This window comes from Curtobacterium sp. LFS084 (assembly GCF_047977705.1).
Taxonomy (GTDB): Bacteria; Actinomycetota; Actinomycetes; order Actinomycetales; family Microbacteriaceae; genus Curtobacterium.
This window is the reverse complement of sequence record NZ_JBFPFM010000028.1, coordinates 1-46821: the sequence shown is the minus strand read 5'-3', so window position 1 is coordinate 46821 and position 46821 is coordinate 1. Positions and strand designations below refer to the sequence as shown.

Below are 46821 nucleotides of genomic sequence, written 5' to 3'. Positions count from 1 at the left end.
TGGCCGCCCCGCGCCTCCCGTCCGCCCGTGGTCGCGTGTTCACGCGCTGGGCGACAGCTCACGCGGCCGGAGCCCCGTGACCGCTCGCCGCGCGCCGAAGGGCGGGCCGCCCCGCGGGCCGGCGGGCCCGGCGGCCGGAGCGGGCGGGAGCGCGAGACTCGGCTGGGCGGACTGTTTCGTGCCCGGGCGGCGCGAGTTCTGTCCGCGGGGCCGAGTCTCGGGGCCGCCGGCGCCCGCGCGCTCACGCGCTGGGCGACAGTTCACGCGTCGGGGGCACCGTGAACTGTCGCCCAGCGCGAACGGTCGTGCCGGCGGGCCGGCGGGTCGGCGGCCGGCCGGCGGGTCGGGCAGCCGGAGCGGGCGGGAGTGCGAGACTCGGCTGGGCGGACTGTTTCGTGGCTCGGCAGCGCGAGTTCTGTCCGCGGGGCCGAGTCTCGGGGCCGCCCCGCTCTCGCGCCCCCCCCCCCCGCGACCGCGCACCCGCGCACCCGCGCGCCCGCGGCACCCGCGCGGCGTGCTCACGCGCTGGGCGACAGCTCACGCGGCCGGAGCCCCGCGAACCGTCGCCCACCGCGAAAGATCGCGAGCGACACGCGCGCGGCGAGCCGCGGCGAGCGTGCGCCGTGCGCCGCCCTACGCCTCGCCGACGGTGCCGTCGAGCGCCGCGGCGCTCCCGCCGATCGTGCCGATCACGGCGTCGAGCGGCGCCCCCGACCCGTCACGCTTCGACAGCCAGTCCGGCAGGGTCCGGGCAGCGCCGTCCGTCCCGACGGCGTGCGGGGGAGCGATGCCCGCCCACGCCACGGTCAGCCCGTCCTCGCCCTTGAGGAACGCGTGCGCCCGCACACCCTGGGTCGCACGGCCCTTCGCCGGGAACTCCGACAGGGCCGAGACCTTCGCGCGCCCGGTGTCCGTGCCGGGCAGCGCCGAGGAGGACGCCGAGACGGTGGCGACCACGGCGTCGTCGGAGCGGGCCACGGACCCGAACCAGATCACCGAGGCGCCGGCGGCGAGTGCGACGCCGGCGACCCCACCGGCGGGCAGCCCCTGCGCGCGGACGCCCGAGGCCGGGAACCGCAGCAGCTGCGCGTTGGACGTGATGAACACGAGGTCGTCGGACTCCGGCGCCTGGGCGGCACCGACGACCGCGTCGCCCGGCTTCAAACCGATCGCGGGGAAGTCCGGCTTGTCCGGCCATGCCCCGGGGACGACCCGCTTCACGACGCCCTGCACGGTGCCGATCGCGAGGGAGTCCGACGACGCTCCGGACAGGTCGACGAGCGCCACGACGGTTTCGCCGCGGGCGATGCCGAGGAAGTCCGTCACCCGGACCCCGGCGTCGAGCCGGACCGCGGCGGGCGGCACAGCGGGGACATCGACGGGCGAGAGCCGGATCACGCGGCCGGTCGAGGTGAGGGCACCGACCTGACCGCGGACCGAGCTGACCACCGACGACAGGACCGCGTCGTGCTTGGACCGCTTCGGCACCCGGACGATGCCGAGCTCGGAGGTCGGGATGTCGACGCGGATGAGCCGCCCGGTGGTCGAGAGCAGCACGCGGCACGGGGCGTCGGCGATCTGCAGCGACTCGGGGTCGACCGCGGCCTTGCGCCCACCCTTGACCGGGGCGTCGGCCTCGGTGAGGAGGGTCCGGCGCGGTGTGGCGAACCGGTCCGACACCTCGGTGAGCTCGAGCGCCACCTGGGCGCGCAGTCGCTCGTCGGAGGCCAGGAGTTCCTCGAGCGCGGCGATGTCGGCGAGCAGCTGGTCGCGCTCGCCCTCGAGCTCGAGGCGCGAGAACTTCGTCAGCCGGCGGAGCCGGAGCTCGAGGATGTACTCGGCCTGCACCTCGGACAGGTCGAAGACGGTCTGCAGTCGGGACCGCGCTGCCTCGGAGTCGTCCGAGGAGCGGATGACCTCGATGACCTCGTCGATGTCGAGGATCGCGACGAGCAGGCCCTCGACGAGGTGCAGGCGTTCGCGACGACGCGCCAGCCGGTACTCGGACCGGCGGGTGACGACCGACAGCCGGTGCTGCACGTACACGTCGAGCAGCTCGCGCAGTCCGAGGGTGCGGGGCGACCCACCGACGAGGGCGACGTTGTTGATGCCGAAGCCGTCCTCGAGCGGGGTGTGCTTGTACAGCTGCTCGAGCACGGCGGTCGGGTTGAAGCCGCTCTTGATGCCGATGACGAGTCGCAGCCCGTGGTTGCGGTCGGTCAGGTCGTTCACGTCGGAGATGCCGACGAGCTTCTTCGACTGGACCCCGTCCTTGATCTTCTCGATCACGCGCTCCGGGCCGACCAGGTAGGGGAGCTCGGTGACGACGAGCCCGACCTTGCGCGGCGTCAGGTTCTCGACGCTCACCTTCGCGCGCGTCCGGAACGAGCCGCGCCCGCTGGCGTAGGCGTCCCGCACGCCGGACAGCCCGACGATGGTGCCGCCGGAGGGCAGGTCGGGACCGGGGACGAACTCCATCAGCTCGTCGAGGGTGGCCTGCGGGTGCATGAGGAGGTGCTTCGCCGCCTCGACGACCTCGCCGAGGTTGTGCGGCGCCATGTTCGTCGCCATGCCGACCGCGATGCCCGACGCGCCGTTGACGAGCAGGTTCGGGAACGCCGCGGGCAGCACGCCGGGCTGCATGATCTGGTTGTCGTAGTTCGGGACGAAGTCGACGACGTCCTCGCCGAGGCCCTCGGTCATGGCCATCGACGGTTCGGCCAGCCGGGCCTCGGTGTAGCGGGCGGCGGCGGGGCCGTCGTCGAGCGAGCCGAAGTTGCCGTGGCCGTCGACGAGCGGTACGCGCATCGTGAACGGCTGCGCCATGCGCACGAGGGCGTCGTAGATCGCGCCGTCGCCGTGCGGGTGCAGCTTGCCCATCACCTCGCCGGTGACGCGGGCGCTCTTCACGTGGCCGCGGTCGGGACGCAGTCCCATCTCGGCCATCTGGTAGAGGATGCGCCGCTGCACGGGCTTCAGGCCGTCGCGTGCGTCGGGGAGCGCCCGTGAGTAGATGACGGAGTACGCGTACTCGAGGAAGGAGCCCTGCATCTCCTCGGAGACGTCGACGTCCTCGATGCGTTCACCGTCGGGCAGGCCGACTGCTTCCGTGCGTGCCATGGCACCCTTCTGCGAGACTGGGGGAGATGGGAACAAGCGTACCGACGGCCCCCGACGCCACCGCGAACCTCGCCGACGTCTTCCCGAGTTGCCTCGTCGCGCTCGGCGCTGCGGACGACGCGTGGTTGCGTGCCACCGGACGGGAGGCGCGGATCACCCTCCGCCCCGCCCGTTCCGCGATCGTCGTGCTGGTCGACGGCCTCGGTGCCGGTGCGCTGGCCGCGCGCGCCGGGCACGCCCGCTGGCTCGCCGCCGGCAAGAAACGGCTGCGCAGCGGCTTCCCGACGACGACGGCGGCCGCGCTGAGCACGCTGACCACCGGTCGGTCGCCCGGCACGCACGGTGTGGTCGGGTACAGCGGCTGGAACCCCGACACCGAGCGCGTGATGAACCTGCTGAGCGGGTGGGACGACGAGGTGCCGGCCGGCTGGTTCCTCGCGAGCACCCTGTTCTCCGAGGCCCCGGCGCTCGGCGTCGACCCCGTGGTCGTCGGCCCGGCACGGTACCGCTCGTCGGGGATGACGGCGAACGTCCTCGGCGGCGCCCGCTACGCCCCGGCGGACTCGATCGCCCAGCGCGTCGACGCGGCCCTCGCCGAGACCGCCGCGGGGAGGTCCCTGGTGTACCTCTACGTCCCCGAGCTCGACTCGATCGGGCACAAGCACGGCTGGGAGTCGGACCGGTGGACGGCGGCGCTCGAGCTCCTCGACGGCGAGCTCGCCCGACTCGAGCAGCGCGCCGCGGCCGACGTGGGGATCGTCGTGACCGCCGACCACGGGGTGCTCGACGTCCCCGAGCACCAGAACGTCGCGATCGATCCGCTGCTGCTGACCGACGTCGTCGGGGTGGCCGGCGACCCGCGCTGCCGGCAGTTCACGGTGGCGCCGGGCACCGACGTGCGGTCGCTCGTCGGGCAGTTCCGTGCGCGCTACGGCAAGAAGGCGTACGTCGCCAGCCGCGACGAGGCGATCGCCGCCGGCTGGTTCGGTGCGGTGTCGGACGAGGTCGTCCCGCGCATCGGGGACGTCGTGCTCGTCGCCCGGGGGTCGTGGGCGTTCAACGACGACCGTGCCCTGCGTGCCGGCGAGTCACCGAAGCGCATGATCGGCCAGCACGGGGCGATGACCGACGAGGAGACCATGGTGCCGCTGCGGCTCGCCGGGGCGTTCGCGCAGTAGCGGATCTCGAGCCGCGCCCGACACCCGAGCCGGACGGCTCCGTGCCGATCAGGCGGGGTCGTCGTCCGGCCGCGTGCCGAAGACGATCTCGTCCCAGCTGGGCATCGACCGGCGGTTCCGCTTCTTGCGGTCGACCCGGCCACCCTCGGCCTCGGGTGCCGACGCGGGTCGGGCGTCCGGCTGCGGCGCGGTGTCGGACGAGTCCTCGAACCCCTGCAGCGGGATGTCGACGACGCTGATCGAGGTCCGGCGCCCGTCGTCCTGCGGCTGCTCGCCGAAGGCCGCCGCCTCGCGCTCGCCCCGACGGCGTCGGAGCGCCTCGAGGAGGTCGGCGGTCTCGTTGCCCGGGGCGCGTTCCTCGACGGCGGCACCGATCCGGGGGAGCGGCGCGCGCAGGGGACGGTCCTGGACGTCGGGGTTCGTGACGTCCTCGTCGGGCTCGTCGACGCGGAAGGCCCCGGAGTCGAACCGCGTGCCGTCGGTGTCCTGGTGGTCGTTCTCGACCGCACGGAGGCGCGGCGCGATGCCCTCGTCCTCGGTGTGCGACAGCCGGTGGGCGTCGCCGTTGTCCGGCGTCAGCGTCGACGTCTTCGGGTCGAACCGCCACTGGGCGTCGTGCTCGACCTCGGCGGCGGTGTAGTGCACGCGCACCTGCCAGCCGCTCTCGACGTGCTTCCACGAGCCCCAGGCGATCCCGGTCGCCTCGCCGGCCTCGAGCTTGGCGGTGATCGCCTCGCCGAAGGTGTCGGGGGACTCGTCGTCCACCGGTGTCACCGGGACGCGGTGCGCGGCGTCGAGGATGAAGGCGCGCTCGGCGAGCACGGGGCCCTCGAAGCGCCGCACGTACTCGACGTCCACGTCGAGCGCCGCGGCGACCTCGGTCGCGTCCGCACCGCCGCGGATCCGGGCCTGCACGTCCTTGGGGGAGACGCGCTTGAGCGGGCCGGACTCGGGGTTCGCCTGCCGGACCTGACCGGTCAGCGACGAGGTGACGGGCAGACGGAACTCGGTCCCGCCGTCGGTGGCCAGCAGGAGTGCGCCGGACTCCACCCCGATGACTCTCACGTCTTGCATGGTTCCGCCTTCCGAGCGTCGCGTACGGTCGTGCCTCGTACCCCGTGAGTATGCAGCCGTCCGGACCCGATCCGGCGGAGGCGCACGGGCGTGCCGTGGACTGCCGTGCGAGCGTTTCCGGACAGCGGGAATGGACGGACGGGCACACGGGTTGCAGCGCCAGAACGACCCGCCGGAACACTCGGTTTGCGCTCTGGCGAGACGTGGTGCAAACTGTCGCCGCCGATCACCGGCGACGACCTCTCGATACGAGAAATGGATGGGCATGGCCACCGATTACGACGCCCCCCGGAAGACCGACGACAACTCCGACTCGGAGTCGATCGAGGCCCTCAAGGAGCGCGTTCCCGACAAGATGTCGGGGGTCGTCGACGATGATTCCGACAACCCCGGCAGCTTCGAGCTCGCCGGACAGGACCTCAGCGACGTCGACCTCGACGTCGTCGTGCTCCCGCCCCAGGTCGACGAGTTCACCTGCGTCGAGTGCTTCCTCGTGAAGCACCGCTCGCAGCTCGACCACGAGTCGAAGCTCGGCCCGGTCTGCGCGGAGTGCGCGGCGCTCTAGGGAACGCTCGAACACGTACGGCCCGTCACCTGCTGCGGTGACGGGCCGTCGTCGTTCGCCGAGGCGGACAGGAGGCGCGGGGCGGGCTCGACCCGCGCCTCCCGTCCGTCGCGTGGTGCCGGTCATTCCCAGAACGCGCGCGATGGGAAGCGGGATCGGGCGTACCTGGTCAGAAGTTCCGGGCAGGTACGCCCGGAATCGGCAGGTACGCCCGGAACCGGCAGGTACGCCCGGAACGGGGGCAGGGTCAGGAACGCAGGGCGGCGACGACCGCCGACGGGTTGCGGACGCTGACGAGCCAGTAGGGCGTCGGGTCCGCCGGGTCCTCCACCTCGACCTTGACCACCCCGCGGACGTAGCCGCGGAAGAGCGTCCAGGCGCGCGCGTCGAGCGCCGGCCCGCGCTGTGTGGTGGCCTCGGCGCCCTCGTAGCCCTCGACCGCACCGACGAGCGCGCGCGGCAGGTGTGCGCGCCCGGCGCGGAACTCGGTCTCGGTGACCTCGATCGTCGGGGCGAGGACCCAGAGCAGCACGAGCACGCCGAGGTACATGCCGATCGCCACGAGGATGCCCGCGAGCACGCTGATCGGCAGGAACACGAGGAGGCTGGCGGGGATGACGAGCGCCGTCGCCAGGTAGAGGACGGGCGGAGCCCACAGTCGTTCGCGGTACAGGGTCACGACACCATTCGACCACGACTGACACCAGGTCACGGAACGGTCACGGTCTGCACTACCCTCGACACGTGACCGAACCAGTCGACGTGCTCTGGACCGGGGAGAACGCTCCCGGATACGCCCATCCCGGTGACGCCGGCGCGGACCTCGTCTCGACCGAGGCGTTCGTCCTGCAGCCCGGCGAACGCCGGCTCGTGGGCACGGGCCTCCGCATCGCGCTCCCGGACGGCTACGCCGCCTTCGTCGTGCCGCGCAGCGGTCTCGCCGCGAAGCACGGCATCACGATCGTGAACGCGCCGGGCACCGTCGACGCCGGGTACCGCGGCGAGGTCAAGGTCGCGCTGCTCAACACCGACCAGGCCGCCGCGCACGAGGTGCACGTCGGCGACCGCATCGCCCAGATGATCGTCATGCCGGTGCCGCGCGTGTCGTTCACCCGCGTCGACGAGCTGCCCGACAGCGTCCGCGGCCAGGGTGGGTTCGGTTCGTCGGGCTACGGTGACCGGAGCGGTGCCGTCAGCGGCACCGCCGACGATGTTCAGGAAGGAACGCGCGCATGAAGTTCGGCCGACGCAAGCGTGACGAGGTCGAGGTGGCGGACGCCGTCGCCGACGAGGTCGAGGTGGCCGACACGACGCCGGAGGTCGACATCGCGACCGACGCCGACGCCGACCTCGACGAGGTCGACGCGGTCGCCCCGACCGACAAGTCCGCCCCCGACGACCGCGCCGAGAGCGGCCCGCACGACGAGACCGAGGCGAACCTGGTCCGCCCGTACGTCGACCTGGGCGGCGTGAAGGTCCTGCCGCGTGAGGGGCTCCACCTCCGGCTCGAGGTCGAGGAGGGCTCGCAGCGCGTCGTCGCGGTCGGGCTCGACTACGACGAGTCCACACTGCAGGTGCAGCCGTTCGCCGCACCCCGGTCCACGGGCCTGTGGCACGAGATCCGCGGGCAGATCGCGGACCAGATCGAGCGCCAGGGCGGCGTCGTGACCGAGGTCGACGGTCCGTTCGGCCCCGAGCTCCGTGCCCAGGTCCCGGTCGTCTCCGACGGCACGGGCGTCACCGACGGGGCCCGCCCCGCGCGGTTCATCGGCGTCGACGGCCCGCGCTGGTTCCTGCGTGGCGTGATCGCCGGCAAGGCCGCCGAGCAGCCCGACGACGCGGCCGAGATCGAGGACCTGTTCCGCAGCGTCGTCGTGGTTCGCGGGACCACGCCGATGCCGCCGCGCGACCTCATCCCGCTGCACATGCCGAAGTCGACGCAGTCGGCGATCTGACCGCAGTCGGCGATCTGACCCAGGAGGCACGGTGCCGGACCACGACGACACCACCCGTCCCGACGCGGACGCGCCCGACGCACTGCCCTCGTTCAGTGAGCAGATGCGCGCCGCCGTCGCGAACACGGGACTCGGCAAGGTCGCTCCCGGCGAGGCGCCGTCCGGGCACGCCCTCGTCGCGGCGATCGGTGGCGTCCGGGGGCTCGTCGAGTCGGTGCTGCCGGGCCTGGCGTTCCTCGTCGTGTACGCGATCACGAAGCAGGTCGTCCCGAGCGTCCTGATCCCGGTCGCGATCGGCGTCGTGTTCGTGGTGCTCCGACTGCTGCAGCGCCAGTCCCTCGTGATGAGCCTCGCGGGGATCCTCGGCGTCGCGATCTCGGCGGGCCTCGCGCTCATCACCGGCCGGGCCGAGAGCAACTTCATCCCCGGCATCGTCATCAACGCGGTGTGGCTCGTCGGGCTGCTCGTCTCGCTGGCGATCCGGCAGCCGCTCATCGGCGTGGTCGTCGGGTTCCTGCTGCCCCCGAACGAGGACGGCAGCCACCAGGACTGGCGCCGCGACCCCGCGAAGCGCCGGGTGCTCACGGTGGCCACCTGGCTCTGGGTCGGGCTCTTCGCGATCCGGCTCCTCATCGAGGTGCCGCTCTACCTGACCGCGCAGGTCGAACTGCTCGCCGGCATCAAGCTCATCACGGGCGTCCCGCTGTACGCCGCGCTGCTCTGGGTCACCTGGTTGCTCGTCCGGACGGTGTTCAAGCGTCAGGGCGATCCCGCCGCAGTGTAGAGTTGTCTCGACATCGAGACATTTCCCGCGGCCCTTCCCGGGCTGGCGGGTTTAGGTTTGCCTTGCTGGTGGGACGCCTCGCGCCCCGCTTGGATGGGGGCACACCGATCAACCAGGGAGGCGGCACAGTGGCTGCAGTCAACAGCTTCGGCTCGAAGGACACGCTGTCGGTTGGGGGTGTCGACTACGCGATCCACCGGATCGACACGGTGCCCGGGCACGAGAAGCTCCCGTACAGCCTGAAGGTGCTGCTCGAGAACCTCCTCCGCACCGAGGACGGCAAGAACGTCACCGAGGACCAGATCCGCGCGCTCGGGTCGTGGCAGCCCGACGCCGAGCCGGACACCGAGATCCAGTTCTCGCCAGCCCGCGTGGTGATGCAGGACTTCACGGGCGTCCCGTGCATCGTCGACCTCGCCACCATGCGCGAGGCGATGGCCGAGATCGGCGGGGACCCGAACAAGATCAACCCGCTGTCGCCGGCCGAGATGGTCATCGACCACTCCGTCATCGCCGACCTCTTCGGTCGCGAGGACGCGCTGCAGCGCAACACCGACCTCGAGTACGAGCGCAACGGGGAGCGCTACCAGTTCCTCCGCTGGGGCCAGACGGCGTTCGAGGACTTCAAGGTCGTCCCGCCGGGCACCGGCATCGTGCACCAGGTCAACATCGAGTACCTGGCGAAGGTCACCTACACGCGTGACTTCGACGGCGAGACCTACGCCTACCCGGACACCCTCGTCGGCACCGACTCGCACACCACCATGGTGAACGGCCTGGGCGTGCTCGGCTGGGGCGTCGGTGGCATCGAGGCTGAGGCGGCCATGCTCGGCCAGCCCGTGTCGATGCTCATCCCGAAGGTCGTCGGCTTCAAGCTGTCCGGGTCGATCCCGGCCGGGGTCACCGCGACCGACGTGGTGCTCACCATCACGCAGGAGCTCCGCAAGCACGGCGTCGTCGGCAAGTTCGTCGAGTTCTACGGCGAGGGCGTCGGCGAGGTCCCGCTCGCGAACCGCGCCACCATCGGCAACATGTCGCCGGAGTTCGGCTCCACGGCGGCGATGTTCCCGGTCGACGGCGTCACGCTCGACTACCTGCGCCTGACCGGCCGCTCCGAGGACCAGATCGCCCTCGTCGAGGCGTACGCGAAGACCCAGGGCCTCTGGCACGACCCGTCGGTCGAGCCGAACTACTCCGAGTACATGGAGCTCGACCTGTCGACGGTCGTCCCGTCGATCTCCGGCCCGAAGCGTCCGCAGGACCGCATCGAGCTGTCGAAGGCGAAGACGCAGTTCGAGGTCGACCTCGGCAACTACACGTCGCCGAGCGAGCAGACCGACCTCGACGACGCGGTCGAGGAGACCTTCCCGGCCTCCGACCCGATCGCAGCGGGGTCGACCAACGAGGACACGAACCTGCACGAGCACGTGCACGTCTCGAGCGCCCCGTCGACGGCGTCGCAGCCGACGAAGGTCGCCATGGACGGTGCCGACCCGTTCACGATCGACCACGGCGCGGTCGCGATCGCCGCGATCACCTCGTGCACGAACACCTCGAACCCGTCGGTCATGATGGCCGCCGGCATCCTCGCCCGGAACGCCGCGAAGAAGGGCCTCACCGCGAAGCCCTGGGTCAAGACCACCCTCGCGCCGGGGTCGAAGGTCGTCACCGACTACTACGAGAAGGCCGGTCTCACGACCTACCTCGAGCAGCTCGGCTTCTACACGGTCGGCTACGGCTGCACCACCTGCATCGGCAACTCGGGCCCCCTGCCGGAGGAGATCTCGCAGGCCGTGCAGGACAACGACCTCGCCGTCACCGCGGTGCTCTCCGGCAACCGCAACTTCGAGGGGCGTATCAACCCCGACGTGAAGATGAACTACCTGGCGTCCCCGCCGCTGGTCATCGCCTACGCCCTCGCCGGGTCGATGCACTTCGACTTCGACAAGGACGCCCTCGGGCAGGACCAGGACGGCAAGGACGTCTTCCTGCAGGACATCTGGCCCGACGCGGTCGAGGTGCAGCAGGTCATCGACGCGTCGATCGACACCGAGATGTTCACCCACGAGTACGGCTCCGTGTTCGAGGGCGACGACCGCTGGAAGAACCTGCCGACCCCGACCGGCGACACGTTCGAGTGGGACACCGAGTCGACCTACGTGCGGAAGCCCCCGTACTTCGAGGGCATGACCATGCAGCCCGACGCGGTGTCGGACATCTCCGGCGCCCGGGTGCTCGCGAAGCTCGGTGACTCGGTCACGACCGACCACATCTCGCCGGCCGGCTCGATCAAGGCCGACAGCCCGGCGGGCAAGTACCTCGCCGAGCACGGCGTCGACCGCAAGGACTTCAACTCCTACGGCTCGCGTCGCGGCAACCACGAGGTCATGATCCGCGGCACGTTCGCGAACATCCGCCTCCGCAACCAGCTCCTCGACGGCGTGGAGGGCGGCTACACCCGCGACTTCACGACGCCGGACGGTGCGCAGTCGTTCATCTACGACGCCTCGCAGCACTACCAGGAGCAGGGCATCCCGCTCGTCATCTTCGGCGGCAAGGAGTACGGCTCCGGTTCGTCCCGCGACTGGGCGGCGAAGGGCACGAACCTGCTCGGCGTCCGCGCGGTCATCACCGAGAGCTTCGAGCGCATCCACCGCTCGAACCTCATCGGCATGGGCGTCGTCCCGCTGCAGTTCCCGGCCGGCGAGTCCGTCGAGTCCCTCGGGCTCGACGGCACCGAGGTCGTCTCGATCTCCGGCCTGACCGAGCTGAACGAGGGCCGCACGCCCAAGACGGTGCACGTCACGGCTGCGCCGAGCGAGCACTCGCCCGCCGGCAAGGAGACGATCGAGTTCGACGCGGTCGTCCGCATCGACACCCCCGGTGAGGCGGACTACTACCGCAACGGCGGCATCCTGCAGTACGTGCTCCGCTCGCTCGTCTGACGCGACACGGATACGGCCTGGAGGCGCAGTGCCAGCTGGCACCGCGCCTCCAGTCCGTTCCGTCCCCACGCGCATAGAGTGGGCCGACAGCCCCACGAAAGGAGCGCCCGTGACCCTGCTCTCGAGCATCACGTCGCCGCGCGACCTGAAGCGTCTCTCCGACGCGCAGATGACGGACCTCGCCGCCGAGATCCGACGCTTCCTCGTCGCCGAGGTCGCGAAGACCGGCGGCCACCTCGGCCCGAACCTCGGTGTCGTCGAACTCACGCTCGCCATGCACCGCGTGTTCGACTCGCCGCACGACCCGTTCGTGTTCGACACCGGCCACCAGTCCTACGTGCACAAGCTCGTGACCGGGCGGCAGGACTTCTCGCGGCTGCGCGAGCGGGGCGGCCTCGCCGGGTACCCGCAGCGGCGCGAGTCGGAGCACGACATCGTGGAGTCCTCGCACGCGTCGTCGTCGCTGTCCTGGGCGGACGGCATCTCCCGTGCCTTCGTGCAGACCGGCCAGGCCGACCGGACCGTGGTCGCGGTCGTCGGCGACGGTGCGCTCACCGGCGGGATGACGTGGGAGGCCCTCAACAACATCTCCGACGGCAACGACCGTCGGCTCGTCATCGTCGTCAACGACAACGGTCGCTCCTACGCGCCGACCATCGGCGGCATGGCGCGGTTCCTCAGCTCCGTCCGGACGCGTCGCGAGTACCGGGCCCTGTTCGAGAAGTCGCAGGCCGCCGCCGCACGGTTCGGGGCACCGGGTCGGGCGCTCTACCGCGGGATGCGCGGCGGGCTGCACGGGTTCCTCTCGCGGTTCACGAACAACGAGGCGCTCTACTCGAACCTCGACATCAAGTACATCGGCCCGGTGAACGGGCACGACCAGCGTGCGATGGAAGCCGCCCTCCGGCAGGCGAAGGAGTACGGCGCGCCGACGATCGTGCACGCGATCACCGAGAAGGGCTACGGGTTCGAGCCGGCCCTGCGCGACCAGGCCGACCAGTTCCACGCGGTCGGGCACATCGACCCGGAGACGGGGGAGTCACTCGACGTCTCGTCGGGGCCCTCGTGGACGTCGGTGTTCGCGTCGACCCTGGCCGAGGTCGGCGCGTCGGACGAGAAGATCGTGGCGATCACCGCGGCGATGCTGCGCCCCACCGGGCTGCACCTCTTCCAGGAGCAGCACCCCTCGCGGGTGATCGACGTCGGCATCGCCGAGCAGCACGCCGTGACGACCGCGGCCGGACTCGCGTTCGGTGGCCTGCACCCCGTCGTCGCGCTGTACGCCACGTTCCTCAACCGGGCGTTCGACCAGGTGCTCATGGACGTCGCGCTGCACCGCGCCGGGGTGACCTTCGTCCTCGACCGTGCGGGCATCACGGGGCCGGACGGTCCCTCGCACCACGGCATGTGGGACCTCGCGCTGCTGCAGGTGGTCCCCGGCATCCGGATCGCCGCGCCCCGGGACGCCGCGACCCTGCGCGAGGAGTTCCAGGAGGCCGTCGCCGTCGACGACGCGCCCACCGTGCTCCGGTGGTCGAAGGGGCAGGTCGGGCCGGACATCCCCGCGATCCGCCGGTTCGACGACGGGGTGGACCTGCTGCGGTCGCCGTCGTCCGACCAGGAACCCGACGTGCTGTTCGTCGCGGTCGGGTCGATGGTGCCGGTGGCGCTCGACGCCGCGGCGCTGCTCGAGTCCCAGGGCATCGGGGTCACGGTCGTCGACCCGCGGTGGGTGGTGCCGATCCCGGCGTCGCTCATCGACCTCTCGCGCGAGCACCGGCTCGTGATCACGATCGAGGACGGCGTGCGGGTCGGCGGGGTCGGCACGCGCCTGCGCCAGGACCTCCGGGCCGCGGGGGTCGACACCGGGGTGAACGAGCTCGGGTTGCCCGACGAGTTCATCGACCACGCGTCGCGGTCGCAGATCCTCGAGGACGTGGGACTCACGGCGCAGGCGATCGCGCGCGACGTCATCGACCAGGTCGTCGGGACGAAGCTGCCGCAGGCGAAGCCGGCGCGCTCGGAGTCGCGCTCCCGGGAGTCCGCCGACCGCTGAGCGACGCCGGCGGCGCGGGCGCGCGATGCACGGCGCGGCGGGTGGAACCACGAACGCGACATCGAACCGGACGGATCGACGAGTTCGATGTCGGATCCGTGGTTCGATCCGAAGCACGGCGGCCCGGCGGGGTCAGCGCGCGGGCGGCCCGGCGGCCGCGGCCACGAGCTCGCGCAGGATCGCGCGGGCCATCGGCGTCACCCAGAGGACCTGGCCGTGCGACAGGCCGTCGCGACCCTCGCGGATGATCTCCACGCGCGAGGACGACGGTCCCTCGCGCGAGAACGTCATGACGATGTTCTCGGCGCGGAGCGCGAACGAGGTCCGGCGGCCGATGACGGCCCCGTCCGGGCGGATCTCCATCGCCGCGGCGCCCGGGACGGCGTGCACGGCGCGGTCGAGGAGTTCCGGGACCTCGGCGAGCGGCACCGGCAAGACGACGCTGGGGTGCCCGGACGTCCGCGGTGCCCACCACTCCTGTCCCATGCCTGCACGCTACGCCGGGTGGAACCACGAAACCGACGTCGAACCGGGCGCTCGGCCTGGTTCGACGTCGGTTCGGTGTTTCGACACCGGGCTCAGCGCGACGCGGGCCCGACGATCAGCGGCTCGTGGAAGGCGCCGCCGAAGACCCGCTCGGACGCGCCGGAGCGGTCGAGGTACGGGCTGATCCCACCGGCCTGGAACGGGTAGCCCGCGCCGAGGATGAGCCCGAGGTCGATCTCCTCGACGTGCTGGACGACCTCGTCCTCGAGCATGCGGTGCAGCTCGTCGGCGAGGGCGTCCTCGAAGCGCCGCTGCATCTCGGCCGCGTCCACCGGGTGGGCGTCCCGCTTCGACGGTGCGACGAGCTTCACGGCCGCTGGGTCGTACCCGGTCGCGGTGCCCTTCTTGTCGCGGGTGAGGATGTGCCCGAACTCGGCGATCCTCTTCAGCCCGTCACCGGGGTAGAAGCGCTCCGGCCAGGCGGCGTGGTGCGAGTCGAGCACGTGCGCACCGACCGGCAGCCCGACGAGTTCGAGCAGCTCGAACGGCGACATCGGCAGGCCGAGCGGCGCGGCACCCTGGGCGACGACCTCGAACGGGGTGCCCTCCTCGACACCGCGCATCGCCTCGCCGAGGACCCGGGCGAGCACCCGGTTCACGACGAAGCCGGGCTGGTCGGCCGTGATGATCGCGGTCTTCTTGAGGGTCTTCGCGACCGCGAGGGCCGTGGCCAGCGTCTCGTCGGACGTGGCCTCGGTGCGGACGACCTCGAGCAGCGGCATCACGGCCACCGGGTTGAAGAAGTGGAAGCCGACCAGCCGGGACGGGTCGGACAGCACGGAGCCCATCTCGGAGACCGAGAGCGAGGACGTGTTCGTCGCGAGGATCGCGTCGGGCGAGACGACCTGCTCGATCTTCCGGAAGACCTCCTGCTTGACGCCCATCTCCTCGAAGACGGCCTCGATGACCCAGTCGGCGTCGGCGAAGGCGTCGTACGAGACCGACCCGGACACGAGTGCCTTGATGCGGTTCGCGTCGTCGGGGGAGACCCGGCCCTTCTCGAGCAGCGTGTCGACCTCGCCGCGGATCCGGGCCACGCCGGCGTCGACGCGCGCCTGGTCGACGTCGGTGATCACGACGGGGACGCCGAGGCGACGGGCGAACAGCAGCGCGAACTGCGACGCCATGAGTCCGGCGCCGAGGACACCGACCTTCGTGACCGGGCGCGGCGAGACGTCCGTCGGGGCGCCCACCGGCTTCTTCGCGCGCTTCTGCACGAGGTCGAACGCGTACATCGACGCGGCGAACTGGTCGCCGGAGATGAGGTCGGCGAGAGCGTCGTCCTCGTCGGCGAACCGATCGTCGAGCGATCCGGACTTCGCCGCGGCCACGAGGTCGAGGGCGCGGAACGGTGACTTCGGCACGGTGCCGATCTTCGACGCGACCTGCGACCGGGCGACCTTGACGACGGTGCCCCACGCGGCCTTCTCGATCATGCCCGGCTCGTTCTTCCGCACGACCTTCGTGCGACCGGACACGACGCCGTCGGCCCACGCGACCGCGGACGGCAGGAACGTGACCGAGGGGATGAGCGCGTCGCCGATGCCGAGTTCGACCGCGGCCGGCCCGTCCATCAGGCGGTTGTTCTTGAGCGGGTTCTCGACGATGACGCGGAGCGCCTTCTCGGGTCCGATCAGGCGGGGGAGCAGGGTCGCACCGCCCCAGCCCGGGATGATGCCGAGGAAGACCTCGGGCAGCCCGATGCCCTGCGCGGCCGAGGAGAACACGCGGTAGGTGCAGTGCAGCCCGATCTCGAGACCGCCGCCGAGCGCGATCCCGTTGATGAAAGCGAACGACGGCACGCCGAGGTCCGAGAGCTTCCGGAGCGTGGCGTGCCCCAGGGCCGCGAGGTCGTGGGCGACTTCGCGCGACGGCACCGAGGCCGCCTGGGACAGGTCGGCGCCGGCGGCGAAGCAGTACTCCTTGCCGGTGATCGCCACGGCCTGGACCGTGCCGGCCGACGCCTCGGTGCGGAGCGTGTCGAGCACCCCGGACAGCTCGTACAGGGTGCGCGGCCCGAGCGTCGACGGGCGCTTGTAGTCCTTGCCGTTGTCGAGCGTGATGAGCGCGAGCGTGCCGCCGGACGGCAGCGGGACGTGCTTCAGGTACGAGTGCGTGACGACCTCGTCCTCGCTGAGTGCCAGGAGTCGGTCGTTGTCGACGATGGTCATGCTCAGGCCGCCTTCCGTGCCGCGGACTTGCTGAAGTTCGGGTTCTCCCAGATCACGGTGCCGCCCTGTCCGAGGCCGATGCACATCGTCGTGATGCCGTACCGGACGTCGGGTCGCTCGGCGAACTGGGCCGCCAGCTGGGTCATCAGGCGGACGCCGCTCGACGCGAGCGGGTGTCCGACGGCGATCGCGCCGCCCCACGCGTTCACGTTCGTCGAGTCCTGGGCGATGCCGTAGTTGTCGAGGAACGCGAGCACCTGGACCGCGAAGGCCTCGTTGATCTCGAACAGCCCGATGTCGTCGATGGACAGGCCGGCCTTCGACAGGGCCTTGTCGGTCGCGGGGACCGGGCCGATGCCCATCACCTCGGGGTCGACCCCGGCGAACGCGAAGGAGACCATGCGCATCTTGGTGGGCAGGCCGTGCTGCTTCGCCGCGTCGGCCGACGCGATGAGGCTCATCGTGGCGCCGTCGTTGAGGCCCGCCGCGTTGCCCGCGGTGACCCGTCCGTGCGGCCGGAACGGCGTCTTCAGGGCGGCGAGGGCCTCGAGCGTGGTGCCGGGGCGGGGCGGCTCGTCGCTCGAGACGATGTCCCAGCCCGCACCCGTGTTCACCTCGACGGGGACGAGGTCCGGCTGCAGCTTGCCCGCGGCCCAGGCGGCGGCGTAGCGCTGCTGGGACTGGACGGCGAAGGCGTCCGTGCGGTCCTTCGTGATCGCCGGGAAGCGGTCGTGCAGGCGCTCGGCGGTCTTGCCCATCACCAGGGCGTCACCGTTGACCATGCGTTCCGCGACGAAGCGCGGGTTCGGGTCGGAGTTGAACCCCATCGGGTGGCGTCCCATGTGCTCGACACCGCCGGCGATGGCGACGTCCGCAGCGCCGAACGCGATGGCGCCGGCGAGCGTCGTGACGCTCGTCATGGCACCGGCGCACATGCGGTCGATCGCGTACCCGGGGACGGTCTTCGGGAGCCCCGCGAGCATCCCCACGGTCCGGCCCAGGGTGAGCCCCTGGTCGCCCTGCTGCGTGGTGGCGGCCACGGCGACGTCGTCCACCGCGGCCCCGTCCAGCGAGGCGTTCCGGTCGAGGAGTCCGCGCATCGCGTGCACCGCGAGGTCATCGGCGCGGGTCTTCCAGAACACCCCCTTCTCCCCGGCTCGTCCGAACGGTGTCCGAACTCCGTCGACGAAGACGACGTCTGCTGCCTTTGGCAATCTGGGCCTCCAGATCCTCGTTGATCAGGCCGGGCGCGTCCCGCCCCGCCCGGCCGGGTCCGACCCGGCGTGCACCTGCGACGCTATGCCCCGAGCCTGGGCGGACGCATGCCCGTTGGGCCGTTCCTACGACTCGGTGTTGCTCTCAGCAGCAGGCTCCTGTGCAGCAGCGACAAAGGCGTGCGCGATGATGGACGCCGTCTCCTCGACCTGCCAGGGGCGCGCGTCGTGCGCGGCGAGCACGGCACCGACCGTCTCGGTGGCGATCGGGGCGGGCGGCTCCCACGACACGGTGCGCAGGGTGTCCGGCGTGAGGAGGTTCTCGACGGGCAGGTCGAGCTCCTCGGCGCGCTGCACCACCGCGGCACGGGCGGCCTTGTAGCGGCGGTCGGCGGCCGGGTTGCGGTCGGCCCAGGCGCGGGGCGGCGGCAGTGTGGCCTCGCCGGTGCCGCGGAGCCTCGGGAGGTCCTCGGTCGTCCGGCCGTCCTCGACGGCGGCCCACCACCGGTCGAGCTCCGAGCGGGACGCGCGACCCGTGAAGGCCTTGACCCCGCTCAGTTCGCCCTTCGAGGCCGGGTTCGCTGCGGCGGCGGCCACGATCGCGGCGTCCGGGATGGTGCGCCCGGGGGCGATGTCGGTCTCGCGGGCGTAGGCGTCTCGTGCCGTCCACAGGGCCCGGGCGATCGCGAGGGCCCTGGTACCGCGCAGGGCGTGCATGCCGGACAGGCGGCGCCACGGCTCGGCCTTCGGCGGTTTCGGCGCGCGCGTCAGGACGGCGGCGAACTCCTCCTCGGCGATGCGGGACTTGCCGGCCTCCTCGAGCGTCGCCGCGAGGGCGTCCCGGAGGTCGGGGAGCAGCTCGACGTCGAGTGCGGCGTAGACGAGCCACGACTGCGGCAGCGGCCGGGTCGACCAGTCGGCGGCCGAGTGGGCCTTCGCGAGCGTGATGCCGAGCAGCTGCTCCACGACGGCGCCGAGGCCGACCCGCGGGAAACCGGCGATGCGGGCGCCGAGCTCGGTGTCGAAGATCCGGGTCGGGACGAGACCGACCTCCTGCAGGCACGGGAGGTCCTGCGAGGCGGCGTGGAAGAGCCACTCCTCGTCGACGATGGCGTCCTGCAGCTCGGAGAAGTCGCCGATCGGGATCGGGTCGAACAGGAACGCGCCGGCACCGCGGCGGAACACCTGGATGAGGTACGCCCGCTGGGAGTACCGGTAGCCGCTCGCGCGTTCGGCGTCGACCGCGACGGGACCGTGTCCCGCGGCGATGGCGGCCACCGCGTCGAGGTACTCCTCGCGCGTCGCGATCACGTGGACCGCGTCGTGCGACGCCTCGAACGCCGGCGACGACGCGCCCGTCGACGACGCTGCCGGCGACGACGCGGCCGGGGACGCAGCGGTCGGTGACACCGGACCGCCCGGGGATGCAGGGTCAGTCACGTGCGAGCCTCCTCGGGGCCAACAGGGTCACGCCGTCCGACGCCGGGGGCAGACCGGCGAGCATCGCCACGATCTCCTCCCAGGCCTCGACGTGCGCGGTGAGGTCCTCCCCGCGCGGGGTCCACGAGGCACGCAGCTCGAGCTGCGCCCCGTCGCCCTGCGCAGCGAGGTCGCCGTAGCCGCGGGAGATGATCTTGGTCGCCGTGCCCGACGCGTGGTCGTAGGTCGCACCGTGCGCGGCGAGTGCGTCCACCAGCCAGCTCCACGTCACGTCGGCGACGAACTCGTCGACGCCGATCTCGGGTTCGAGCGGTGCCTGGGCGAACGTCACGATCCGGAACGCCCCGCCCCAGCCCTCCGGCTCGTCGGGGTCGTGGAGCGCGATGAACCGGCCGGTGCCGAGGTCGGAGTCGATGCCGTGCGTCGCACCCGAGACGTCCGCCGCGAGGGCGATCGAGAAGGGCGCGATGCGCGACGGCGAGGGGATCTCGGTGACGGTCGTCTCGGCACGCGCGCCGCCGGACGCCACGAACGCACGGAGCCGGGCGAAGGCGTCGGGCTCTCGGGTTTCGGACACGAATGCAGACTAGGCTCCGGACCATGTCCCGATCAGCGCGACCCGCCGAGGACGTCGTCCAGGGGGCCGCTCGGTCGGCCGGTCTCGTCGCCGTGGGTGCGGGGGTCGCGGCGGCCGTCGTCGGCACCGCGGTGGTCGGCGGGTTCGTCGCCGGCATCGCCCGCATGGTCGTCACGCCGGACCGCAAGCGCACCGAGCGCGTCCCGATCCACGCCGTGGACACCGTCAGCCGGACCGTGACGCTCGAGCGCACCGCCGACACCGAACTGCAGGGCCGCTACAGCCTCTGGTTCGGCGGCGGCACGGGGCACATGCGTGTCGGCGAGGTCCTCGGCACGACAAACACGACCGTCACCCGCCGCATCATCGCGATCGACGCCGGTGACCCGACGGCCGCCCGTCGTGGGCGCTGGGGCGGCTGGTTCTACCTGACGCCCGGCGAGCTCGACGTCCCGGTCGAGGACGTCGACGTCCCGACCCCGAACGGTCCCGCGCCGGCCTGGGTGATCCGCGCCGACGACCCCGACGCGCCCTGGGCCGTCCTCGTGCACGGCCGTGGCGTGACCCGCGCCGAGACGATCCGCGCCGTGCCGGTCTTCCGGGCGGCGGGGTACTCCGTGGTGCTGGCGAGCTGGCGGAACGACGGCGTCGCCCCCCGCAGCGTCGACGGCCGGTACGGGCTCGGCAGCACCGAGTGGGAGGACATCGACGCGGTCCTCCGCTGGCTGTCCGGCCGCGGCGCGACGAGCGTGGTCCTGATGGGCTGGTCGATGGGCGGCGCGGTCGTGCTGCAGACGCTCGTGCGGTCGGCGTTCGCGGACCTCGTCGACGGCGTCGTGCTCGAGTCGCCGGTCGTCGACTGGCACGCGGTGCTCAAGGCGCAGAGCCAGCTGCTCCGCCTGCCGCGGCCGGTCCGGAAGGTCGCCGAGCGGCTCCTCCGCACGCCGGTCCTGCACCGCCTGACGGGCCTCGCGCAGCCGGTCGACCTGCGGCAGCTCGACATGGTCGCGCGTGCGGACGAACTGCACGTCCCGATCCTGCTCATGCACAGCGACGACGACGGGTTCGTGCCGTCGTCCGCGTCGCACGCCCTCGCCGAGGCGCGTCCGGACATCGTGCGGCTCGAGGTCCAGACCACCGCCCGGCACACGAAGCTCTGGAACCACGACGCCGACTGGTTCGACGCCCGGATCCTCGCGTGGCTGACCGAGGTGGTCCAGCGCGACGGCGCGGCCAGCGCGCGGTAGACGCATCCACGGACGGACGGGTCTAGGAGACCGCGGCCTGCGCCTGCACCTGCCGCTGCACCCGGCCGAGCATCCCGACCATGCCGCGGATCCGCAGCGGGCTGACCGCCTCGCTCAGCCCGATCGTCAGCGGGTAGTCCGCCGGCACGGCGAGCACCTGCTCGGCCGTCAGCCCGGACAGCCCCTGCGCGAGGATCGAGGCGAAGCCGCGCGTGGTCGGTGCCTCGCGCGGGGCAGTGGCGTGCATCCGGACGATGCCGGGTGCGTCGCCGTCCTCGCCCACGGTGACCGTGATGAAGACGGGGGACTGGCACTCCTCGACGCGTTCGAGCTCGTCCTCGTGTCCCTGCAGGCGCTCGGGCAGCGCCGGGAGCTCGTTCGAGAACTCGAGGAGCAACTGCAGGCGGTCCTGCTGGGAGAGTTCGAGGAAGTCGTCGCGGATCTCGGCGAGGGACTGGGGGAGTGTGTCGGTCATCGGTCGGCGATGGTACCCGGTTCGGTGCCGACGGCGATCGGGACGCGGACGGCGCTGCCCCACTCGGTCCACGAGCCGTCGTAGTTGCGGACGTTCTCGTAGCCGAGCAGGTGCTGCAGGACGAACCAGGTGTGGCTCGAGCGCTCACCGATCCGGCAGTAGGCGATGACCTCGTCGGCGTCGCCGATGCCGGCGCCGTCGCGGTAGATCGCGTCGAGCTCGTCGCGGCTCTTGAAGGTGCCGTCCGGCGCGGCGGCGGTGGCCCACGGGATGTTCACGGCCGTGGGGACGTGGCCGGCGCGGAGCGCGCCCTCTTCCGGGTAGTCCGGCGCCGTGGTGCGCTCGCCCGAGTACTCCGGCGCGCTGCGGACGTCGATCAGCGGCTTGCCGAGGTGGGCGAGCACGTCGTCCTTGTAGGCGCGGATCTCGGTGTCGACCCGGTCGACGACGGGGTACTCGGCCGGCGTCACGACGGTCTGGTCGGTCGTGAGCGCACGGTCCTCGGCGATCCACTTCGCCCGGCCGCCGTCGAGCAGGCGCACGTCCTCGTGGCCGAACAGCGAGAAGACCCAGAGCGCGTACGCGGCCCACCAGTTGTTCTTGTCGCCGTAGACCACCACGGTGGTCTCGCGGCCGATGCCCTTGCTGCCGAGCAGGCGGGCGAACGCCTCGCCGTCGATGTAGTCGCGGAGCACCGGGTCGTTGAGGTCGGTGTGCCAGTCGATCTTCACCGCACCGGGGACGTGCCCGGTCTCGTAGAGCAGGACGTCCTCGTCGGACTCGACCACGACCAGGTCGGGGGTGCCGGCGTCCAGCTGTTCCTGCAGCCACTCGGTGGAGACGAGCCGCTCCGGGTGGGCGTAGGCGGTGAACTTCTCGGACGGGTCGACCGGTGCGGTCATGGTGGGGTCCCTCCTGGGGGCTGGCGACGGATCGAGCGAGGCGACACCGGACTAGGATCGGTCGTCGGTGCCTGCTGGCAACGGTACGCGGACGTGCCGTTCGCCTCCTCCAACGTGACACCGCACGACATGCTTCCCGGAAGGCCACTCCTTGCCCGAACACCTCGTCGACCGCGACCCGCAGGTGACCCCGCAGCAGATGGCTGCGGCGCTCGTCCCGCCGCCCCAGTTCCGGGACGCGTCGTTCGCCTCGTACCGGCCGGACGCGGACTACCCGTCGCAGGCGTCGGTCCGGGACGCGGTGGAGGCGTTCGTGACGGCCGGCGGCGGCGGGGCAGCGCCGCGACGGGGACTGTTCGGGCGTCGTCGCGGGCCGTCGTCGGACACGACCGCGAAGTCCGGCGTCTACCTCGACGGCGGGTTCGGCGTCGGGAAGACCCACCTGCTCGCCGCGGCCTACCACGCCGCCACCGGCCGGAAGACGTTCGGCACCTTCATCGAGTACACCGCGCTCGTCGGCGCCCTCGGGTTCCAGGGGACCGTCGACCTGCTCCAGGGCACGGCACTGGTGTGCATCGACGAGTTCGAGCTCGACGACCCCGGTGACACGATGGTGATGACGCGGCTCATCAAGGAGCTGAGCGAGACCGGCACCCGTTTCGCCGCCACGTCGAACACGCCGCCGGGGGCCCTCGGCGAGGGACGCTTCGCGGCGCAGGACTTCCTGCGCGAGATCCAGGCGATGTCGGACCGGTTCGACACCATGCGCATCGACGGCCTCGACTTCCGCCGGCGCGCGGTGGACGAGTCGGCCGGGGTGGTCGCCGACGTCGCCGAGGCACTGCCGAGCGGGCACGTCACGCTCGACGACTTCCGCGCCGTGGTCGCGCACCTCGCGTCGGTCCACCCGTCGAAGTACGTCGCGATGGTCGACGACCTCGACGCCGTCGGCCTCACCGACGTCCAGCCGTTCACCGACCAGACCGACGCGCTCCGCTGGGTCGCGCTCGTCGACCGGCTGTACGACGCGCAGGTCCGGATCGTCGCGTCCGGCACCCCGCTCGACCGGGTGTACCCGGACACCATGCTCGACGGCGGCTACCGCAAGAAGTACCTGCGGGCGGCGAGCCGCGTCGTGGCGCTCACCCGCGCCGTCGACTGACGCGCCTGCCGGGCGCGACGGGCCGCTTTCCCGCCGAACCGCGCCTCCCGACCCGGATGCGCGACGGCTGTCGGACACCGTCCGGACGGACCGGGGGAACTCGTGGCCCCCGTCCAGGGGACTGATCGGGGGACGAAACACGACGTTTACACGGGGGGCGATCGCGTTACACCCACGAAACACTTCGTGCTCCAGCGTGAAACGTCGCCTCGCCAGACTCGGTGACACCCGACGCGGACCAAGAGCCGCTGGTGCAATCGAGAGGTGAACAATGCTTGATCAGGGCCAAACCGGCTTCCTGCTGATCATGGCGGCACTCGTGCTGTTCATGACACCGGGCCTGGCGTTCTTCTACGGCGGTCTGGTGAAGGCCAAGTCCGTCATCAGCATGATGATGATGTCCTTCGGGGCGATCGCCCTCGTGGCGGTGCTCTGGGTCCTGTACGGCTACGCGATCGCCTTCGCGAACACCGGTGACCACACGGCCGTCTCCGGCGTCGTCGGGTTCTTCAGCATCGACTGGAACCTGATCGGCCTCGGCCAGGCGTTCGAGCAGGCGCGGTCCAGCGCCGACGACGTCGCCTACCCGACGATGGCGTTCGTCGGCTTCCAGGCGACCTTCGCGATCATCACGGTCGCCCTCATCTCCGGTGCGATCGCCGACCGTGCCAAGTTCGGCGCGTGGATGGTCTTCGCCGGTGTCTGGGTCACGGTCGTCTACTTCCCGGTCGCCTCGTGGGTCTTCAACCTCACCTCGGGCTGGGCGCCGGTCTGGGGCGTCATCGACTTCGCCGGTGGCACCGCGGTGCACATCAACGCCGGTGCCGCGGGCCTCGCCCTGGCGCTCGTCCTCGGCAAGCGCGTCGGCTTCGCCAAGGGTGCGCACAAGCCGCACAACCCGCCCTTCGTCCTCCTCGGTGCCGCGATCCTGTGGTTCGGCTGGTTCGGCTTCAACGCCGGGTCCGAGGGTGCCGCCGACGGCATCGCTGCGATCGCCTGGGTCAACACCCTCGCCGCACCGGCCGCCGCGATCCTCGGCTGGCTGCTCGTGGAGAAGCTCAAGGACGGCAAGGCCACCTCGGTCGGTGCCGCATCGGGTGCCGTCACCGGTCTCGTCGCCATCACCCCGGCGTGCGCCGCGCTCACCCCGGGCTGGGGCATCCTGCTCGGCTTCCTCGCGGGCATCGTCTGCTGCTTCGCGATCGACTGGAAGTACCGCCTCGGCTTCGACGACTCGCTCGACGTGGTCGGCGTCCACCTGGTCGGCGGCATCTTCGGCACGCTGTACCTCGGCTTCTTCGCCAACGACACCGGTCTGATCTACTCGGGCTCGTTCGCGCAGCTCGGCAAGCAGGCCGCTGCCGCCGGTGCCGTCGGGGTCTACTCCTTCGTCCTCGCCTTCGTGATCGGCTGGATCATCGAGAAGACCATGGGCTTCCGCGTGAAGACCGAGGACGAGGTCGCCGGCATCGACACCGCGGTCCACGGCGAAGAGGGCTACGTCCTCTACGAGGAGCGCGACGAGACCCCGGTCTCCGTCCGGTAGCACCAGGCACACCCGCACGACGGGCCCCGCGCAGGCAGCAGCGCGGGGCCCGTTGTTGTGTGCGGGGTGGCGCGCGCGGGGCGGGGCGCGGGGGATGGGCGGGGGATGGGCGCGCGGGATGGGCGCGGGGGATGGGCTAGGGCGGATTCGGAACGACATGGTCGTTGTCGTACGACGTCGACGATGTCGTCGGGCCGCGTCCGCAACGGCTGGCGTGTGCAAGGAACGACAACCCCGATGTCGTACGACGTCGACGATGTCGTCAGGGCGCGTCCGCAACAGTTGGCGTGTGCAAGGAACGGCAACCCCGATGTCGTACGACGTCGACGATGTCGCTTCGCGTCGACGCACGGCGGGGCCGTACCGCCCGCCCAGGCCCGCGTCCGGCAGAGTGGGGGCATGACGACGACGTCGAACGTGCTGACCAACCTCCGCGCGGTCGGGGGCCCCGGGCTCCAGGACGGCCGCCGGCGCACGGTGTACCGGTCGAACACCGAGCCGGTCGCTCCCGAGGCCTACCCGACGGGCCTCGCCGCGGTGATCGACCTGCGCCGCGACGACGAGCGGGAGGCGGTCCCGCACCCGCTCGCCGCGACCCCCGTGTACCGGTCGGTGCCGCTCTTCGACCCGGCCTCGGCGATCGAGTCCGCCGCCGAGGCCGTCCAGCTCGAGGACCAGTACACCGACTGGCTCGACCGGCACCGGTCGGGCATCGCCGCCGCGCTCCGGACGATCGCCGCCACGGACGGCGACGTGCTCGTGTGCTGTGCCGCCGGCAAGGACCGCACGGGGATCGTGAGCGCGCTGCTCGCCCGGCACTGGGGCGCGGGGACGGACGTCGTCGGCGAGGACTACGCGGCCAGCGCTGCCGGCCTGGTCGACCGGTTCGCGGCAGAGCGTGCCGCGAGCACCGACCCCGAGGCAACGGCCATCGGCCACCGCTGCGTACCCGAGATCATGACGACGGTGATCGCGCGCCTCGAGGAGCGCTGGGGCTCGGTGGGCGGGTACCTCCGCGGCATCGGTCTGCGGGACGAGGAGATCGCCACGCTCTGACCGGTGGTTGCGCGCGCCACTCGGGTCCGGCTCTGGACGTGCGGATGACGGGAGGCGGGGGGGGGGGGGGGGCCCCCCCCCCGGGGGCGGGTCGGGGGCGGGGGGGGTGGGGGGGGGGGGGGGGGGGGCCGCCCCCCCACCGCGCCTCCCGTCAGGGGTCGCGTCAGCGACGTGGTGGTGTCAGTGCGTCACCAGGCGTAGTCCTCCGGCGAGGTCTTGTGCCCCGGGAAGATCTCGTCGAGCCGGTCGAGGGCACGCTGGTCGAGGCGGATGTCGACGGCGCGGACCGCGGACTCCCACTGCTCCATGGTGCGGGGACCGGTGATCGGCGCGGTGACACCGGGCTGGTGCAGCAGCCACGCGAGGGCGAGTTCACCCGGGGTGTGCCCGAGCTCCTTGGCGAAGGACTCGTAGGCGGTGAGCTGGTCGCGGTGGCCCTCGACGTACTCGGCACTGCGGCCGGAGAGTCGGCGGGAGCCGTTCTCGGTCTTCTCGATCACGCCGCCGAGCAGACCGCCCTGCAGCGGCGACCACGGGATGACGCCGAGGCCGTACTCGCGCGCCGCCGGCAGGACCTCGCGCTCGATGTCGCGCACCACGAGGTTGTAGATCGACTGCTCGCTGACGAGACCGAGGGTGTTGCGGCGCTGGGCGGCCTCCTGCGCCTGGGCGATGTGCCACCCGGCGAAGTTGGACGAGCCGACGTAGAGCACCTTGCCCTGCTGCACGGCGACGTCGATCGCCTGCCAGATCTCGTCCCACGGCGTCGCACGGTCGACGTGGTGGAACTGGTACAGGTCGATGTGGTCCGTCTGGAGGCGCTGCAGGCTCGCGTCGAGGGCCTGGCGGATGTTGTACGCGCTGAGCTTCCCGCCGTTCGGCCAGTCGATCATGTCGCCGTAGACCTTCGTCGCGAGGACGGTCTTGTCGCGACGGCCGCCGCCCTTGGCGAACCAGCGGCCGATGATCTCCTCGGTGGCGCCCTTGCCCACCGAGCCGCCGTAGCCGTTCGCGGTGTCGAAGAAGTTGACGCCGAGCTCGTGGGCCCGGTCCATGATGGCGTGCGAGTCGTCCTCGCTGGTCTCCGGGCCGAAGTTCATGGTCCCGAGCACCGCTCGTGAGACCGACAACCCTGTGCGGCCGAGGTGTGTGTAGTCCATGTCCCCGGTCTACGCGATCGACGGCGGGTGTGGCAGGCCCTGGGAGTACCGGCCTCCCGGCGGTCCCGTGCATGCCGCGGCGGGCATGCGGCCGTCGGTCGGGGGAGTAGCGTGCCGATCGTGAACACCCCAGCACTCCGTGGCAGCCGGATCCTCGGGTTCGGCCACCACCAGCCATCGCGCATCCTGACCAACGACGAGCTCTCGACGATGGTCGACACGAACGACGAGTGGATCCGCACCCGGACCGGGATCGAGACCCGGCACATCGCGGGCCCCTCGGACACCGTGACGTCCATGGCGATCGAGGCGGCGCGGAACGCCCTCGCGGACGCCGGTGTCGACCCCGCACGGGTCGGACTCGTCATCGTCGCCTCCACCACCCACCGCGACCGGGCGCCGTACACGGCCGGACGCGTCGCCGCGGCACTCGGTCTCTCGCCGGCCGTGGCGCCCATCGACATCAACACCGCGTGCAGCGGCTTCGAGTACGGCGTCGCGCTGGCCGACCAGGCGATCCGGGTCGGGTCGACCGACATCGCGGTCGTCGTCGGCTCCGAGGTGCTGTCCGGCATCGTCGACTGGACCGACCGCTCGACGTGCGTGCTCGTCGGCGACGGGGCCGGGGCGGCCGTGCTCGGCGTGTCCGACGAGGCGCAGATCGGTCCGGTCTCGTGGGGGAGCGTGCCGCACCTGCAGGAGGCGGTCCTGGTCTCCGGCGACCCCGAGCGCTTCACCCAGGAGGGTCGCTCGATCTACCGCTGGGCGATCACCGAGGCCGCCGACCACGCCCGGGCCGCGGTGGCCGCCGCGGGCCTGACGATGGACGACATCGGCGTGTTCGCGTTCCACCAGGCGAACCTGCGGATCATCGAGCCGCTCGTGCACGCCCTCGGCGGGGAGTCGAAGTTCGTCGTCCGGGACGTCGTCGAGTCCGGCAACACCTCGGCGGCGAGCGTGCCGCTCGGGCTGTCGAAGGCGTGGGCGCGGGGGGACCTCCCCGAGGGGGTGCCGGCGCTGCTGTTCGGGTTCGGCGGCGGGTTCGCGCACGCCGGGCAGGTCGTGACGACGCCGGTGCGCGGGCGCTGAGACGGGATGCGGCCGACGCGGGCGGAACGGTCGCTGCGGGACCGGTGACGGACGGGAGGCGCGGTGCCAGCGAGCACCGCGCCTCCCGTCATCGGTCCCTGCGGTTGGTCGCCGGTGCGGTCCGGCGGTCAGTCGCTGGCGCGGTCCGGGGTGTCGGCCCAGAGGTCCTCGCGGCCCTTCCTGCGGCCGATCGCCCGCCGCTCCTTCGGGGCCTTCGCCTGCTTGGGTTCCTTCGTCGGCTTCGGTTCCTTCGCCTGCTTGGGTTCCTTCGTCGGCTTCGGCTCGAGGACGATGGGGAAGTGCGCGGGGGGCACACCGAACCCGGTCCGCGAGGCCTGGATCACCTTGCGTCCGAGCGCGTGGTTGCCGAGCCCGCCGACCGCCGCACCGATGCCGAACGGGAGTGCCCGCCCGACGATCGTGGTGCCCTGCCGTGCAGCGAACCGCTTGATGAACTGGTCGCGGACCTGCCCGCCGATGCCGTTCACGACCTGCTTCGGGAGCGACGACGTCACCATCTCGCCCCAGAACGCCGTCCGCACCTGTCCACCGGCGATCTGTCCGGCGAGCTGGTTGATGAGCTGCGTCCCGGGAGCGCCGAGGATCATCGCCATGACGAGCATGCGTGCGCGTTCGGGGTCGTCGAGGGCGATCCCGTGCACCTCGGTCACGGACTGCGCGAAGAGCGCCGTGGTCTCGAGGAAGCCGACCGTCTCGACGCCGCTCAGCCCGAGTGCCGCCGCCATGCCGACGCCGGGGATCACCGCGCTCGCTCCGACGGCGGCGCCGCCCGTGGTCACCGCCGCGAGGTACTCCCGTTCGAGGATCTGGATGATCTCGGCAGGCGACGACCGGGGGTGCCGACGGCGCAGGGCACGCACGTGCGCCACCACGACGGGGCGCTGCACGCTGAGCACCCGGTCGAGCATCTTCACCCAGCCCGTGGGGGACTGCTGCTCGGGGGTGCGCGCGTTCGGGTCGTTGGGGGTGGAGGCCACAGGCGATGCCGGCAAGGGCACGATCGCCTGGTCCTTCTGCTCTCGGGCCATGGAGACGACGGTACGCCGGACGCATGGGAGGCTCGTCGGATGACCCCTGCACGACCACTGGACGACGCGCGCCTGGCTGCCGGCTTCCTGACGCCCGACGACGTCGCGGCCCTCGCGCCCGACGTGCTCGTCCTCGACCCCTCGTCGGTGCTCATCGGTCGAACCGGGGGTGGTCCTGTACCCCGGCACGGTCCTCGAGGGTCGTGGCACCGGAACCGTGGTCGTGCGGTCCGGCGCCCGCCTCGGACCGGGCCCGGTGACCGTGGTCGCCGACGGCGCGGACGTCGAGATCGGTCCCGCGGAGCTCGGCCCCGGCTCGGTCACCGTCGTGGCGACCGACGCCGCCGACGTGGTCATCGAGCCGGGAGCCCGGTTGTCCGGCGGCTGTCTCGTCGAGGGACCGGCGACGATCGGCGCCGGCGCGCAGGTGATCGGCACGGTCTCGGTCCGCGACGTCGTGCTCGGAGGCGGGGCCGACCGGCACCACCCCGACCCGGACCGACGCGGCGCCGTGGTCAAGGGTGCCGGCAGGATCCACGGTGTCCGTCTGGGTGCGGGCGACGTGGTCGTCGGGCGGACCGAGGTCTCCGGGGTCGAACGCCAGCGCGCCCACCACCCGGAAGCGCCCCGGCGCTGACCCGTGCGGCCTGGACGCACGCGACTCATCAGCACGGGATCCCCGCCCGCCGCAGCTTGGTCCGCACCCGCTCGGAATCCATCAGGTCCGCCCAGGTCAGCCGGACGACGGCGCGGACCTCGGGGAACGACCGCACGAAGTCCTCGCGCTGCTTCTCCTGCCAGTGGGCGTCGGCCGTCGTCCGCCCACCGAGCATCGTCGGGTCCTCGTACTTCCCCCGGCCGTCCACCTCGACGACCACGCCGTGCCCGGGGAACCAGAAGTCGACGACCGCGGTGCGTTCCCCTGGGCGTCGGAAGGCGTGCTGCTGCACGGGGTCGGGCACGCCGAGCTGCCGGAAGCGGACCCGGCAGACGGACTCGGCGGGCGACCCGGACAGCGCGGATCCCATCCCGATCGCCACCGCTGCCTTCGTCCGTCCCTTGCGGAGCGAGAGTGCCTCGCGCTCGAGCGCGATGGCGGTCGCGAGTCCGCGGCTGAGCACGTGGTCGACGACGGGCAGCGAGTGGAGCAGCGGTCGTGCCGCAGTCAGGTCCACTGCGGTCCGGGCCGCGTCGGTCGCGGCGATGTCGTCCGCCCGGTCGACCGTCCGCGGCGGTCGGTGCTCGGAGCCGTGTCGCACGAACCACGCCGTGACACGGGTGTTCGGGGACGTCGGATCGCACACGTGCACCTTCGGTGGCCACGGGCCTGTGAACGGGAGTCCGAGCACGGCACACGCGGACTCGTGCGACACCGCGTCGCTCGGTCGTGCGCGGTGGATCGAGGCCCGCACCAGGACGTGGTGCCGTTCCTCGGGGAGGAGATCGTCCAGTGCGCCCTGTTGCACGAGCACGCCAGGTCGGATCCGGATCAGCTGCCCGCGGAGGACAGCCCGTTCGAGGTGCCGCCGTTCGGCGCTCGGGAGCCCGGTCGTGCGGATGATCTCGATGTCGTCTGCTCTGCTCACCCCGCCAGGCTCGCGGTAGCGACGGTCACGTCGGTCACGGGATGACGGATCCGTGGAGAACCTCGTGCGTCGATCACCCTGTGGAGGACCGAGGGCGATTCGTACGTCTACATCGACCGACAAGACACCCGTGGTTCGTCAAGCGTGATGTCGCTTCATGCACGTGCATCTCATGCGTGCGCAGGTTGCGACGAAGCACGCGTCGATCGACCAACGCGGTGTCGAAACACGCGCGCAACCCGGCACGGCGCCCAGCGCTACGGCAGCGCGTCAGCGCCGGGCGAGCTCGGCGCGGAGCGGCAGGTCCTGGTCCTCGAGGATGAGCTGCGCCCCGACCGACGTCCGGGCGTTCACGACGATCGGCGCGAGCAGGTTCACCGTGGTGCCGCCGTCCTCGTCGCCACCGCCGGGGTTCGCGACGACGAGGAGCATCGCGTCCTCGGGCGCGGTCAGCCCGAGCCCGGTCGCCTGCTCGTCCGTGAGCTCCGGCGCGTACGACGGCAGGTGCACCGCGGCGTCGAGCACGAACAGGCGGGCGTCGTCGCCGACGAGCGTGAACAGCCCCTCGGCACCGTCCACCGGCGTCAGCACGAAAACGGGAGCGGGTGCGAGGCCGAACGGCGGGACGGCGAAGGTCAGGTCGATGCTCATCGGAGGTAGTCCATCAGGGTCGGCTGCAGGACCTTCGCGGTGACGGCGAGGGCTGCCTGGTAGTTGGTCTGCTGCACCTGCAGGTCGAGGACGGCCTTGGCGAGGTCCTTGTCCTCGATGCCGGCACGCCGGTTCTCGAGCGACACGGTCGCGCTCTTCAGCGAGTCCTGGGCGGTGAGGGCCGCGGCGTGCCGGACGCCGACGTCCGCCTGCACCCCGCGCACGGTGGCGAGCGCCGCGTCGACGTCGTTGATGCGGGGGTTCACGTTCACACCGTTCTGCAGGTCGCCGACGATCGAGTCGATCATCGCGAAGACGGAGGAGGAGCCGGAGCCGAACACCGCGGTGCCGGACGTGTCGACCCGCACGGTGCTGCCGTCGCCGATGCGTCGCGTGACGTCGGCCCCGGAGGAGGCCCACCCGGTCGCCGGGTCGTACACGGTCGACGCCGTGGACGAGCCGGCGAACACCGAGCGGGTGCCGTAGGTCGTGTTGGCACGCGCCTCGAGGTCGGACTTCAGCGACTGGAACTGCGTCACCAGTGCGTCGCGGTCGGTGTCGCTCATCGTGCCGCTGTTCGCCGCCTGCACGGTGAGGTCCCGCACGTTGTTGAGCACCGAGTAGACGCTGGACAGGGCGCTGTCGGTCGTGGCGAGCCAGCCGGCGGCGTCGTTCGCGTTGCGCGTGTACTGGGCTGCGGCGGCCTGTTCCTTGCGGACCTGCATGGACGACGCGGTCCCGACCGGGTCGTCCGACGGTCGCTGGATGTTCTTCAGCGTGGTGGCCTGCTCGGTGAGCTGGGCGACCTTCGCGGCACCGGCCTGCAGCCGGGCACTGGCCGAGGCCATCGACATCTGGGTGGTCACACGGGTGATCACGGTCAGCCCCTCCCGACGATTCCTGTGCGGTTGATGATGGTGTCGAGCATCTCGTCGACGGCGGTCAGGACCCGCGCGGCGCCCTGGTACGCGTGCTGGTAGCTCAGCAGGTTGACGTTCTCCTCGTCGAGGTCCACGCCGGCACTCGACTGCTGCTGGGTGCGCGCGTTCGTGAGCGCCAGACCCGTCAGCGTCGATTCCGACGCGGCCGACCGGGAGGCGCTGCCCACGCCCGCCACGAAGGTCGCCCAGGAGCGGTCCGCGCCGTCGGTCGCCGCGCCGAGTCGCGAGAGGGCGTCGGCGAACGAATCGTCGAGTTCCCCCGCCGCGTTCCGCGTCGCCAGACCGCTGGCGTCGGTCGGCACGACGGCGAGGCCCTGCGCCGCCGGGACACCGGCGGTGAGCGCGAAGAACGGTGCACCGGTCGTGCCGGTGGGCGTCGTGCCGGTGGCGTGCACGGCGTTGACGGCGGTCGCGAGCTTCGTCGCGACCTGGTCGTACGAGGCGGAGGCCTCGGCGAGTGCGCCGCCGGTGCCGTTCGCCGTCGCCGGGGCGAGGAGCGACAGGTTGCCGCCGATCGAGCCGCCGGACAGTGCGACCGCCCCGGCCGAGCCGGAGGTCCAGGTGAGGGTGACCGCGGCGCCGTCCGCCATGCGCTGGCCGCCGCCGAGTGCGACGGATCGGGCGTCGGTGCCCTGCACGATCGCGTTGCCGCCGATGAGGACGTCGACCGTGCCGTCGGTGTTCTGACGGACCGTGCCGCCGGCGAGCGAGGCGATCTGCTGGGTGAGCTGGTCGCGCTGGTCGAGCAGCTCGTTGGCGTTGCCGCCGGAGGCGAGGGCGGTCCGGATCCGGCCGTTCAGGTCGGCGACCTGCGACGCGGCGTCGTTGAGCTGCTGCACCTGGCCGTCGACCGTGCCGCGAACGGTCGTCCACTGCGCGTCGATCGCCTTCGAGCCGCTCGCGAGCGCACTCGCCACGGTCGTCGCCGCGCCGATCACGGCACTGGCGGCACCGGGGTCGTCCGGGTGGCTGGAGAGGTCGCCCCACGACGACCAGAAGGCGTCGAGCTTCGCCGAGAGGCCGTCGTCGCCGGGCTCGTGCAGTCCGTCCTCGAGCGCGCCGAGCGCGGTGGCGCGGGCGTCGGCGTAGGCGGACGACCCGGAGGCGACCCGCACCCCGGCGTCGAGCGTCAGGGACGCCAGGCGGGCGATGCCGTCGACGGACACGCCCTGGCCCGCGAGCGCTGCGGTCCCGCGCATGAAGCCGGTCTGGGCGGCGGGGATCGACGACTGCGAGACGCGCTGCCGGGTGTACCCGGCGGTGCCGGCGTTGGCGATGTTCTGCCCGGTGACGTCGATGCCGGCGCGGGCGGCGGCGAGGCCGGAGTACGCGGTGGCGAGGGATCCGAAGGTGCTGACCACGGTGCTACAGGGTCCCCTCGAAGAGTCGTGCGCCGTCCGACCCGGAGCCCGATGCCCCGGAGGCGTCGTAGGTGGCGGCTCCGGTGACGGACCCGGCGAGGGTCTCCTCGGTGGCCTGGGCGGCGGTGCGGAGGAACCGGTCGTTCTCGTCGCGGAGCGCCCCGATCTGGGTGGTGAGCTCGACCATCGCGGTGAGGTGCGCGGCGAGGATCTCTCCCCACGGCCCGTTCGGCGCGGCGGCGACGACCTCGCGGAGGGGTGCGTCAGCGGGGACGCCCCACTCCTCGGCGACCTCGGCGCTCGACGCGGCGCGCTCGAGACCGGTGCTGCGGAGGCGCTCGAGGACCTGCTCGACCTCACGGCTGGCGTGCGAGACCCAGCGGGAGCGCCCGGCGGCGAGGAGCAGCTGCTCCTCCTCGAGCTTGAAGGTGAGCAGCTCGAGCAGTTCGCGTTCGCGCCAGAGCACGGCGGACAGTTCGTTCACGCTCATCAGCTCCTCCCGGTGGGTGTGTCGGTCATCCTGCGGACACCGGGACCTATCGGGTCGCGGGTGCCGGGCGTAAGCACCGACCTGGTGACTGCGTGTGCCGGACACGAGCCGCGCCTCCTGGCAAGCACCCCATCGGGGGACAAGAACGGGCGTTCCCAGGCCGGGGTCCCCCCAAATGCCGACCGGGAAAACACCCTCTCACCCCCGCACTGGGGACGGTTGTGCACCCACTCAGGGCTTTGCCAGCCGATACATTCGAAGCGCACCGCGGGGGACACCCCGCACCGCGTCGCAGGGACGCGGGAGGTGCACCACCCGGAGGGACCCGGGTGGGTCTTCGGCGTACACACCGGCCATCCGAGGCCGGCGTGCGCCGCGCCCACGGACGGGTCACGCATGTCAGGCGACCAGGGGATCAGCATGGATCGGAACGACCGCAACGCGATGATCGTGGAGCACCTCCCGCTCGTGGGCTACATCGTCGCCGACGTCCGGGCGCGTGCCACGCACCTCGACCGCGACGACCTCGCCGCCGTCGGGTCGCTGGCCCTCGTCGCCGCGGCCGAGTCCTTCGACCCCGACCTCGGCGTCCCGTTCGGCGCCTACGCCCGCACCCGCATCACCGGTGCCATCGCGGACGACATGCGCTCCGCCGACTGGGCGTCGCGCGGCACCCGGAAGCGGATCCGCGAGACCCTCGCCACGCAGGAGGCGCTGTCGGCCCGGCTCGGCCGGAGCGTCGGTGTGCAGGAGATCGCGGACGCGATGGGCGTCGACCGCCAGACCGCCGCGGACGCGATGAGCGACGCGGCTCGGACCGTGTCGCCGATCGACGAGACCGTGCACGACACCCTCGCCGCCGACCTGCCGCTGCCGGGCGAGGACCTGCTCGAGGCCGAGAAGCGCCGCTACCTCCGCGCCGCCGTCGAGGCGCTGCCCGAGCGGATGCGCTTCGTCGTCGAGAACGTGTACTTCGGCGACCGGTCGGTCACCGAGGTCGCCGCCGAGCTCGGCATCACCCACTCCGCCGTGTCGCAGCAGCGCTCCGAGGCGATGCGCCTGCTCCGCGACGGACTCGCCGCGCACTACGGGGACGAGGGTGTCGTCGCGCCGCCGGCCTCGAAGACCACCGCCGCCCGGCGGAGCGCCTACCTGGCGCGGGTCGCCACGAACGCCGCAGCGGGGGTGGCGCGGGCGGTGCACGACGCCACGGCCGCCCCGGCCGCCCCCGTCGTCGCGGTCAGCTAGCCGTCGGCGAACTCGTCGTCCGACGAATTCCGCCGATTCCCTAACGGCTCCGGCCGACCGGCCGAGAGTCATCCATGTCAGCCCACGGACGGGCAGACGTACGACCCAGATTTCACGGAGGAAACCACCATGGGTATGTCCATCAACACCAACCTCTCGGCACTCAACACGTACCGGAACCTGAACTCGACGCAGAACGACCTGTCGAAGTCCCTCGAGAAGCTCTCGAGCGGCCTCCGCATCAACCGTGCTGCCGACGACGCGGCCGGTCTGTCGATCTCCGAGGGGCTGAAGTCCCAGGTCGGTGGCCTCACGGTCGCCGCCCGCAACGCGCAGGACGGCATCTCCGTCGTGCAGACCGCTGAAGGTGGCCTCACCGAGACCCACTCGATCCTCCAGCGCATGCGTGACCTGGCCGTGCAGGCCGGCAACGACTCGAACAACGCGGACTCCCGCACGGCGATCTCCACCGAGGTCACCGAGCTGTCCAAGGAGCTCACCCGCATCTCCCAGTCGACCAACTTCAACGGCATCAACCTGCTCGACGGCTCCGCCGGCACCGCAGGCGTCCTGAAGTTCCAGGTCGGCGCCAACGGCGACGCAGCGAGCCAGATCGACGTCGACCTGTCGGGCGCGAACGTCTCGACCGTGGCGACCGCCGTCACCGGTCTCGACTTCACGACCGCCACCGGCGCGCAGAGCGCGATCACCACGATCGACGCGCAGATCAAGAACGTGTCGACGGCACGTTCGAACATCGGTGCCATCCAGAACCGCTTCGACCACGCCATCAACGTGACGAACGTGGCCAAGGAGAACCTCACCGCTGCCGGTTCGCGCATCACGGACGTCGACATGGCGGAGGAGATGGTCAAGTACACGCGCGATAACATCCTCAGCCAGGCCGGCACGTCGATGCTCGCGCAGGCGAACCAGAGCACGCAGGGTGTGCTCTCGCTCCTGCGCTAGCAGTGCTGACGCCGTCGTCCGGGATCGTTCAGGTACCCCGGGCGGCGGCGTCGTCCGCACCCTTCCACCCCGTAGCGGCAGGAGCCATCGATGTCGTCCGTCTCATCGGCCAGCAGCCTCGCGATCGACGGCCTCGTCAGCGGCCTGAAGACCACCGACCTCATCAACTCCCTGATGAGCGTCGAGGGCGTCCCGCAGACGCTCCTCAAGAACAAGCTCACGTCCACGAACTCGTTCATCTCGTCACTGCAGACGATCAACGGGTTGGTGCAGACCCTCGCGACCAACGCGAAGGACGCGGCCAAGGCCACCTCGCTCGACCTGTTCACGGCGACGAGCTCCTCCGCCGGGGTCACCGCCGTCACCGGTGCGAACGCCGCCGCGGGGTCGCTCAGCTTCACCGTCGGGTCGACCGCGTCCGCCCAGGTGGGCGTGACCGCCGCGATGGCCACCTGGTCGTCGGCCGCCGAGCCGATCACACTCGTCGGGTCCGACGGCACGAAGACGACGGTCACGCCGGCGTCGGGCTCCCTCGACGACACCGTGTCCGCGATCAACAAGTCCGGTGCGGGCGTCACGGCGACCCGGGTCGCGGCCGGCACCGACACGGACGGCACGAAGCTCTACCGCCTGCAGCTCACCTCGTCGAAGTCCGGTGCAGCCGGCGCCTTCGAGGTGTACCGCGGCACCGCCGACGAGGTCACCGCCGGCACCGCGACGAACGTCCTCACGCAGACGGGTGCCGCCGTGGTCACGCAGGCGAAGGACGCCAGTGTGACCCTGTGGGCCGGCACCGCGGCGGCGCAGACGGTGACGAGCACGACGAACACGTTCACCGACCTCGTCCCCGGGGTCAGCGTCACCGTGACCCAGCCCACGACCGACCCGGTGACGCTGACGGTCGCGCAGGACACGACCAAGGCCCAGGCCGTCGCGTCCGGGCTCGTCGACGCGATGAACGCCGTCGCCGCCTACTACCGCTCGAACACCGCGGTCACGAGCACGACCAGTGCCACGACCGGCACCACCTCGACCACCGCGGGGGTGCTCTCCGGCGACGGCACCACCCGCGACGTCGTCCAGCGGCTCGCCAGCACCATGTCCGCGCCGGTCGGTGGGAAGTCACCGTCGTCGATCGGGATCTCGATCACGAAGGACGGCGACTTCACCTTCGACGCCGACGCCTTCCAGAAGGCCCTCGCGACCGATCCGGAGGGCACGCAGGCGATGCTGACCGGCGTCGCGGCGAACGTCGGCGCGGCGGCCACCTCGGCGTCCGACAAGTACGACGGGTCCATCACCACCGCGATCACGGGGCAACAGGCCGTCGCGAAGGACCTCAACACCCAGATCGACAGCTGGACCGACCGGCTCACCTCGCGTCGCGCAGCGCTGCAGACGATGTACGCGAGCCTCGAGACCAGCCTCAGCAAGCTCCAGTCCCAGTCGAGCTGGCTGGCGAGCCAGCTGGCGTCGACGACGAGCTGACAGGAACCCCATGAACGCCTTCGACCTCCAGTCCGCCGCCTTCCGGCAGGCGGCCCAGCCCCGCACCGTCACGGACCAGCGCCGTGCGCAGTACACGAACGAGGCCGTCCTGTCGGCGACGCCGGCGCAGCTCGTCACGATGCTCTACGACCGGCTGCTGCTCGACCTGCACCGCGCCGAGGCCGCACAGACGACCGCCGACTGGGAGGCCGCCCGCGAGCAGCTCCTGCACGCGCAGGCCATCGTCGGCGAGCTGTCATCGACGCTGAAGATCGACGTGTGGGACGGCGGCGAGGGACTGCTCGCGATCTACAACTACGCGTCGACGTCGCTCATCACCGCGAACGTGCACCGGGACGTCCAGGCCACCCGCGACTGCATCCGGATCCTCGAGCCGCTGCGGCAGTCGTGGCACGAGGCCGCCGCGGCGATCCCGGCAGCGACCGCGGTGCAGCAGCCGACCGGTGGAGCGCTCGGTGTCGCCTGACGCGGAACGCCGTGCCGCCTGGGAGGCCGTGCTCGACGCACTCGAAGCCGACCTGACGGCGGACGGCGACGTACGGTGGTCCGAGCCGACCGCGCTGGGACCGGTGCCGCGGGAGCTGGTGGGGCGTGCCTCCCGGCTGCTCGCCGCGCAGCGCGACCGGATCGCGACGCTCGAGGGGGACCGCCGGGCGACGCTCGACCACCTCGGTGCGCTCCGTGCGGTGGACGCGACGCGCGAGCCGCGGGGCTCGGTGTACCTCGACGCCTCGGCTTGAGGCCGCGGGGGGCGCCGGGCGCCGGGTCGGGGCCGTCCGACCCGGAACGACAACATCGACGTCGTACGACGTCGGCTGTGTCGTTCGGGCGCGCGTGCAAGTTCGGGCGTGTGCAACGGGTGACGTTGTCGGTGTCGTACGACGTCGGCTGTGTCGTTCGGGCGCGCGTGCAAGTTCCGGCGTGTGCAAGATGGCGCGGGCGCAACGGTCGACATGACCGACGTCGTACGACATCGGCGTTGTCGCTCGGAGGCGCGGGCAACAGTGCGCGCGTGCAACCGGCGACATGACCGACGTCGTACGACATCGGGGTTGTCGCTCGGAGGCGCGGGCAACAGTGCGCGTGCGCAACCGGCGACACGGTCGATGTCGTACGACATCGGCGTTGTCGTAACGAGTCGGCTCGCCCGCCCGCCCCCCACCCGCCCCCCGTTCGGGGCGACCCCTAACGCGCCCCACGGCCCGGCCGACAGCGCCCGGTGAGCACGGATCGCTCACCAGTTCGGCCACGGATCGGCCACCGCCATCGCGCGACGTCACCAGGGGGTGGCGCGCACACCGAGGGGACGGTCCACCGTGTTCGATTCCGTGACGAGCGTCGCACTGCAGAGTGCGCTCGACGGCCTGTCGATGCGGCAGAAGGTGATCGCGAACAACATCGCGAACATCAACACGCCGAACTACCACGCCGAGAAGGTCCAGTTCGAGGACGCCCTCGCGAAGTCGATCGTCGACGGGAACGGCGCCACCACGCCGACCGTCGCGCGGAGCCTCGAGCCGACCAACACGAACGGGAACAACGTCAACCTCGACGAGGAGACGCTCTCGAACATCGACACCGTGCTGCGGTACCAGTTCGCGACGCAGGCGATGAACTCCGAGCTCACCAGCATCCGTGCGGCGATGCGGACCACCTCGTGACCACGTTCGACGCGATCGGCATCGCGAGCACCGGCATGACCGTGCACCGCAAGTGGCTCGACGCCGTGTCCGACAACATCGCGAACGTCAACACCGTGAAGTCGATGGACGACACCGCCTTCCAGGCCCGCTACGTCGAGGTCCAGGAGGGCAACGGCGTCTCCGGCGCCTACGTCAAGGGCGCCGCGTTCGGCAGCGCCGCCGGCCGGGTGACCTACGACCCGGACAACCCGCTCGCGAACGCGGAGGGCTACGTCCGCATGCCGGACATCGACCTCGGCACGCAGATGGCGGACCTCATCATGGCCCAGCGGGGCTACCAGGCGAACGCCGCCGTGGTCGACCGCGCGAAGACCGCCTACGAGGCGGCCCTGCAGATCGGGAAGAACTGATGCCCATCGACGCCGTGAACGGTGTGACCACCAACGCGATGACGAACGCGATGACGAGCCTGAGCGGCACGTCCAGCGACGTCGGCACGAGCGCGACCAGCGGAGTCGCGGCCACCGGCGCGACGTCCGACGGCAGCGGGTTCGCCGCCAGCCTCGGCAACGCCGTCGACGGCCTGCAGCAGCTGCAGAGCGACTCGAAGACCCTCGCCCTGAAGGCCGTCACCGGCAACCTCGACGACATCCACGACGCGACGATCGCCGCCACCCGCGCCCAGGTCACGCTCGAGCTCGTCTCCGCCGTCCGGAACAAGGGCGTCGACGCCTTCAACGAGATCATGAGGATGCAGGCCTGATGCCCGTCGCCGTCAAGGACCTCTTCGGACGTCTCGCCGCCTACGTCAAGGGCTTCAGCGCCGCCCAGCGGACCATCGCGATCCTCGTCATCGCCGCGCTCGTGCTCGGCGGCATCGCGCTCGCGAGCTGGCTCGGCAAGGCGTCCTACGCGCCGCTGTTCACCGGCCTGGCGGCGGCCGACGCGGCGAGCGTCACCGACCAGCTCACCACCGACGGTGTGCCGTTCCAGCTCACCGACGGCGGCGCGACGATCCTCGTCCCGCAGGGCTCGGTGTACTCCGAGCGCCTCAAGGCCGCGTCGAACGGGCTGCCGGCGTCGAACGAGGGCGGCTACTCGCTGCTCGACAAGATGGGCGTGACGAGCTCCGAGTTCCAGCAGGACGTCACCTACAAGCGTGCGATGGAGGGCGAGCTCGCGAAGACCATCGGCGCGATGGACGGCGTCCAGACCGCGACGGTGCAGCTCGCGATCCCGGAGAAGACCGTGTTCGTGTCCGAGGAGAAGGACCCGACCGCGTCGGTGTTCATCGCCACGAAGAACGGCGCCGAGCTGTCCACCGACCAGGTCCAGGCGATCGTGCACCTCACGAGCGCCGCCGTCGAGGGCATGCAGCCGACCGACGTCTCGGTCGTCGACGCGAAGGGCCAGACGCTCTCCGCCGTCGGCACCGGCGCGACCGGCAGCGGGGCCGACCAGGCGGCCGACTACGACGCCGCGACGAGCAAGAAGATCCAGGACCTGCTCGACACGACCCTCGGCGCCGGGAACGCCAGCGTCGTGGTGTCCGCGACCATGAACCAGAACTCCGGCACGCGGACCTCGGAGTCGTACACGACGCCGACGACCGGCCCGGTGGCCCTGAACGAGTCGTCCTCGACCGAGCAGTACGGCTCGGGGTCAGGCGCGTCCTCGGGGGCGACGGGCGTGCTCGGTCCGGACAACATCGCGGTGCCGAACGGCACGGCGAGCTCCGGCACGGACGGGTACACGAACGAGTCGGCGACGAAGAACAACGCCGTCGACCACACCACCGAGACGACGCAGCTGCCGGCCGGCGGCCTCTCGCGGCAGACGATCTCGGTCGCCCTGAACTCGAAGGCGAACGCCGTGCAGAACGCGAACCTGCAGAGCATCAACGACCTCGTGGCCGCGGCCGCCGGCGTCGACCAGACCCGCGGCGACCAGGTCCGCGTGGCGATGATGGACTTCGACACCAGCGCCGCCGACAAGGCGACGAAGGCGCTCGAGGCCCAGCAGCAGGCCGACCAGCAGGAGGCCCTGTGGTCGTCGATCCGCACCGCCGGCATCGTCGTGGGGGCGCTCCTCGCCCTCGTCGCGATCATCGTCTTCCTCGCGCGCCGCAGCCGGAAGCAGGAGCGCGAGGCGGTCGACCTCGGCGAGCTCGACGCGTTCTCGGGTGAGACCTTCCAGCTCCCGCTCGCCGTGGACGGCGCGGACCGCAGCCCCCTGCAGGCCGGGGACGCCCCGACCGTCGCGCTCCCGACCATCCCGCACGACGACTCGCCCACCGAGGTCCTCACCACCGAGGAGATCAGCGCCGAACGGCGTCGACAGGACATCTCCGCCCTCGCCGAGCGGGACCCGAAGCGCACGGCCGAGCTCCTCCGCGGACTCCTCGACGACCGGGCACCGGTGTGAGCGCGCTCGTGCCGAGCGCCGGCGGGACCGGCGCGGGCGACCGTGCCCTGACCGGCGCGCAGAAGGTCGCGCTCATCCTCATGCAGATGGAGACCGAGCGCGCGGCCGAGGTGATGAAGCAGTTCACCGAGATCGAGGCCGAGGAGATCTCCGCCGAGATCGTCCGGATGCGCCGCGTCGAGGACACCGTCGTCGACCGCACCCTCACCGAGTTCCACCGGATGACGCTGAGCGGCCGCACGCAGAAGCGCGGCGGCAAGGAGACCGCCCTCGGGCTCCTCGAGGCGTCGTTCGGTGCCGAGCGCGCCGCCGGCGTCATGGACCGGCTCGCCTCGAACCTCGCGGGGCAGTCCTTCGACTTCCTCGACGACGCCGAGCCCGGGCAGGTCGTCACGCTCCTCGAGGGGGAGCTCCCGCAGACCATCGCCCTCGTCCTCGCCCACCTGAAGCCGGCGCAGGCCAGCGCCGTGCTCGCCGGGGTGGACGAGCGCGCCCGAACCGACGTCGCCCAGGCGTTCGCGACCATGGGGAGTGCGACCCCGGAGGCCGTCGGGATCGTCGCCGGCGTCCTCCGGCAGCGCGCCGGCGCCGTGGTGTCCCCGCGTGAGAGCGTCGAGGTCGTCGGCGGCATCGCCCCGCTCGTCGACATCATCAACCGCTCGGACGTCGCCACCGAGAAGGCCGTCCTCGACGGGCTCGAGGCGCGCGACCCGGAGCTCGCCGAGGACATCCGCTCCCGGATGCTCACCTTCGAGGACATCGTCAAGCTCGAGTCCCGCGACATCCAACAGGTGCTCCGCGGCATCGACTCGAAGCTCCTCGCGACCGCGATGAAGGGTGCCGCCGCGCCGGTCGTCGAGACGATCCGCGCGAACGTCTCCGAGCGCAACCGCGAGCTGCTCGACGACGAGCTGCAGGCCATGGGCCCCGTCCGGGTCTCGCAGGTCGAGGAGGCCCGCGCCGAGGTCGTGCGGTCCGTCCGCGAACTCGAGGCGCAGGGCGTCATCACGGTCCACCGCGCCGAGGAGGACGAGCTCGTTGACTGAGTCGATCGTCCAGCGCGTCGCGTTCCCGGTGATCGGGGACTCCGCCGCGAGCGCGCGCGCGTCGAGCGCCGACGTGCGCGGCCACGCTGCCGGGTACGCCGCCGGACTCCGGCAGGCGCAGGCCGAGACCGACGCGCTGCGCGCCCGGCTCGAGTCCGAGCACGCGGCCCGCGCCGCCTCGATGCAGGCCGACACCGCGCGCCGCATCGCGGTCCTCGACGCCGCGACGAACGCGATGCTGTCGCACGTCGCGCCGGTCCTCGACCAGGCCGAGCAGTCGGTCGCGGTCGCCGCCGTCGACCTGGCCGAAGCCGTCGTCGGGTACGCGATCCGCGCCTCCCGAACCGCGGACCCCGCCGGTGACGGACGGGAGGCGCGGGTCGTCCCCGGCGCGCAGGCGACCGTCGAGCGGGCGCTCGCGGCCGTCGACCGCACGGTCGCCGTGGCCGTCCGGCTGAGCGTCGCGGACGCCGCGCGCGTCGCCGACCTGGACCTGCCGGTCCCGGTCGTCGCCGACCCGTCGCTCGTCGACGGCGACGCCGTCGTCGACCTGCCGGAGGGGTTGCTCGACGCGCGGATCGCCACGGCGCTCGACCGCGCCCGCACGGCGCTGGGGGTGGCACCGTGACGGCGACGCTCCTGCGCCCCCGCGGGCTCGACGAGGCACTCCGGCAGGCCGCTCCGCAGCGCGTCGGGGTCGTCACGAGCGCCGTCGGCCTCGGCCTCACGATCGCCGGACTCGACGCGCACGTCGGTGAGGTCGTCTCGCTCGGCGTCGAGGGTGCACAGCAGACGCTCGTCGAGGTCGTCGCGACCGACTCCTCCGGCGTCCGCTGCATGCCGCTCGGACGCCTCACCGGTGTGACCGCCGGCACGCCCGCCCGGCCCACCGGTCGACCGGTGCTCGTGCCGACCGGCACGGCACTGTTCGGGCGCGTGCTCGACGGGCTCGGACGCCCGATCGACGACCGCGGTCCGCTCGTCGGGGTCGGCGGCGAGCCGGTCGCGTGGGTGCCGCTCGACCACGAGACGCCGAACGCGATGGCTCGCACGCGCATCGACACCCCGATGCAGCTCGGCGTCCGCGTGCTCGACACCCTCACCACGGTCGGGCGCGGGCAGCGCATGGGCCTGTTCGCGGGCTCCGGCGTCGGCAAGTCCTCGCTGCTGTCGATGATCGCCCGGGGGAGCGACGCCGCCGTCAACGTCATCGCGCTCGTCGGTGAGCGTGGACGCGAGGTCCGGGAGTTCCTCGAGGACGACCTCGGCCCCGAGGGCCTGGCCCGCTCGATCGTCGTCGTGTCCACCTCGGACGAGCCGGCGCTCATGCGGCTGCGGGCCGCGTTCGTCGCCACCCGCATCGCCGAGTCGTTCCGCGACGCCGGCCAGGACGTCGTGCTGATGATGGACTCGCTCACCCGCGTGGCGATGGCGCAGCGCGAGATCGGGCTGTCCGTGGGGGAGCCGCCGGCGACCCGGGGGTACCCGCCGTCGACGTTCTCGGTGCTCGCCGGGCTGCTCGAACGGGCCGGGACCGACCGGGTCGGCAGCGTCACGGGCCTCTACACGGTGCTCGTCGACGGCGACGACCACAACGAACCGATCGCCGACGCCGCCCGGAGCATCCTGGACGGGCACGTCGTGCTCGACCGGAAGCTCGCGATCACCGGCCACTTCCCGTCGGTCGACGCGCTCGGCTCGGTGTCCCGCGTGGCCTCGAAGGTGACCACGCCCGGACAGCGCGGCGCCGCGACGGCCCTCCGCACGGTGATGGCCGCCCGGAAGGCGGCGCAGGACCTCCTCGACGTCGGTGCGTACCAGCGCGGCACGAACCCGCTCGTCGACGCCGCCGTCGACCACCAGGACGCGATCGACGGCTTCCTGCGGCAGGGCATGGACGAGCGCGCCACCGCGTCCTCGTCGTGGCGCTTGCTCGACCAGCTGGTCGCCAACCTCGGCGTCGGAGGTCGTGCCTGATGGCCCGCCGCTTCCCGCTCGCCGGGCTCCTGCGCCTCCGGCACGCCGAACAGGACCGTGCCGCTGCGGCGCTCGCGACCGCGAACGAGCGGGTACGAGACGCCGCCGACGCCCGGATCGCCGCGCGCCGGAACCTCGCCGACACCGAGGGGACGCAGCACGTGCAGGACGCCGCGACCCTCAGCGCCGTCGCCGCGGCCCGTGCCGCCACCCGGGGGATGCTCGAGGAGCTCGACGCCGTGGTCCGGAACCGCCGCGCCGACGCCGACCGGGCGCAGGACGACTACACCGCCGCACGCCGCTCGGCCCTCGGGCTCGAGAAGCTCGAGGTCCAGCACGACCAGCAGCAGGTCGCCGACGAGCTCCGCACCGAACAGAACGCCCTCGACGAGATCGCGGCACGCAGCCGCACGGAAGGTGGTGCCCGATGAGCGTGGACGCCGTGCTCTCGCGGATCTCCGTGATCCGGACCCAGATCGATGCCCTGCGCACCGGGACGACCGCCACGGCGGCGACCTCGCAGACCGCGGGTGCCGACACCTCCAGCGCCTTCGCCGACGCGATGGCGACCGCGACCGGGACCGGGACGACCGGCACCGCGGCGACCGCGGCGACCGCGGCGTCGTCGACCGCTCCCGCGACGTCGGTCGACGCCGGCACGGGGACCATCGCGACGGGCAGCGGCGCGACCGGTGCCGACGTGGTGGCGGACGCGAAGAAGTACCTCGGGGTGCCGTACGTCTTCGGCGGCACCACGACGAGCGGCATGGACTGCTCGGGGCTCGTGCAGACGGTGTTCAAGGACCTCGGGGTGACCATGCCCCGTGTCGTGCCGGACCAGGCGAAGATGGGCGTCGAGGTGGGGTCGCTCAAGGACGCCCAGCCCGGCGACCTGATCGTCCCGAAGGGCGAGGGCCACGTCGTCATCTACGTCGGCGACGGCAAGGTGCTGCACGCGCCGCGACCGGGCAAGGACGTCCGGATCGTCGACAACTGGTACAAGGACTCGGACATCGCCACGATCCGACGCATCGTGCCCGCGCAGGCGTCCGCCACGATCGCGACGTCCGCGGCGTCGGGTGGGACGGACCTGCAGACGGCGGCGCTGCTCTCCCTGATGCAGTCCGGGAGCGCAGCATGAGCCTGACGATCAGCACGCAGCCGGCCGCCCCGGCACCCGCTCGCACCGGGTCGTCCCCACCGGCCCCGGCGTCCGCCGACTCGTTCGGCGCCGCGCTGGCCGCAGCCGGGTCCGGGACAGCCGGCACCGTCGCGGACGGCGACCGCCGCACGGCACCGTCCGACGCACGCCGTCCGGCACCGCACGGGACGGACCGGGACACGCGTCCCACGACCTCGCCGGCCGGACGACGACCGACGGGCGACACCCCGACCGACGACGCCGCGACCGGTCCGGTCTCGGGCGGGACGACCGGTGGTGCAGACGTGACGCCGACCGCCGACCCCGCTGCGACGGTGGCCGCACTCGTGGCGTCCGCCGCGGCGGCCCCGTCCGCCGGGGGGGCGGGGGGGGGGGGCCGCCCCCGCCGGCGCGGGGGGGGGGGGGGGGGGGCGGGGGGGGGGCGGGGGGGGGGGGGGGCCCGGCCCCCCCCCCCCCCCCGGGCGGGGGGGGGGGGGGCCCCCCCCCCCCGCCCCCCCCGGCCC

General features: G+C 72.1%; 44 protein-coding genes. 27 read left to right on the top strand and 17 right to left on the bottom strand.

Annotation, left to right across the window (positions count from 1 at the left end; all coding sequences use genetic code 11):
• Positions 1–633: 633 nt before the first annotated feature.
• A complete protein-coding gene (locus ACNQOV_RS13785; protein ID WP_416395134.1) occupies positions 634–3120 on the bottom strand; it encodes a DNA gyrase/topoisomerase IV subunit A in 2487 nt (828 codons plus the stop codon).
• 26 nt (positions 3121–3146) lie between these two features.
• Between ACNQOV_RS13785 and ACNQOV_RS13780 the strand changes: the two genes are divergently transcribed.
• A complete protein-coding gene (locus ACNQOV_RS13780) occupies positions 3147–4298 on the top strand; it encodes an alkaline phosphatase family protein (protein ID WP_022908069.1) in 1152 nt (383 codons plus the stop codon).
• Positions 4299–4346: 48 nt separating this feature from the next.
• On the opposite strand, the gene sepH is transcribed toward ACNQOV_RS13780, so the two are convergent.
• Positions 4347–5372 carry a septation protein SepH gene (gene sepH / locus ACNQOV_RS13775; RefSeq protein WP_416395132.1) on the bottom strand — a complete coding sequence of 342 codons (1026 nt, stop codon included), beginning with the start codon at positions 5370–5372 and terminating at the stop codon, positions 4347–4349.
• A 265-nt stretch (positions 5373–5637) separates the two neighbouring features.
• Between sepH and ACNQOV_RS13770 the strand changes: the two genes are divergently transcribed.
• A complete protein-coding gene (locus ACNQOV_RS13770) occupies positions 5638–5937 on the top strand; it encodes a DUF4193 domain-containing protein (protein ID WP_031263038.1) in 300 nt (99 codons plus the stop codon).
• Positions 5938–6184: 247 nt separating this feature from the next.
• Here ACNQOV_RS13770 and ACNQOV_RS13765 read toward each other — a convergent pair whose 3' ends face one another.
• Positions 6185–6616: a DUF3093 domain-containing protein gene (locus tag ACNQOV_RS13765; RefSeq protein WP_022908066.1), complete on the bottom strand. Its 432-nt coding sequence runs from the start codon at positions 6614–6616 to the stop codon at positions 6185–6187.
• Between the two features lie 65 nt (positions 6617–6681).
• On the opposite strand from ACNQOV_RS13765, the gene dut reads away from it, so the two are divergent.
• The 5 genes from dut to dxs all read left to right on the top strand — a co-directional run bounded on the left by dut (position 6682) and on the right by dxs (position 13677).
• On the top strand, positions 6682–7173 hold the full coding sequence (gene dut, locus ACNQOV_RS13760) for a dUTP diphosphatase (RefSeq protein ID WP_022908065.1): 492 nt from the start codon (positions 6682–6684) through the stop codon (positions 7171–7173).
• Positions 7170–7892: a DUF3710 domain-containing protein gene (locus ACNQOV_RS13755; protein WP_022908064.1), complete on the top strand. Its 723-nt coding sequence runs from the start codon at positions 7170–7172 to the stop codon at positions 7890–7892. The genes dut and ACNQOV_RS13755 overlap by 4 nt, the downstream gene beginning before the upstream one ends.
• Positions 7893–7923: 31 nt before the next feature.
• A complete protein-coding gene (locus tag ACNQOV_RS13750; protein ID WP_416395129.1) occupies positions 7924–8676 on the top strand; it encodes a DUF3159 domain-containing protein in 753 nt (250 codons plus the stop codon).
• A 128-nt stretch (positions 8677–8804) separates the two neighbouring features.
• Entirely contained in the window at positions 8805–11621 is a 2817-nt protein-coding gene (gene acnA / locus ACNQOV_RS13745; protein WP_402262519.1) for an aconitate hydratase AcnA, read from the top strand.
• Positions 11622–11730: 109 nt separating this feature from the next.
• Complete coding sequence (gene dxs / locus ACNQOV_RS13740; protein WP_416395126.1) at positions 11731–13677, top strand: 1-deoxy-D-xylulose-5-phosphate synthase; 1947 nt, start codon at positions 11731–11733, stop codon at positions 13675–13677.
• Between the two features lie 132 nt (positions 13678–13809).
• On the opposite strand, the gene ACNQOV_RS13735 is transcribed toward dxs, so the two are convergent.
• From ACNQOV_RS13735 to ACNQOV_RS13715, 5 genes are all read right to left on the bottom strand, one after another.
• Positions 13810–14163 (bottom strand): hypothetical protein, encoded by a 354-nt coding sequence (locus ACNQOV_RS13735; protein ID WP_416395124.1) that lies wholly within the window; start codon positions 14161–14163, stop codon positions 13810–13812.
• 92 nt (positions 14164–14255) lie between these two features.
• Entirely contained in the window at positions 14256–16394 is a 2139-nt protein-coding gene (locus ACNQOV_RS13730) for a 3-hydroxyacyl-CoA dehydrogenase NAD-binding domain-containing protein (protein WP_416395122.1), read from the bottom strand.
• A gap of 2 nt (positions 16395–16396) precedes the next feature.
• Positions 16397–17608, bottom strand: a complete 1212-nt coding sequence (locus ACNQOV_RS13725; RefSeq protein WP_022908056.1) for a thiolase family protein — start codon at positions 17606–17608, stop codon at positions 16397–16399.
• Positions 17609–17734: 126 nt separating this feature from the next.
• Positions 17735–18919, bottom strand: a complete 1185-nt coding sequence (locus tag ACNQOV_RS13720; protein WP_416395138.1) for an HRDC domain-containing protein — start codon at positions 18917–18919, stop codon at positions 17735–17737.
• A 121-nt stretch (positions 18920–19040) separates the two neighbouring features.
• The gene (locus tag ACNQOV_RS13715) at positions 19041–19625 is read right to left on the bottom strand and encodes a DUF3000 domain-containing protein (protein ID WP_416395119.1); all 585 of its coding nucleotides are present in this window, start codon (positions 19623–19625) and stop codon (positions 19041–19043) included.
• Positions 19626–19648: 23 nt separating this feature from the next.
• Here ACNQOV_RS13715 and ACNQOV_RS13710 point away from each other — a divergent pair, with 23 nt between their 5' ends.
• On the top strand, positions 19649–20872 hold the full coding sequence (locus ACNQOV_RS13710; protein WP_416395117.1) for an alpha/beta hydrolase family protein: 1224 nt from the start codon (positions 19649–19651) through the stop codon (positions 20870–20872).
• Between the two features lie 22 nt (positions 20873–20894).
• On the opposite strand, the gene ACNQOV_RS13705 is transcribed toward ACNQOV_RS13710, so the two are convergent.
• A complete protein-coding gene (locus tag ACNQOV_RS13705) occupies positions 20895–21347 on the bottom strand; it encodes a SufE family protein (RefSeq protein ID WP_416395115.1) in 453 nt (150 codons plus the stop codon).
• Positions 21344–22249, bottom strand: a complete 906-nt coding sequence (locus tag ACNQOV_RS13700) for a sulfurtransferase (protein WP_402262536.1) — start codon at positions 22247–22249, stop codon at positions 21344–21346. Before ACNQOV_RS13700 ends, ACNQOV_RS13705 begins: the two co-directional genes overlap by 4 nt.
• A 199-nt stretch (positions 22250–22448) precedes the next feature.
• On the opposite strand from ACNQOV_RS13700, the gene zapE reads away from it, so the two are divergent.
• The 3 genes from zapE to ACNQOV_RS13685 all read left to right on the top strand — a co-directional run bounded on the left by zapE (position 22449) and on the right by ACNQOV_RS13685 (position 26013).
• The gene (gene zapE, locus ACNQOV_RS13695) at positions 22449–23411 is read left to right on the top strand and encodes a cell division protein ZapE (RefSeq protein ID WP_416395136.1); all 963 of its coding nucleotides are present in this window, start codon (positions 22449–22451) and stop codon (positions 23409–23411) included.
• A gap of 271 nt (positions 23412–23682) precedes the next feature.
• Positions 23683–24957: an ammonium transporter gene (locus ACNQOV_RS13690; RefSeq protein WP_022908048.1), complete on the top strand. Its 1275-nt coding sequence runs from the start codon at positions 23683–23685 to the stop codon at positions 24955–24957.
• 399 nt (positions 24958–25356) lie between these two features.
• Complete coding sequence (locus ACNQOV_RS13685; RefSeq protein ID WP_416395112.1) at positions 25357–26013, top strand: tyrosine-protein phosphatase; 657 nt, start codon at positions 25357–25359, stop codon at positions 26011–26013.
• 188 nt (positions 26014–26201) lie between these two features.
• On the opposite strand, the gene ACNQOV_RS13680 is transcribed toward ACNQOV_RS13685, so the two are convergent.
• Positions 26202–27173 carry an aldo/keto reductase gene (locus ACNQOV_RS13680; RefSeq protein WP_416395110.1) on the bottom strand — a complete coding sequence of 324 codons (972 nt, stop codon included), beginning with the start codon at positions 27171–27173 and terminating at the stop codon, positions 26202–26204.
• A gap of 120 nt (positions 27174–27293) precedes the next feature.
• Here ACNQOV_RS13680 and ACNQOV_RS13675 point away from each other — a divergent pair, with 120 nt between their 5' ends.
• Entirely contained in the window at positions 27294–28262 is a 969-nt protein-coding gene (locus ACNQOV_RS13675) for a beta-ketoacyl-ACP synthase 3 (RefSeq protein WP_031263032.1), read from the top strand.
• A gap of 128 nt (positions 28263–28390) precedes the next feature.
• Here the strand turns inward: ACNQOV_RS13675 and ACNQOV_RS13670 are convergent, their stop codons facing one another.
• The gene (locus ACNQOV_RS13670; RefSeq protein ID WP_416395108.1) at positions 28391–29311 is read right to left on the bottom strand and encodes a hypothetical protein; all 921 of its coding nucleotides are present in this window, start codon (positions 29309–29311) and stop codon (positions 28391–28393) included.
• 169 nt (positions 29312–29480) lie between these two features.
• Between ACNQOV_RS13670 and ACNQOV_RS13665 the strand changes: the two genes are divergently transcribed.
• Entirely contained in the window at positions 29481–29948 is a 468-nt protein-coding gene (locus tag ACNQOV_RS13665) for a hypothetical protein (RefSeq protein WP_416395106.1), read from the top strand.
• 28 nt (positions 29949–29976) lie between these two features.
• Here the strand turns inward: ACNQOV_RS13665 and ACNQOV_RS13660 are convergent, their stop codons facing one another.
• From ACNQOV_RS13660 to ACNQOV_RS13640, 5 genes are all read right to left on the bottom strand, one after another.
• On the bottom strand, positions 29977–30897 hold the full coding sequence (locus tag ACNQOV_RS13660) for a hypothetical protein (RefSeq protein WP_416395104.1): 921 nt from the start codon (positions 30895–30897) through the stop codon (positions 29977–29979).
• A 270-nt stretch (positions 30898–31167) separates the two neighbouring features.
• Entirely contained in the window at positions 31168–31548 is a 381-nt protein-coding gene (gene fliW / locus ACNQOV_RS13655) for a flagellar assembly protein FliW (RefSeq protein ID WP_416395102.1), read from the bottom strand.
• Complete coding sequence (gene flgL / locus ACNQOV_RS13650; protein ID WP_022908040.1) at positions 31545–32426, bottom strand: flagellar hook-associated protein FlgL; 882 nt, start codon at positions 32424–32426, stop codon at positions 31545–31547. Before flgL ends, fliW begins: the two co-directional genes overlap by 4 nt.
• A 2-nt stretch (positions 32427–32428) precedes the next feature.
• Complete coding sequence (gene flgK, locus ACNQOV_RS13645; protein ID WP_416395100.1) at positions 32429–33850, bottom strand: flagellar hook-associated protein FlgK; 1422 nt, start codon at positions 33848–33850, stop codon at positions 32429–32431.
• A 4-nt stretch (positions 33851–33854) separates the two neighbouring features.
• Positions 33855–34340, bottom strand: coding sequence for a flagellar protein FlgN (locus tag ACNQOV_RS13640; RefSeq protein ID WP_022907314.1), 486 nt, complete (start codon positions 34338–34340; stop codon positions 33855–33857).
• A 420-nt stretch (positions 34341–34760) separates the two neighbouring features.
• Here ACNQOV_RS13640 and ACNQOV_RS13635 point away from each other — a divergent pair, with 420 nt between their 5' ends.
• From ACNQOV_RS13635 to ACNQOV_RS13570, 14 genes are all read left to right on the top strand, one after another.
• Positions 34761–35588 (top strand): sigma-70 family RNA polymerase sigma factor, encoded by an 828-nt coding sequence (locus ACNQOV_RS13635; protein WP_416405910.1) that lies wholly within the window; start codon positions 34761–34763, stop codon positions 35586–35588.
• A 129-nt stretch (positions 35589–35717) separates the two neighbouring features.
• The gene (locus ACNQOV_RS13630) at positions 35718–36557 is read left to right on the top strand and encodes a flagellin (RefSeq protein WP_402262565.1); all 840 of its coding nucleotides are present in this window, start codon (positions 35718–35720) and stop codon (positions 36555–36557) included.
• 90 nt (positions 36558–36647) lie between these two features.
• A complete protein-coding gene (gene fliD, locus ACNQOV_RS13625) occupies positions 36648–38045 on the top strand; it encodes a flagellar filament capping protein FliD (protein ID WP_416395095.1) in 1398 nt (465 codons plus the stop codon).
• A gap of 10 nt (positions 38046–38055) precedes the next feature.
• Positions 38056–38532, top strand: coding sequence for a flagellar export chaperone FliS (gene fliS, locus ACNQOV_RS13620; protein WP_402262571.1), 477 nt, complete (start codon positions 38056–38058; stop codon positions 38530–38532).
• On the top strand, positions 38522–38806 hold the full coding sequence (locus tag ACNQOV_RS13615) for a hypothetical protein (protein WP_416395092.1): 285 nt from the start codon (positions 38522–38524) through the stop codon (positions 38804–38806). Before fliS ends, ACNQOV_RS13615 begins: the two co-directional genes overlap by 11 nt.
• A gap of 576 nt (positions 38807–39382) precedes the next feature.
• Positions 39383–39727 carry a flagellar basal body rod protein FlgB gene (locus ACNQOV_RS13610; protein WP_416395090.1) on the top strand — a complete coding sequence of 115 codons (345 nt, stop codon included), beginning with the start codon at positions 39383–39385 and terminating at the stop codon, positions 39725–39727.
• On the top strand, positions 39724–40119 hold the full coding sequence (locus tag ACNQOV_RS13605) for a flagellar basal body rod protein FlgC (RefSeq protein WP_022907321.1): 396 nt from the start codon (positions 39724–39726) through the stop codon (positions 40117–40119). The genes ACNQOV_RS13610 and ACNQOV_RS13605 overlap by 4 nt, the downstream gene beginning before the upstream one ends.
• Positions 40119–40472, top strand: coding sequence for a flagellar hook-basal body complex protein FliE (gene fliE, locus ACNQOV_RS13600; protein ID WP_416395088.1), 354 nt, complete (start codon positions 40119–40121; stop codon positions 40470–40472). Before ACNQOV_RS13605 ends, fliE begins: the two co-directional genes overlap by 1 nt.
• Positions 40472–42133: a flagellar basal-body MS-ring/collar protein FliF gene (gene fliF / locus ACNQOV_RS13595; protein ID WP_416395086.1), complete on the top strand. Its 1662-nt coding sequence runs from the start codon at positions 40472–40474 to the stop codon at positions 42131–42133. The genes fliE and fliF overlap by 1 nt, the downstream gene beginning before the upstream one ends.
• Positions 42130–43179, top strand: coding sequence for a flagellar motor switch protein FliG (fliG, locus tag ACNQOV_RS13590; RefSeq protein WP_416395084.1), 1050 nt, complete (start codon positions 42130–42132; stop codon positions 43177–43179). Before fliF ends, fliG begins: the two co-directional genes overlap by 4 nt.
• A complete protein-coding gene (locus ACNQOV_RS13585) occupies positions 43172–43807 on the top strand; it encodes a hypothetical protein (protein WP_416395082.1) in 636 nt (211 codons plus the stop codon). Before fliG ends, ACNQOV_RS13585 begins: the two co-directional genes overlap by 8 nt.
• A complete protein-coding gene (locus ACNQOV_RS13580; RefSeq protein WP_416395080.1) occupies positions 43804–45156 on the top strand; it encodes a FliI/YscN family ATPase in 1353 nt (450 codons plus the stop codon). Before ACNQOV_RS13585 ends, ACNQOV_RS13580 begins: the two co-directional genes overlap by 4 nt.
• Positions 45156–45587, top strand: a complete 432-nt coding sequence (locus ACNQOV_RS13575; protein WP_402262594.1) for a flagellar FliJ family protein — start codon at positions 45156–45158, stop codon at positions 45585–45587. Before ACNQOV_RS13580 ends, ACNQOV_RS13575 begins: the two co-directional genes overlap by 1 nt.
• Positions 45584–46297, top strand: a complete 714-nt coding sequence (locus ACNQOV_RS13570; RefSeq protein WP_416395078.1) for a C40 family peptidase — start codon at positions 45584–45586, stop codon at positions 46295–46297. Before ACNQOV_RS13575 ends, ACNQOV_RS13570 begins: the two co-directional genes overlap by 4 nt.
• The last annotated feature ends 524 nt before the right edge of the window (positions 46298–46821 follow it).

Coding starts and splice junctions, on each gene's coding strand:
- ACNQOV_RS13785 (WP_416395134.1), bottom strand. CDS start 3,120: ATGGCACGCACGGAAGCAGTCGGCCTGCCCGACGGTGAACGCATCGAG.
- fliF (WP_416395086.1), top strand. CDS start 40,472: ATGCCCGTCGCCGTCAAGGACCTCTTCGGACGTCTCGCCGCCTACGTC.
- ACNQOV_RS13575 (WP_402262594.1), top strand. CDS start 45,156: ATGGCCCGCCGCTTCCCGCTCGCCGGGCTCCTGCGCCTCCGGCACGCC.
- ACNQOV_RS13770 (WP_031263038.1), top strand. CDS start 5,638: ATGGCCACCGATTACGACGCCCCCCGGAAGACCGACGACAACTCCGAC.
- ACNQOV_RS13635 (WP_416405910.1), top strand. CDS start 34,761: ATGGATCGGAACGACCGCAACGCGATGATCGTGGAGCACCTCCCGCTC.
- ACNQOV_RS13680 (WP_416395110.1), bottom strand. CDS start 27,173: ATGGACTACACACACCTCGGCCGCACAGGGTTGTCGGTCTCACGAGCG.
- fliE (WP_416395088.1), top strand. CDS start 40,119: ATGCCCATCGACGCCGTGAACGGTGTGACCACCAACGCGATGACGAAC.
- ACNQOV_RS13730 (WP_416395122.1), bottom strand. CDS start 16,394: ATGACCATCGTCGACAACGACCGACTCCTGGCACTCAGCGAGGACGAG.
- ACNQOV_RS13705 (WP_416395115.1), bottom strand. CDS start 21,347: ATGACCGACACACTCCCCCAGTCCCTCGCCGAGATCCGCGACGACTTC.
- ACNQOV_RS13690 (WP_022908048.1), top strand. CDS start 23,683: ATGCTTGATCAGGGCCAAACCGGCTTCCTGCTGATCATGGCGGCACTC.
- fliW (WP_416395102.1), bottom strand. CDS start 31,548: ATGAGCATCGACCTGACCTTCGCCGTCCCGCCGTTCGGCCTCGCACCC.
- ACNQOV_RS13640 (WP_022907314.1), bottom strand. CDS start 34,340: ATGAGCGTGAACGAACTGTCCGCCGTGCTCTGGCGCGAACGCGAACTG.
- fliS (WP_402262571.1), top strand. CDS start 38,056: ATGAACGCCTTCGACCTCCAGTCCGCCGCCTTCCGGCAGGCGGCCCAG.
- ACNQOV_RS13755 (WP_022908064.1), top strand. CDS start 7,170: ATGAAGTTCGGCCGACGCAAGCGTGACGAGGTCGAGGTGGCGGACGCC.
- ACNQOV_RS13700 (WP_402262536.1), bottom strand. CDS start 22,249: ATGACCGCACCGGTCGACCCGTCCGAGAAGTTCACCGCCTACGCCCAC.
- fliD (WP_416395095.1), top strand. CDS start 36,648: ATGTCGTCCGTCTCATCGGCCAGCAGCCTCGCGATCGACGGCCTCGTC.
- ACNQOV_RS13685 (WP_416395112.1), top strand. CDS start 25,357: ATGACGACGACGTCGAACGTGCTGACCAACCTCCGCGCGGTCGGGGGC.
- ACNQOV_RS13735 (WP_416395124.1), bottom strand. CDS start 14,163: ATGGGACAGGAGTGGTGGGCACCGCGGACGTCCGGGCACCCCAGCGTC.
- sepH (WP_416395132.1), bottom strand. CDS start 5,372: ATGCAAGACGTGAGAGTCATCGGGGTGGAGTCCGGCGCACTCCTGCTG.
- ACNQOV_RS13570 (WP_416395078.1), top strand. CDS start 45,584: ATGAGCGTGGACGCCGTGCTCTCGCGGATCTCCGTGATCCGGACCCAG.
- ACNQOV_RS13630 (WP_402262565.1), top strand. CDS start 35,718: ATGGGTATGTCCATCAACACCAACCTCTCGGCACTCAACACGTACCGG.
- ACNQOV_RS13670 (WP_416395108.1), bottom strand. CDS start 29,311: ATGGCCCGAGAGCAGAAGGACCAGGCGATCGTGCCCTTGCCGGCATCG.
- ACNQOV_RS13780 (WP_022908069.1), top strand. CDS start 3,147: ATGGGAACAAGCGTACCGACGGCCCCCGACGCCACCGCGAACCTCGCC.
- zapE (WP_416395136.1), top strand. CDS start 22,449: ATGGCTGCGGCGCTCGTCCCGCCGCCCCAGTTCCGGGACGCGTCGTTC.
- ACNQOV_RS13710 (WP_416395117.1), top strand. CDS start 19,649: ATGTCCCGATCAGCGCGACCCGCCGAGGACGTCGTCCAGGGGGCCGCT.